This is a genomic window from Streptomyces sp. NPDC058955 (assembly GCF_042741435.1).
In the GTDB taxonomy this organism is placed as follows: Bacteria; Actinomycetota; Actinomycetes; order Streptomycetales; family Streptomycetaceae; genus Streptomyces.
On sequence record NZ_JBHYKM010000065.1, the window covers coordinates 1 to 43,122 of the forward strand.

Sequence of the window (43,122 nt, forward strand, 5' to 3'; positions counted from 1 at the left end):
GGGCACAACGGAACGGCACCCTCAGCGGTGCCTCCGCGCCCCGAGCCTGGACCCGCACCCGTACGGAGCCGTACAGCCGGTGCGGGTTCAGGCGCAGAAGCCTAGGCCCGGCGGACGGGCGCCGTTCCGTGTGCCCACCCGTTCCGCCCTGCGGAACGCCTGCCCACACGGAGGGCCGGCGGACGGCGCCGCCCCGAAGACGCGCCCCGCGCGCACCGGGCGTGCAGGGTGGGCACCGCCCTGGCGGGACGCCTGCCCGCAGGGGCGGGGCCTCGGGGGGGTAACTCGGGGCATTGACAGGGTAGTTGGTCTAGGCCAATGTGGCGGCATGCCGAGACCCCGTCTGCGTCACGCCGCCCGCGCCGCACTCGCCGCCCTCGTCCCGCTGGCCCTCCTCGGGGCCGTCGCCGGTCCCGCGCGGGCCGCGACGTGGCCGGAGCCCGTGCCCGTCGTGTCGCGGGTCGAGACCACGGACCCGGTCGTGTTCATCACCATCGACGACGGCTGGTTCCACGACCCCGCCGCCGCGGAGCTGCTGCTCGACCGCCGGGTGCCGGCCTCGCTGTTCCTGCTGCCGGGGGCGTACTCGTACGACTCCGGCTACTTCCACCGGCTGCTCGACCACGGCCGGGTGCGGGTGGAGAACCACACGGTCGGCCACCCGGACCTCACCACGCTCGACGCGGCCGGGCAGCGGGCCGAGGTCTGCGGGGCGCGGGACGCGCACCTCGCGGAGTTCGGCGACGGGCCGCGGCTGCTGCGCCCGCCGTACGGGGCGTACGACGCGACCACCCGGACCACCGCCCGCGCCTGCGGGGCGAAGGCCGTGGTGACGTGGACGTACGACCTGACGACCTGGGGCGGCTGGACGCCGCCGTCGCCGTCCCTGCGGGCCGGCGACATCGTCCTGCTGCACTTCAACGAGACGCTGGAGCAGGACCTGGAGCGGGCCCTGGCCCTCGCCGAGGCGGCCGGGCTCACGCCCGCGCCGCTGCGGGAGTACGTGCCGGAGGGGTAGCGCTACAGGATGACGTGCGGGAGGAAGCGGGCGTACTCGTCGGTGACGGGGCCCGAGGACTCCCGGATGCCGAGTCCCGCGGCCTCGTCCTCGACGACCCACGCGCCGAGCAGCGTGCGGTTGCCGTCGAAGTCGGGGAGCGGGGCGAGGCCCTGGTAGCAGCAGGGTTCGTCGCGCACGGTCGGCGCGCTGCCGGGCTCGTGCAGGGTGACGCCGGCGCCCTCCCGGCCGAGCAGCGGCTTGGCCGCCCAGCCGGTGGTGCCGGCCAGTTCGCGCGGCCCGTCGAGATAGGCGGGCAGCAGGTTGGGGTGGCCGGGGTAGAGCTCCCAGAGGATCGCGAGCAGCGCCTTGTTGGAGAGCAGCATCTTCCAGGCGGGCTCGATCCAGCAGGTGGTGCCGGAGCCGCCGCCGTTGTCCAGGGTGGACAGCACGTGCTTGCCGAAGCGGTCGGTGACCAGCCACTCCCACGGGTAGAGCTTGAAGCAGCTGCGGATGAACCGCAGTTTCTCGTCGACGAAGCGGCGGGAGAGCCGGTCCCAGCCGATCCGCTCCACGGAGAGCGCCTCGGTGGCGAGGCCGGCCTGCTCGGCGGTCTCGCGCAGGTACGCGACCGTCATCAGGTCCTCGCCGAGCTCGTCGCTCTCGGAGTGGGCGAAGTGGACGGGGCCGGGCGGCAGCAGCGGCGCCTGCCGCTTCCAGGCGTCCACCAGGCGCTCGTGGAGCGAGTTCCACTGGTCGGCGCCGGGGAAGCGCTCCTCCATCCAGAACCACTGCGGGCTGGCCGCCTCCACCAGCGAGGTCGGGGTGTCCGCGTTGTACTCCAGCATCTTCGCCGGGCCGGTGCCGTCGTAGACGAGGTCGAAGCGGGCGTAGAGGGAGGGCAGTTCGGCACGCCGGCGCCAGGACTCGGCGACCCGCTCCGCGATCCGCGGGTCGGTGATGCCCAGATCGGCGAAACGGTTCCGCTCGACGATGTGCGCGGCGGCCGCGAGGCACATGGCGTGCAGCTCCTCGACGACCTCCTCCAGCGCCTCGACCTCGGGCAGCGTGAAGGAGTAGTACGCGCTCTCGTCCCAGTACGGGCGCAGCGAACCGTCCGGGTAGCGGGTCAGGGGGTAGACGAGCCCCTGCTCCTCGACCGTCTCCTGCCAGCCCGGGCGGGGTTCGATGGTGTGCCGTTCCATGGTGCCGGTCCGCCCGTCTCAGCCGCCGCTCGACCCGGAGGACGAGCAGCCGAAGCCGCCGGTCTCGACGGCCTTCTTGTCGAAGCTGCCGCCGGTCACGCGCGCGTTGCTGACGCGACCGCCGTAGTAGTAGGCGCCGCGGGCGTTCGAGCCGTCGTCATCGTCGTCGTCCCCGCCGCCGGTGTCGCACCGGTAGCCGGGCAGCTCCTCCAGCGTCACCGGGTCCGCGCACCGGCGGTCGGGTTCGGCGCCGCAGGCGGTGATCGTCGCCGCGAGCACGCCCATCCCGCCGAGCACCACCGTGCTCGACCTGAGCCTCCGCATGTCCCTCGCCCTCCCCTTCGCGTGGCCGCGCACCGTCCTGTGCGCGTGGCGTGTCCGCGCGGCCGTTCGTATGACCGCAGGGCTCGCGACCGCACAGTGTAGGCCGCCGCTTTCCGGCCCCGACACCTAGAGTCGTTTCGTGCTCTTCGGTATGGTTTGCGCGCTCGGATCGGCGCTGTGCTTCGGCGCCGCCACCGTCTTCCAGGCCGCCGCCGCCCGCGCGGCCGAGCCCGGGACGGGCAGCGGGGTGGACGTCGGGCTGCTGTGGCGGGCGCTGCGGCAGTGGCGGTACGTCGTCGGGCTGGGCCTCGACGGCCTCGGCTTCCTCCTGGAGGTCGTGGCCCTGCGCTCCCTCCCCCTGTACGCGGTCGGCGCCGCGCTCGCCGCGAGCCTCGCCGTCACGGCGGCGCTGGCCTCCCGGATGCTCGGGGTGCGGCTGAGCCGGGTGGAGTGGGGCGCGGTGGCGGCGGTCTGCGCGGGGCTCGCCGTGCTGGCGCTCGCGTCGGGCCGGGAGGGGCACCGGCCGGGCCCGCCGGAGCTGCCGTGGGCGCTGCTCGGGATCGCGGCGGGGGTGCTGCTGCTCGGCGCGGCGGCCGGGCGGCTGCCGGACCGGCCGCGGGCGCTGGTGCTCGGCCTCGGGTCCGGGATCGGCTTCGGGGTGGTGGAGGTGGCGGTGCGGCTCCTCGACGGCGTCGATCTCGCGGACCCGGCGCTGTGGGCGCTGCTGCTCGGCGGCGGGGCGGCGTTCCTGCTGCTGACCTCGGCCTTCCAGCGGGGTGCCGTGACGACGGCGACGGCGGGCATGGTCCTGGGCGAGACGCTGGGCCCGGCGGCGGCGGGCGTCGTCTGGCTCGGCGACCGCACCCGCGAGGACCTCGGCTGGCTGGCGGTCACGGGCTTCGCGGTGGCGGTCGCGGCGAGCCTCGCCCTGGCCCGCTTCGGCGAGCCGCCCGCGCCCGCGCCGGAGCGGGCCGGGGAGCGAGCGGCGGCGGACTGACCCTCAGGCGCCGGTGCCCCGCGCCTCCAGGTACTGCTCGAAGGTGACCCGTCCGGTGGCGTGCCCGGGGGCCAGGTGGCCGCCCGCGCGGAAGGCGCGGTAGGCACGGCCGGCCAGCGGGAGGGAGAGGAGGCGGCGGGTGCGGCCGGTGGCGGCGAGGTGGGCGCGGGCCAGATCGGGGAGCGTACGGACCTCGGGGCCGCCGAGGTCGGGGACGCGGCCCGCGGGGGCGCCGGCGGCGAGCCCGGCCAGCCGCTCGGCGACCTCGGTCACCTCCACCGGCTGGTCCGAGACCCCGGCGGGCAGCGGCAGCACCAGCGGGACCTTCGCGGCGGCGTCCAGGACCCGCGCCACCAGGTCGTGGAACTGGGTGGCCCGCAGCACCGTCCAGCCGATCCCGGACGCCTCGACCAGCCGCTCCACCGCGTACTTGGCGCGGTAGTAGCCGAGCGGCACCCGGTCGACGCCGACGATCGAGATGTGGACGAGGTGCCGGACCCCGGCCCGGCGGGCCGCCGCGATCAGGGTGCGGGCGGCGTCCTCGTCCCCGCCGCGCGGGGAGGAGGCGCAGTGGACGACGGTGTCGACGCCGGCCAGGGCCGCGTCGAGCCCGGCCCCGGTCCGCAGGTCCACGGGGTACCGCGGCGAGCGGCGGCTCAGCTCGCGCACGTCGTGCCCGGCGGCGGAGAGCCGGGCGCACAGCGGCCTGCCGAGGGTGCCGGTGGCTCCCGTCACCAGGATCGTCTTGGTCGCCGTCGTCATCTCCGGGCTCCTTTCCCGCGCGGACGCTCCCCGCGGAGCGCCCCTCCCCCGGAGGACCGTCGGGGCCGCCCGGATGTGACAGCCCCCGGCCGCCGGCGCGGGACGCGCTCAGCCGCCCGCTTCCGCGAGGGCGGCGAACTGCCGGGTCGCATAGCCGAGCTTGTCCGGGTTCATCACCATCCGCACGTCGGTGATGCGCCCGTCCGGACGCGTGTCCACCGCGGCGACGCCGATGACCCGGGCGCCGATGTGGAGCACGACGCCGGGCGCGCCGTTGACCTCGGCGACGGTGACCGCGGCGCCCTCCTCGACGCGGCGGACGACGCCGGCGAGGAAGCGGACGACGTGGTCGCGGCCGCGGACCGGGCGGAGGGCGGACCTGACCTTGCCGCCGCCGTCGCCCCACCAGACGACGTCCGCCGCGAGGACCTTCTCCAGGCCCGCGAGGTCGCCCTCGCGGGAGGCGGCGACGAACGACTCGACGAACTCCCGGTGCCGCTCGGGCGCGGGCGGCTCGAAGCGGGCGGCGGCCCCGTCGTCGCCGGGCGCGGCGACCCGCCGGGCGGCCCGGCCGTACAGCTGACGGCAGTTGGCCTCGCCCAGGTCGAGCAGCCCGGCGATCTCCCGGTGCGGGTAGCCGAACGCCTCGCGGAGCACGTACACGGCCCGCTCGGCCGGGGTGAGCCGCTCCAGGAGCAGGAGCAGGGCCATGGAGACGTCGTCGCTCCGCTCGGCGGCCTCCAGCGGTCCCGCGCCGGGCGGTGCGCCGAGCAGGCCGCGGCCGTCCGTGAGGACGGGCTCCGGCAGCCAGGTCCCGGTGTACCGCTCGCGGGTGGCGCGGGCGGAGGTGAGCCGGTTGAGGCACAGGTTGGTGACGACCCTGGTGAGCCAGGCGCCCGGCCGGACCAGGGCGGCCCGGTCGGCTTCGCCCCAGCGCAGATAGGCGTCCTGGACGGTGTCCTCGGCCTCCTCTGCGGACCCGAGCATGCGGTAGGCGAGCCCGAAGAGCCGGGGCCGGTACGCGGTGAACTCCCGTGCGGCGGCCTCCGCGTCGGGCCCGGGACGCTCGTCCGGAGTGGGGTGCGACATCACGCCCCCACCCTGCCAGACCCCCGCCCCGCCGGCCCCCGCCCCGGGGGGTCAGCCGTCCTCCGGTTCCTGCCCCTCGTCGGGGCCGTCGGGGCCGCCGACGCCCTCCAGGACCCGGCAGAGGGCCTGGAGGGCGCCCTGCCAGGCGCTGTCGGGCGGGGTGCCGTAGCCGACGACCAGGCCCTCCAGGGAGCGGGGGACGTCCGGGTGGCGGAACTGGTCGAGGCCCTGGACCGCCAGGGCCTGCCAGGCGGCGGAGCGGAGGGCCGCCTGTTCGGTGCCGGGGGGCAGCGACAGGACCGCGTGCAGGCCGGCGGCGATGCCGCCGACGCGGATGCCGGGCGCGTGCGCGGCGAGCGCGGCGACGAGCTGGTCGCGGCGCTGCCGGTAGCGCAGCCGCATGGCCCGGACGTGCCGGTCGTGCGCGCCGGAGGCGAGGAACTCCGCGAAGGCGAGCTGGTCGGGGGTGCCGCACAGCCAGTCCACCACCCCGCCCTTCGCGGCGGCGACCTCGTCCACCAGCCCCTCGGGCAGGACCATCCAGGCGAGCCGCAGGCCGGGGGCGAGGGACTTGCTGGCGGTGCCGAGGTAGACGACCCGCTCCGGGTCGAGGCCCTGGAGCGCGCCGACGGGCTGCCGGTCGTAGCGGAACTCGCCGTCGTAGTCGTCCTCCAGGACGAACCCGCCGGTCGTCCGCGCCCAGTCGACGACCGCCGCCCGCCGGTCGGGCGGCAGGGCCCCGCCGAGCGGGAACTGGTGGGCGGCGGTCAGCAGCACCGCGTCGGCGTCCGCGCCCAACCCGTCGACGCGGGTGCCGTGTTCGTCGAAGGGCAGTGCCGGGGTGGCGAGGCCAGCGCCGCGCAGCAGCCCCGGGTACATGCCGATGCCGTACGACTCCACCGCCACCGCCCGCGCCCCGCGCGCCCGCAGGACCTGGCCCAGCAGCATCAGGCCGTGCGCGAACCCGGCGCAGACCACGATCCGTTCGGGCCGGGCGTGCACGCCCCGGGCGCGGGCCAGGTACTCGGCGAGGACGGTGCGCAGTTCGGCGCGGCCGCGCGGATCGCCGTACCCGAACGCCTCGTTGGGCGCGGTGGTCAGCGCCCGGCGGTACGCCTTGAGCCATTCCGCGCGCGGGAAGGAGGCGAGGTCCGGGGTGCCGCTCCGGAGGTCGTACGCGGGGGCGGGGGCGCGGCGCCGGAGGGACCGTGCGGCGGGCGGCTGCCACGGGGTGCCGCCGGGGGCGAGCCCGTCCGGCGCCGCGGGCGGGGCGGGGGGCGCCGGGGGTCCGGGGGCGGGCCGGGGCTCGGCGCGGCGGGCGACCCGGGTGCCGGAGCCCTGGCGGGCGGTGAGCCAGCCCTCGGCGACCAGCTCGGCGTACGCGTCGGCGACGGTGTTCCGGGCGACGCCGAGGTCCGCCGCGAGCTGGCGCGAGGACGGCAGCCGGCTGCCGGGCGCCAGGCGGCCGCTGCGCACGGCCTCGCGGAGGGCGTCCATGAGGCCGGCCCGCAGCCGGGTGCCGCGCAGGTCCAGGTGGAGGTCGGCGCCGAAAGTGGCCCAGTCGTTCCGCATGGGAATGGACCATAGCGGCATGCCATCGGCTTCGTACGGTGGCGCCATGACCACCACCGCAGCGCACTCCCCCGCCCCGTCCCTCGCCCACGAGCACACGCCGCGCATGCCGTTCTTCGAGCGGGCGCCCGAGTTCTACCGGGCGATGGTCCGGCTGGAGCAGGAGGCCGCCAAGGGCGTGGACCCGGTGCTGTACCACCTGATCAAGATCCGGGCCTCGCAGATCAACCACTGCGCCTTCTGCCTCGACATGCACACCAAGGACGCCCTCGCCGAGGGCGAGACCGTCGAGCGGGTCGTCCAGCTCGCCGCCTGGCAGGAGTCCCGCCACTTCTACACGGAGCGGGAGCTGGCCGCGATCGCCCTCACCGAGGCGGTCACCGTGCTCACCGACGGCTTCGTCCCCGACGAGGTGTACGCGGCGGCGGCCGAGCACTTCGACGAGGCCGAGCTGGCCCGGGTGATCGGCGCGATCGTCGTCATCAACTCGTGGAACCGGATCGCCGTCACCACCCGCATGGTCCCGGGCCACTACACCCCGCGCGCGCACTGAGAACGCGGGAGCCCCCGGCCGTACCGAGGTACGACCGGGGGCTCCGACGCGTTCAGGCGCGGACGAGGTCTCAGATGAGGCCGAGCTCGCGAACCGCGTCCCGCTCCTCCGACAGCTCCTTGACGGAGGCGTCGATGCGGGCGCGGGAGAAGTCGTTGATCTCCAGGCCCTGGACGATCTCGTACTTGCCGTCCTTGCAGGTGACGGGGAAGGAGGAGATCAGACCCTCCGGGACGCCGTAGGAGCCGTCGGACGGGACGCCCATGGAGGTCCAGTCGCCCTCGGCGGTGCCGTTGACCCACGTGTACACGTGGTCGATGGCGGCGTTGGCGGCCGAGGCGGCGGAGGACGCGCCACGGGCGTCGATGATCGCGGCGCCGCGCTTGGCGACGGTCGGGATGAAGGTGTCGGCCAGCCACGCCTCGTCGTTCACGACGTCGGCGGCGTTCTTGCCGGCGATCTCCGCGTGGAAGATGTCCGGGTACTGGGTGGCGGAGTGGTTGCCCCAGATGGTCAGGCGCTTGATGTCGGTGACCGAGGAGCCGGTCTTCTGGGCCAGCTGCGTCAGCGCGCGGTTGTGGTCCAGGCGGGTCATCGCGGTGAAGCGCTCGGCCGGGACGCCCTTGGCGGCCGACTGGGCGATCAGGGCGTTGGTGTTGGCCGGGTTGCCGACGACGAGGATCTTGACGTCGTCCGCGGCGTGCGCGGCGATGGCCTCGCCCTGCGGCTTGAAGATGCCGCCGTTGGCGGCGAGCAGGTCGCCGCGCTCCATGCCCGGGCCGCGCGGGCGGGCGCCGACGAGCAGGCCGATGTTCGCGCCCTCGAAGCCCTTGTTCGGGTCGTCGAAGATGTCGATGCCCTTGAGCAGCGGGAACGCGCAGTCGTCGAGCTCCATGGCGGTGCCCTCGGCGGCCTTGACGCCCTGCGGGATCTCGAGGAGGCGCAGCTTGACCGGCACGTCCGCGCCGAGCAGGTGGCCGGAGGCGATGCGGAAGAGCAGCGCGTAGCCGATCTGGCCGGCCGCGCCGGTCACGGTGACATTCACGGGAGTGCGGGTCATGGCGATCTCCGTAAGACAAGACAGCTGGCGGTGGGGTTTCCCTGCCCCTGAGGCTGGATATCGCTCACTTGATCGATCGATGTCTCGATGTGAAGAGATATCCGGCGGTCAGGCTATCGGACCCGGGCCCGTGCGCACCCCCACCCCCTTGTGGTGCGGCTCACCTCGCCACGCCGTTTCACTCTCCCGTGCAGCCGTCCTCCCCGCCGGAGAGGCTCGCGCAGGCGCGTACGGCGGCGCCGGAGGCGACCGGGATCATCGTGGTGTACGCGTCGGTGTCGCCGCCCGGGGGGACGTTCGCGACCTGGACGGCGGTCCCGTACTGGACGCTGACCTCGTCCCCCATGGCCGCTCCGGTGATCCGGGCCCAGGCGGCCGCGCAGACCTCGCTGTACCGGACCTCGACGAGGGCGGCGCCGAGCCGGGTGCTGGCGACGGTGGTGGCGAGCGGTCCGCCGCAGCCCATCCGCTCCGGGTCCTGCCCGCCGCAGTCGGCCCCGGTGCAGCTGACCCCGTCGGGGAGGCTGGGGCCGGGCGCGGGCGCGACGGTGGTGGCCGACGGGGTGGGGGCGGCGGCGGGCGGCGCGGCGGAGCCGCCCGGCCCGCCGAGGTCGGCGAGGAGGACGGCGGCGGTGACGACCAGGGCGGCGCCGGCGATCCCGGCGGCGTAGAGCAGCGGGGTGGCCCGCCGGGGCTTGCGGGGCGCGGGCCCCGGGGCGGGCGCGGGCGCGGGCGGTACGACCTTCCGGATGCGCAGGGTCCGGTCGGCGGGCGGCGCGTCCTGCGGGCCCGGCCGCCGGTCCGGTACGCCCTCCGGGCCGCGGGCCCCGTTCCGCATCCCGTCCCGTACCCCTTCCCGGGCCCCTTCCCGCGCCCCGTCCGGGGACGGTCCGGCGTCCGCCGCGTCCGCCACGGCCCGCTCGCGCAGCAGCCGTTTCCAGGCGCGGTCGGCATGCTCCCACCCGGCGGTGAGGGGGCCGAGGTCGGCGCCGGTGATGTCGGAGAGCGCGACGACGGCGCTCCTCGGCACGGACCGGCGGGCGTGGAGGTAGGCGTCCCAGTCGGCCCGGTCGTGTCCGGTGCGTTCGGCGACGGCGACGACGCCGAGGCCGCTGCGGTCGATGACCAGCCGCAGCCGTTCCACGAACGTCCTCACGTCCGGGTCCAGTTCGCCGGACAGCGCCTTCCACGCCGACATGCGCATCCCCCTCGTCGATGTTCCTCGAAGGATGGCAGCTCCCGGGGGCGAGCGGGACCCCGAACGAAGGGTCCGGATGTACCGGAATGGTCACCTCCGTGCCACAGCGGGCGGCCCGAACTTGCCCTTTCATTGGCGCGTACATGACCCTTGATCGCGACGGCGCCCGCCCTCCCACGGGGGAGAGGGCGGGCGTCGTCGTCACGTCCCGGCGCGCGGGCTCAGGTCACCGTCAGATGGAGGATGTCCTCCAGGAACGGGATCTTCAGCCAGGGCTTCGGCTGCACCATGAGCGCGAGCAGCACGATCAGCGAGCCCATCACGCCGTACGTGATCATGTCGGTGAAGCGCGACCGGACCGCGAGCATGCCCACCGAGGGCAGCACCCGCCGCAGCACCGCGCCGAGCAGCAGCGCGGCGCCGACCATCATCGTCCCGACCCGGAAGGACTGCCAGAAGGGATCCGTCCCCACCACGAGCAGCCCCGCCGCCGCCGTCCCCAGCACGAGGAGCAGCGGCCACTGCCGGGCGGGCGCCGGAGCGCCGCCGCCCGCCGCCCGGCCGCCGCCCTCGGGGCGGGCCGTGTCGGTGGTGACGGTCGGCGGCCGGCGCGAACCCCGCACCCGGCGGACCTTCGACACCCGGCCGCGCGGCAGCTCCCGCGGACCGTCAGGGCTCCCGGGGGCGGCCGGGCTCCCCGAGGTCATCTCAGAGCGCCGCGGCCGCGCGCTCCGCGGCCTCGACGACGTTCACGAGCAGCTGCGCGCGGGTCATCGGGCCCACGCCGCCGGGGTTCGGGGAGATCCAGCCGGCCACCTCGGAGACGTCCGGGTGGACGTCGCCGAGGATCTTGCCCTCGGCGTTGCGCGAGACGCCGACGTCGAGGACGGCCGCGCCCGGCTTCACGTCCTCCGGCTTGATCAGGTGCGGCACGCCGGCGGCGGCCACGATGATGTCGGCGTTCCGCAGGTGCGCCGAGAGGTCGCGGGTGCCGGTGTGGCACTGCGTCACGGTGGCGTTCTCGGAACGGCGGGTCAGGATGAGCGGCATCGGGCGCCCGATGGTGACGCCGCGGCCGACGACGACGACCTCGGCGCCGTTGATCTCCACGCCGTGGGCACGGAGCAGGGTGACGATGCCGTTCGGGGTGCAGGGCAGCGGCGCGGGCTCGTTGAGCACCAGCCGGCCGAGGTTGGTCGGGTGCAGGCCGTCGGCGTCCTTCGCCGGGTCCATCAGCTCCAGGACCCGGTTCTCGTCGATGCCCTTCGGCAGCGGCAGCTGGACGATGTAACCAGTGCACGCCGGGTCCTCGTTGAGCTCCCGGACGACCGCCTCGATCTCCTCCTGCGTGGCGGTCCCGGGGAGTTCGCGCTGGATGGAGGCGATGCCGACCTGCGCGCAGTCGCGGTGCTTGCCGGCCACGTACTTCTGGCTGGCCGGGTCGTCGCCGACCAGGACGGTGCCGAGACCGGGCGTGACGCCCTTCTCCTTGAGGGCCGCCACGCGGACGGCGAGTTCGGACTTGATCGCGGCCGCGGTGGCCTTGCCATCGAGAATCTGGGCGCTCATGGGGACATCCTCCCGGATGACCCCCGCCGAGTTCCAATTCGCTCCCTCCCCGCTCCCGCCACGGGTTCCGGCGGGGCCGCGCGGGGCGGAGGGAAGGGTTGCACTTGCACAACTCCGGGGCGTACCGACTGGACAACACCTCGCGGCTCCGACGACGATGACGAGCCAGTGCCGCGGAAAGTGCCGGGGGGAATCCGCTCACGTGCCGTGAAAGTCCCTCCTCGCGGGCCGCGTCCGTCCCCGCACGAGATCTTCACGGAGGAACCCCGATGAGCTTCGGCGACCCGAACAACCCCTACGGCCAGCCGCCGCAGGGCCAGCAGCCGGGCTACGGCTACCCGCAGGCCCCGCAGCAGGGCTACGGCTACCCGGCGGCGCCGGGCGCGCCGTACGGCGCCTACCCGGGCGCCCCGTACGGCGCGCCCGGCATGATGGTCATGCCCGGCACCGTCAAGGCGGCCCGGGTGCTGGTCTGGATCATCGCCATCATCCAGATCCTCGGCGGCATCGCCGTCGCCGCCCTCGCCGGCACCTACGCGAACGAGGCGGGCCTCGACTCCGCCTCGTCCAACGCCGTGACCGGTGTCGTCGTGGGCCTCGCCGTGTTCGCGATCGCCCTCGGCATCTGGGGCATCGTCATCGCCGCCAAGACCGCCAACGGCGGCAACGGCATCCGGGTCTCCGCCATCGTCTACGGCTCGCTGGTCACCCTGGGCGGTGTGGCGAACCTGGCCCAGGGCCAGAACGCCTCGGTGGTCGCCCTGGTGCTCGGCATCCTGATCGTCGTCTTCTTCTCGAAGTCGGACGCCGGCGCCTGGTTCAAGCGCCCCCGCTACTGAACCCCGCGGTAGGTACGCGGTAAGGGGCCGCGGCAACACCCCCACCCCCCCCCACGCCCGCGCCCCCCCGCGCCCCCGCGGGCCGCCGCGGCCGCACGCCAGGCGGACTTCCTCACGGTCGACTCGGCCGGACTCCTCGGCGCCGACGGCTCGGTCACCCTGTCCGGGACCTACCGCTGCCTCGACGACAGCGCCGGCCCGGTCTTCGTCAGCTCCACCCTGCGCCAGCAGGACCGCTCCGCCGGCATCGGCGGCACCCGCGCCGTCTGCGACGGCCTGCTCCGCACCTGGACCAACACCTCGGTGGTGAAGGAGCCCGCCTACCAGCCGGGCGAGGCCCGCGTCGAGGCCACCCTCATGCAGCTCACCCCCGAGGGCGACCTCGGCCTCCCCACCCCCGGCTTCCTCGCCGCGCAGGACGCCCGCGTCACGCTGAACTAGCCGTCCAGGAGGGCCACCAGACCCCTGCGGCCCAGCCGTTCCAGCTCGTCGAGGGCGGCCACGGCCCGCTCGGCCGCCTCCGGATCGGAGACGGCCAGACCGCTCGCCGCGAACTCGTCCTCGTCGAGCCGGAGCACCTCGCTGCCGTCCGCCGACACCCACAGGTCCAGGTCCAGGTCCTCGACCGTCACCCCGGCCGCCCCGAACTCGGCCGGCCGGGTGATGTCGCAGTACCAGCCCTTCAGCACGCCCTCCGCCGACCACACCTCCTTCACGGTGAACCAGCGGTCGGACCAGTAGTGCTCGACGAAGACGTCACCCGGCTCGAAGCGCACGAACCCGAAGTCCCGCACCCCCTCCGCCGCCCACGGCGCCCGCACCGAGCGCCGGGTCGCCGTCTCCGCCAGCACCTCGGCGGGATAGCGGATCTTCAGCCGCCCCGCCTTCCACAGCGCCACCTCAACCGAGCGCCCTGACATAGCGCACCTCCGTCGCCCCGATCGCGTACCCGAACCACTCGTTGATCGCCAGCATCGGCCCGTTCCCCGCGTCGTTCCCGGTGAACGCCTCCGTGCAGCCGGCCGCCCGCGCCCGGTGCAGCGACGCGTTCTTGGCGAGCTTGGCCAGCCCGCGCCCGCGGAAGTCCGGGGCCGTCCCCGTCATGCCCGTCGCATACCGGCCGAGGCCGTCGGTCCGCGCCGCGCTGAACGCCGCCGGCACCCCGTCCACCACCGCCACCACCGTCAGCTCCCGGTCGAACAGGGGGTGGTTCCAGGTGGTCTCCAGCCAGTGCGGGTAGTCGTCCAGCTCCGCCCCCACGTCCCCCGGCTCGTCGGCGGTGGTCACCGCGTCCAGCTCGAAGAGCGGCCGCGGGTCGGCCGCGAACTCCTCGGCCGTCAGCAGCTCCACACCGGCCGGCGGGGCCTGGAGCGGCGGCAGCCCCGCCGTCAGGTCGAGCCGCAGGAAGTGCGCGGTCCGGCTCGCCGTGTACCCTCGCCGCTCGGCGTAGGCGCGGTTCGACGGCTCGTCCACGGCCCAGCCGTACAGCACCGTCGCGCCCCGCTCGGCCAGGTGCTCCTCGGCCGTGCGCACGAGCAGCGTCCCCGCGCCCAGCCCCCGGCGGTCCGGGTGGACGTACACGTTGAGGTAGCCGACCCCGGGCCGCGGGGCGTCGTGGGCGATGCCCACCTGGGCCGTCCCGATCACCTCCCCGTCCTCCGTCACGGCGACGAGCGGCCGGCCGTGGGCCTCGGGATGGGCGTGCGCCCAGTCGAACGCCACCTGCTCGGCGGTGGCCAGCATGAAGGGGACGGCCGCGCGCCGGACGCGGGCGAAGCCCTCGGCGTCCTCGGGCCGTACGTCACGGACGATGACAGTCATGGGGCCGCACGCTACGGCCGGGGCCGCGCCGCCGCCTCCCATTTTCCGGTGGGGTGGGGGCAGAATCGGGTGGGTGACACTGACAATCGCCGTGGACCACCAGTCCACCACCGCCCCCTACGAACAGCTGCGTGCCCAGATCTCGGAGCGCGCCCGGTCGGGCAGACTTCCGGTCGGCTACAAGCTGCCGACGGTCCGGGGACTCGCGGAGCAGCTGGGGCTCGCCGCGAACACGGTCGCCAAGGCGTACAAGGCGCTGGAGTCCGACGGGGTCATCGAGACCCGGGGCCGGCACGGCACCTTCGTCGCGGCGGCCGGTGACGCCGCCAGCCGCAGGGCCGCCTCCGCCGCCGCGCAGTACGCCGAGGAGGCGTACCGCCTGGGGCTCACCCGGGACGAGGCCGAGGCCGCCGTACGGGACGCGCTGAGGGCCGCGTACGACTCCGAGTGACGGCGGACGGTCCGCCGGCGGCGGGTGCCTCCGGCGGACCGCGTCCTCACAGATACAGCCCGGCGGCCGGGGTGCGCTGGTCCGGGAGGTCGGCCGGGGAGGCGCCGCGCCGCAGCGCGAACAGCTCCGCCAGCGTGGCGCCGTCCGCCGGCACCCCGTCCGCGCGGCCCAGCCACGCCACCGACTCGGCCCGGCTGAGCGGACCGACCTCGATCCGCGCCAGGCAGCGGCCGGGGCGCACGATGGCCGGGTGCAGCCGCTCCAGGTCCTCGTTGGTGGTGAGCCCCACCAGCACGTTGCGGCCCTGGCCGAGCAGACCGTCCGTCAGATTGAGCAGCCGGGACAGCGCCTGGCCGGTGGCCTCCTTGGCGCCGCCCCGGATCAGCTCGTCGCAGTCCTCCAGGAGCAGCAGCCGCCAGCGCTCCTTCTCGGTGCCGTCGTCCTCCCCGATGGCGATGTCCATCAGGTACCCGATGTCGTTGAAGAGCCGCTCGGGGTCGAGGACGGTGTCCACCTGGCACCACTCCTGCCAGGACCGGGCCAGCGTGCGCAGCGCGGAGGTCTTGCCGGTGCCGGGCGGGCCGTGCAGCAGCAGGAGCCGTCCGGTGACGTCCTGCGGCGTCAGCTTCATCAGCCGGTCCATCGCCTCGGCGACCGGCGCCGTGTAGTTCGGGCGTGCCTCGTCCCAGGTGTCGGCGCTGATCCGGCGGGTCATCCGGCGCGGGCCGCGCTGCGGCGCCAGGTACCAGAAGCCCATGGTGACGTCCTCGGGCTCCGGCTCGGGCTCGTCCTTGGCGCCGTCGGTGGCCTCGGCGAGGACCCGCGCGGCGAGTTCGGCGTCGGTGGCCGTGACGGTGACGTCGGCGCGGTGCTTCCAGCGGGAGGCGAGGATCGTCCACCCCTCGCCCTCGGCCAGCACCGAGCTGCGGTCCTCCTCCCTGGACCCCCACAGCACCCGGGCGCCGGGCGGCAGCAGCGTCGCGTCGGGCCGCACCCGGTCCAGGCTGAGGCCGTGCGCGTGCGGCTGGGTCCCGGTGGTGAACCGGTCGAGGAAGAGCGCGTCCATGACGTCGCTCGGCGAGTCGCTGTCGTCGAGGTTGACCACGACCGGCAGCGGCTTCCGCGGCCCGGACGGTACGGCGGGGGTGTCTGGCATGCCGCCATGATCCGCCAACCGGCCGGGCCGCGCACCGGGTTTTGCCGGGCTCAGATCCAGTGTCCGCGCACCGCTCCGCGGGCCCGGCGGGCGAGCGCGTACCCCTTGGTGAGGGCCCGGTCGACGGCGAAGTCCCGGCCGAGGGAGGTCCCTTCGAGGAGTCGGGCGAACTGCTCGGCGGTGGTGGAGCGGCGCACGGTCACCCGCTCCAGGGCGTACGGCCCCTGGCGGCGGCGGGCGAGCGCGTTGCCGACCGCGAGCGCCTGGCCGAAGCCGGCCTCCCGGACGGCGGCGCGCACCCGCCGGCTGGAGTAGCCGTACGGGTAGGCGAAGGAGTCCGGCGCGGTGCCGAGCTCCTCGCCGACGAGCTCCCGGCAGCGCAGCGCCTCGAACCGCAGCCGCCGCGCGTCGAGCTGGTCCAGCTGCGGGTGGCTGTGGCTGTGCCCGCCGATCTCGGTGCCGGCGGCGGCCAGTTCGCGCACCTGCTCCCAGCTGAGCATGGTGTCGAGCGCGCCGCCGGTGGTGTGCCGGCCGGGCAGCCAGCCGCTGGTGACGAAGACGGTGCTGGTGAAGGAGTGCCGGGCGAGCACCGGCAGGGCGTACCGGTGCACCCCCTCGTAGCCGTCGTCGAAGGTGACGAGCACGGGCCGCGCGGGCAGTTCGGTCCCGGTCCGCCAGGCGGCGGCGAGCGCGGCGGTGGTGACCGGCGTGAAGCCCCCGGCGGCCACCCTGTCCATCTGCGCGGCGAAGGCCTCGGGCGTCACGGAGAGCCCGAGCGTCGCGGGCGCCGGATCGGGCGCGACCGCGTGGTACATGAGGATCGGCACGGGGGCGGGCGCCGCCCCGGCGGGCGTCCCGCCCGGGCTCGCGCTCACGCGGCCGCCTCCTTCTTCTCCGGGACGGTCTCCCGGGGTGCGTCCTGCGGTGCGATCGGCCCCCAGGAGAAGGTGGGGGAGCCGCCGCGGCGGGCGCGGAGGGTGCCGAGGGCGTAGCCGCCGACGGCGAGCGCCACGCCCGTGACGATGGCCCCGGCGCGGCCGGCGCCGCCGGGGCGGCCGAGCAGGGCGTCCCGCATCCCGCGCAGCACGCCGGCGGGCAGCACCCGGCTGGTGTAGCGCCGTTCGGACTCCAGGCCCTTGCCCGCGCCGACGCTCTGGGCGACGAGTGCCTTGGAGAGGCCCTCGGCGTAGACGCGGGTGCGGAAGTAGGCGAAGCGCTCGCGGACGGCGGGCACCTTGTGGTGGATGACCGCGCGGTCGTCGATGAGCAGGACCGCGCCCGGCACCGCGTTCGCGAGCCGGATGCACAGCTCGGTCTCCTCGCAGCCGAGCGGCCGCCGGTCGCCGTCCCGGCCGATGCCGGTCGCGAAGCCGCCCGCCGCGTCGAAGGCGGAGCGCCGGAAGGAGGCGTTGCCGCCGAGCACGTTGCGGACCCGGACCCGGCCGGGGGGCAGCCCCCGGTAGGTGCAGCCGACGACCCAGTCGAACTCCTCGGGGAACCAGACGGGGCGGCGGCCGGAGGCCCAGGCGGGCAGGGTGCGTCCGCCGACGGCGACGACCTCCGGGTCGGTGTAGCCGGCGGCGAGGTGGCGGAGCCAGTCGTGCTCGGCCACGGCGTCGTCGTCGAGGAAGGCGACGATCTCGCCGCGGGCGGCGGCGATGCCGGTGTTGCGGCCGGCGGAGAGGCCGCGGGGGCCCGCGTTGGCGAGCACCCGCACCTCCCCGTTCCTCCGCGCGTCCGCGTACTCCTCGGTGAGCCGTTCCAGGAGGCGCTCGTTGTGGTCGACGACGAGCAGGGTCTCCAGCGGGGCCGGCGACTGTTTCCGGACGGAGTCGACGGCGGCGAGGATGTCCCCCCACCGCTCCTCCGTGTAGACGCAGATCACCACCGAGAAGCGGAGCGGGGCCGGGCGGTCGCTCAAGAGACCTCTCCCCGGGGGACGTTGACCGAGAAGGCGGCGGGCCGGCGGAGCGCCCGGGCGGCCTTGGGGACGCGCTTCTCGCGGAGGATCACCTTGAGGACCCGGATGCCGTCGCGGACCGCGTTGAGGTTGCTGACGCCGTGGATCCGCAGGTACTCGTGGCTCGGGACCTCCTGCACCTTCAGGCCGGCCTTGACGACCCGGATGTTGATGAGGGTCTCGATCTCGAAGCCGGTGCAGTCGAGGACGATCTTGTCGAGGCAATGTCGCCAGAAGGCGTTGTAGCCGTAGCAGAGGTCGGTGTAGCGGGCGCCGAACTTGCGGTTGACGAGGGCGCAGAGGGCCCAGTTGCCCAGCCGGCGGATACCGGTCATGTCGTCGGTGCCGCCGCCGTTGGCGAAGCGCGAGCCCTTGGCGAAGTCGGCGCCGCCGACCAGGGCGGAGACATAGGAGACGATCTCCTGGCCGTCGGCCGAGCCGTCGGCGTCGACCATGACGATGATGTCGCCGGTGCACGCGGCGAAGCCGCTGATGAGGGCGTCGCCCTTGCCCTTGCCGACCTGTTTGACGACCTTCACGTCGGGGCGCAGTTCGCGGGCCACTTCGACGGTGTTGTCCGTCGAATTTCCGTCGACGAGGACGACTTCGTGAATCCATTCCGGCAGCGACTTGAACACGTACGGAAGATTTTCCGCCTCATTCATCGCGGGAATGACGACGCTCACCGGCGGAGTGATCGCCAGGTGGGACGTGATGGCCCGGTACTGGGCCGCTATTCGACTCGGCTCGGTGAATTCTTGGCCCGTGACGGCCGGGCGCAGGAACGAGCTCATGGTCGGTTTCCCTCTCGTCCGGTGGGCCGCCCACCCCTGGGCAGCCCGGTCGTGTGTCCGGTTCGAAAGGGGGGTTCTCGCCCTCCCCGCACGGAAGCGATCTCCTTGCGGGATAGGCGAGTTGGCATGACTGGCCGCGCGGTACCCGCGACTCGGCGCGCATGACGCACACCGAGCACGGCACCCCCCTACCGCGCCCCGCTCCGGTGCCGCCGGGCCTTCGGCGCTCTCCCCTGAGCGCCTTGCCGATGAACCGATGCGGGTGAGATGTACGACGGTATTGATGAATGGGACTGTATGGCAAGTCCCGCTTGTGCGGCCCGGTTTCTGGCACTTTGGCGAGCGATCGATGGCCGAAAGCGCTGTCTTCTCGATCGGATTTGATCAATCCGTTTTCATGGTGGGAAAGGTGGGGATCCGTCGCACTCCTGTGCAGCGGCGTGCGGTTGTGTCGTGATCTCGTTCGACCAGGAAACGGGACAGGAACTTCCGGTTCCTCAGGTGGCCGAAAACCGTCGACTTCTGAGGCGCCCTCAGTGGCGCCCCGGGACGACTTTTGACATGAACACTTCCGGTGCGGCGGTTCCGATGCTACTTCCTGGTAGCGCAGAGATCCTGCTCCAGGGAGGTTCCATGAAACTGTCGCGATTCGCGGCCTTCGCGTCCTCGCTCCTGCTCGGTTCCGTCCTCGCCCTGACCGGGGCGGGGGCCGCGCAGGCCGCAGAGAGCGCCGCACTCGACTACGTGGCCCTCGGCGACTCGTACTCCTCCGGCGTCGGCGCCGGCAGCTACGACAGCGCCAGCGGCGACTGCAAGCGCTCCACCAAGGCGTACCCGCGCCTCTGGGCCAACGCCAACGCCCCCTCCTCCTTCGCCTTCACCGCCTGTTCCGGCGCCGTCACCACCGACGTCACCACCAAGCAGCTCGCCCCGCTCTCCTCCGCGACCGACCTCGTCTCGCTCACCGTCGGCGGCAACGACGCCGGCTTCGCCGACGTCATGACGACCTGTGTGCTCCAGTCCGAGAGCACCTGCGTCAACCGGGTGAACCAGGCCAAGGCGTACGTGGACTCCACCCTGCCCGCCCGCCTCGACGCGACCTACAACGCCATCCGCGCCAAGGCCCCCGCCGCCCGCGTCGTCGTCCTCGGCTACCCGCGCTTCTACCAGCTGAACGGCAGCTGCGTCGCCGGCCTCAGCGAGACCGAGCGCGCCGCCATCAACGGCGCCTCCGACCACCTCAACGCCGCCCTCGCCAAGCGCGCCGCCGACCACGGCTTCGCCTTCGCCAGTGTCGTCCCGGCCTTCACCGGTCACGAGATCTGCTCGTCCTCCAGCTGGCTGCACAGCGTCAACTGGCTGAACATCGGCGAGTCCTACCACCCGACGGCCAACGGTCAGTCGGGCGGCTACCTGCCCACCTTCAGGAACGCGGCGTAGCGGCGGGTCCCCCGTCCTCCGCACCCGTACCCGCGGCGCCGGGAACGGCAGGAGCGGTGCTCGACGCCCCGCCCCCGCCCGGACCGGCGCCCGCACCCCCGTCCCTGACGGCCTGCCAGACCAGCGCCGCCACGATGACCAGCAGCCCGGCGATCCCGGCGACGATCACCGCCCGCCTGCCGGGGCCCCGCCGCCGCGTCCCGGCGCCCGCGCGCTCCTGCGGACGCGCCCCGCGCACACCACCCGGGCCGTCGTGCTCCCGATGCTCCGACCGCTCCGGTCCGCGCTCCGGCGCCCCACCGGCCCGCACGCCCCCGCGCGGCCCCTCGCCGGCCCCGGCCGTCCGCTCCAGCTCCCGCACGGCCCCGGCGCGCACCCCCGCGTCCGGGTCCGCGAGCCCCGCGGCCACCGGCGCCAGCGGCCCCGACCGCGGATCGGCGACCATCCCGCCGAGCAGCGCGCCCAGCGACCGCAGGTCCTCCTCGGGCCCCGGCGGCGGCGCGTCGGGCGCGGCGTCCGGCGCCGAGGTGCCGGTGGCCACACCGGTCACCACCACCCGCCCGTCGTTGGCCAGCAGCACCCGGTCCGGGCCCAGTTCGCGATAGGGGACACCGGCCTCCCGGGCCGCCCGCAGCGCCGCCAGCACCCCGAGCGCGACCCGCGCGGCCTCCCGGTCCGGCAGCGGCCCGCCGGCCTCCAGGGTCTCCGCCAGCGTCAGCCCCCGGACCAGCTCCATCACGATCCACGGCCGGCCGTGCTCCACGGCCACGTCGTACACCTCTGCCACGCCCGGTCCCGAGATCGCCCGCGCGGCCCGCGCCTCGCGCTCCACGCGCGCGTACAGCAGCCGCTCCGCCGACTCCGGCGTCCCCGGCGGGGCGTGCACCTCCTTGACGGCCACCTCGCGGCCGAGCGCCTCGTCCCGGGCGCGCCAGACGATCCCCGCCGCACCCTCCGCGAGGGCGTCGAGCAGCCGGTAACGGCCCGCGATCAGCGTCATGACCCCACGGTAGCCGCGCCCCCGCCGGGTGGCGACCCACCCGAACGGCCCCCGGTGGCGTAGATCACACAACACGCCGGGGTCATCGGCGGACCGCCGGGGTGCAGGATGGTTCATGACGGTTCGGCAGGTGTTCGAACCCTGTCCAACTCGCCCTGGAATCAGATGGATTCGTAGAGTGACCGTCAACCCCCGTACGAGTGCAGTGAATCCCGTCGGCGGGATACACGCGTGTCACTGTGGGGCGATAGGGTTAACCTGCCCGGGCCGGGTGCCCTCGTACGGGTGGGGAGTGACATGGAACAGATAACGATGCGCAGCAGGCCGCGTGTGCCTGCCATCACCTGCGGGAGCAGCGCGACCAGTTCGCGCCTCGACCGCCATCTCGCGGTGCTCGGCGGTCCCGCCGTGCCCCAGCGCGAGGTGGCCGAGGCGACCCTGCTCATGCGGGAACTGACGACGCGTCGCCACGAGACGCCGGTCCAGAGCCCGCACGTCGGCCGGACGCGGGTCTCGCTCTTCGCCCCGCTCCGCCGCCTGCGCCGCACCCTCTTCGGCGCCCACCACTAGCCCTCCGCCGCACACCCGCACGCCGAGAGCGCCGGACGCGTCCCCGCCCGTCCGGCGCTTCGTCGTACCCGCCCGCCCTCCCGGTCAGGCGATCACGCCGGCCGCCCGCAGCTCCTTCACCTCCGCCGCCGGGACGCCCAGGCCCGCGAGGACCGCGTCCGTGTGCTCGCCCAGGGCCGGGACGCGGCCCATCGGCGCCTCCGGGGTGCCGGGGAAGCCGACCGGCGGCAGCAGCGACGGCAGGGGGCCGACGGGCGAGTCCACCGGGCGCCAGCGGTCCCGGGCCGCCAGCTGCGGATGGCGCACCAGCTCCGCCACCGTGTTGAGCCGCGCGCAGGCGATGCCGGCCGCGTCCAGGCGCCGTACCGCCTCCTCCGCCGGCAGCGCGCCGAGCGCCGCCCCGACCGCCGCGTCCGTCGCGGCCCGCCCGGCGACCCGGGCGGCGTTGGTGGCGAAGTCCGGGTCGACGGCGAGTTCCGGCCGCTCCAGCACCCGCTCGGCGAGCCGCCGCCACTCGCGGTCGTTCTGCACCGAGAGCAGCACCAGGCCGCCGTCCGCCGTCGGATAGGCGTCGTAGGGCGCGATCACCGCATGGGCGAGCCCCGTGCGCGCCGGGGCCGTACCTCCGTGCGCCCCGTGGTGCAGCGGATGTCCCATCCATTCGGCGAGCGCGTCGAAGAGCGAGACCTCCACGGGTCCGCCGAGGCCGGTCCTGCCGCGCCGGACGAGGGCGGCGAGGACGCCCGAGTACGCGTACATCCCGGCCGCGATGTCGGCGGCCGGGATGCCGGACTTGACGGGCTGTCCGGGGGTGCCGGTGACCGAGACGAGCCCGGTCTCGCACTGCACGAGCATGTCGTACGCCCTCCGGTGCGCGTACGGGCCGTCCGGTCCGTACCCGGAGATGTCCACGGCGACCAGCCGCGGGTGCGCGGCGCAGAGGGCGGCCGCGTCGAGGCCGAGCCGGGCCGCCGCCCCGTGCGCCAGGTTCTGCACGAAGACGTCGGCGTCCGCCACCAGCCGCCCCACCAGCTCCCGCCCGCGCGGCTCCTTCAGGTCGACGGCGACGGACTCCTTGCCGCGGTTGCACCAGACGAAGTGCGAGGCCAGGCCGCGGGCCGCGGTGTCGTAGCCGCGGGCGAAGTCGCCGCCGTCGGGGCGCTCGACCTTGACCACCCGGGCGCCGAGGTCGGCGAGCTGGCGGGTGGCGAAGGGCGCGGCGACGGCCTGCTCGACGGAGACGACCGTGATCCCGTCCAGGGGGAGTGGCTGAGTGCTCATGCCCGTCTGCCTACCGCGCCCGGCCGGGCCCTGTCATCAGGAGCCGGCTCACACCGCCCGCTCAGCGGCGCCCGTACCGGCGGACGGCGAGCGGTGCGAGGACCGCGATCAGCCCGAGGGACCACAGCAGCGAGCCCGCCACCGGATGGGCCACCGGCCAGGCGGCGCCGTCCGGCACGGGGGCGTTGCCGAAGAGTGCGCGCACGGCGGTGGTGACGGCGGAGATCGGGTTCCACTCGGCGACCGTGCGCAGCCAGCCCGGCATGCCGTCGGTCGGGATGTAGGCGTTGGAGAGCAGCGGCAGCATGAAGGTGGCGCTGCCGAGCTGACCGGCCGCCTCCTCGCTCTCGGAGGCGAGGCCGAGCAGGATCCCCGCCCAGGTCGTGGCGAGGCGGAAGAGCAGCAGCAGACCGAAGGCGCCCAGCGCTTCGAGCGCGCTCCCCTCGATCCGCCAGCCCATGGCGAACCCCACCAGGACCAGCGGGACCGTGCCGACGGCGCAGACGAGGAGGTCGGCGACGGCCTGCCCGAGCGGCACGGCGGCGCGCCCGACCGGGAGGGTCAGGAAGCGGTCCGTGACGCCCCGGTGGGTGTCCTGGGCGGCCTGGAACATGCCGGTCATCAGCCCGCCGGCGGCGGTCGCGACCAGCAGGCCCGGCACGAGGAAGGAGCGGTACTCGGCGCCGGGCATGGCGAGGGCGCCGCCGAGGACGTAGCCGAAGAAGAGCAGGAAGACGATCGGCATCGTCTGGGACATCACGGTGAGGGCGGGGGCGTGCCGGATCCGCCGGAGGTTGCGGCCGACCAGGGCGGCGCCTTCGAGGGCGAGCGCGTTCACGCGGCGGTCTCCTTCCGTCCGGTGAGGCGCAGGAACACCTCGTCGAGGGTGGGCGGACGCAGCGAGGCGTCGACGATGTGGATCCCGGCGGCGTCGATCTCGCGGACCAGCCGGGGGAGGGTGAGCGAGGGGTCGGTGGTGACCGCGCCGACCGTGCGGCGCTCGGCGTCCAGGACCGGCGCCGAGCCGGTCAGCCGGTCCAGGACCGCCGCGGCGGGCTCCAGCGGTCCGGGCCCGGCGAGGACGACCTCGGCCCGGCTGCCGACGAGCGCCTTCAGCTCGGCGGGGGTGCCCCGGTGGGCGGCCCGGCCCTCCTCGATCAGCACGATGTCGTCGGCGAGCCGGTCGGCCTCCTCCAGGTACTGGGTGGTGAGCACCACGGTGGTGCCCTGCGCCGCGAGTCCCCGGACGGTGTCCCAGACGGCGCCCCGGCTGCGCGGGTCGAGGCCGGTGGTCGGCTCGTCGAGGAAGAGGACCGAGGGGCGGGCCAGCAGGCTCGCCGCGAGGTCGAGGCGGCGCCGCATGCCGCCGGAGTAGGTGCGGGCGAGCCGGTCCCCGGCCGCGGCGAGCCCGAACTCCTCCAGGAGTTCGTCGGCGCGGGCGCGCGGGAGCCGCAGGAGCCGGGCGAAGAGGCGCAGGTTCTCCGCGCCGGTGAGGTCGCCGTCGACGGAGGCGTACTGGCCGGTGACGGCGATCCGCCGGCGGACCCCCGCCGGGTCGCGGACCAGGTCGTGGCCGGCGACGCGGGCGCTCCCCGCGTCCGGGGCGAGCAGTGTGGTGAGGATCCGGACGGCGGTGGTCTTGCCGGCGCCGTTGGGGCCGAGGAGACCGCAGACCGTGCCCTCGGGGACCGCGAGATCGAGCCCGCGCAGCGCGTGGACCTCGCCGTACCGCTTCTCCAGACCCTCACTAAGTACAGCGTACGTAGTTGTCATGCGGAGACCGTACCGCACTACGTACGGTGTACGTAACTACGATGGAGGGCGAGGTGATGAGATGGCGGGCCGAGCGGCCGAACCCGAAGTGATCTGGGCGCGCCCCGAGCGCGCGGGCCGCGGCCCCAAACCCGCCTTCAGCAGGCAGGACGTGGTCGACGCGGCCGTCCGCATCGCCGACGCCGACGGCATCGACGCGGTCTCCATGCGGCGGATCGCCGCCGACCTCGGCTGCGGCACCATGTCGCTCTACAACTACGTCCCCCGCAAGGAGGACCTGTACGAGCTGATGGTCGACGCGGCCAGCGCCGAGTACGCCTTCCCGGAGCGGCCCAGCGGCGACTGGCGGGCCGACATGACCGAGCTGGCCCACCAGACCCGCGCGATCATGTACCGGCACCCCTGGCTCTCCCGGGTCATGACCACCGCCTACGGCTTCAGCCCGAACGCCCTGCGCTATCTGGAGTGGTGCCTCGGCTGCCTCGCCCCGCTCGACGTGCCCGCCGGCCTCAAGATGCAGCTCATCGCGATGGTCAACGGCACCGTGATGGCCACCGTCCGCAACGAGCAGGCCATCGCCGAACGCGCCCGCGGCCTGCCCTGGTCCGAGGAGGCGGAACAGGCCGTGCGCGGCGCCTACCTCATGGGCCAGGTGGCGACCGGGCGCTACCCGCACCTCGCCGCGCTGCTCGCGGAGCCGGCCGCCCCCGTCGACGCGGACGAGATCTTCGCGATGACGATCGCGCGGCTGCTCGACTCCTTCGCCCCGTCGGGACCCGCCGGGGAGACCGTCACACCAGCGTGAACTGGCCCTCCGGGCCCTCCTCCTGATGGTCCAGGACCGAGGCCGGGCGGCGCGCCCGGTCCGGCACCGGCAGCACGCCCGCCGCGCGCAGCGCCGACCGGCCCGGCCCGCCGCCCGCCGTGAACGGGGCGCGCTCCGCCTCCCGTTCGCCGAGCAGCGCCAGCACCGTGATCAGGTCGAGGAGTTCGGAGGTCCACTCCTGCGGCCAGGCCGCCGGACCGATCGCCTCCAGCGAGCCCGGCGCGGCCGGCGCGGTCCGGCGGGCGAACCACCGCTCCAGGACCCGCACCCCGCCGACCCGGTACTCCCAGGCCGCCTCCGGCACCGGGGAGATCCGGCCCCCGCCCACGCTCAGCACCTCGTCGACGGGGTCGTACGCCAGTGCCTCCGGGCGCGCCGGGACCGCCGCCCGCACATAGGGCCGGCGCCCGCCCGGCAGCCGCGGCCGGGTCCCGCTCAGCGCGCCCCGCAGCTGGACGTCGAGCAGGTCCCGCCCGAGCGCCACCCCCGCCGCCCACACCTGCGGGTCCGCGGGCAGCGGCACCCGGCAGCCGGCGGGGGAGGGGACGGCCGCCGCGACGACCCAGGCGAGCCACTGGACCGGCTCCACCGCCCCGTACCGCTCCCGCAGGAAGCCGGACAACCCCGGCGCCAGGTTCGGCTCCGCCCCGCCGGGACGCCGGAAGAGCGGCCGGATCCGGCCCGGACGGCCCGCCGGGGACCGCCCCTCGGGCAGCGCGCCGCTCACCACCAGCGGCGGCCCGGCCGCCCCCGGCACATGCCCCTGCTCCACCACGAAGAGCTGCGGACCGCCCGCCACCCGCCACAGCTCGGGGCGGGCGGTGTCGATCAGCCGGTGGTCGGGGAGCAGCCATTCCTCGTCGAAGGGTTCGGACAGCACCCGGACCGGCTCCGGACAGGGCCCGGTCTCGCGGGCGAACCTCCCGGTCCCGGTCCGCTGCCCCGGCAGCGCCGCCACCGCCGTGCCCGGCGTGCGCGCCCGGCTCGGCCGGAACAGCTCCTCCCGCTCGCCGCCCTCCGCCGCGACCAGCCGCTCCCACCGCCCGCGCAGCGTACGGACGTCGGGCGCCACGATCCACGCCCGCCCGAACCGCAGCGGGGCCACCGACCACGGCATCAGCTCGTCGAGCAGGGGCGTGTCCTCGTCCGGTGCGGACGCCTGCCGCCGCGAAGCCTCTGTCACGCCCGGCATGCTAAGCCGTCAGCGGCGCCGGCCGCGGCCGGACCCGGGGAGCGCCACCGGTTCGCGCGGCGCCAGTTCCTCGGACAGACGGCGGTACGCCTCGGGATCCCGCTCGAAGTCGGTCCCGGCCGCGAGGGCGGCCCACTCGGCGTCCTGACCGCGCAGCAGGTCGACCGAGGTCTGGGCGAACCGTTCCCGCAGGCCGTCCCGTTCGGCGTCGGCGAGCAGCCGGCGCAGTGCGGCGACGGCCGCCTCGGCCGCGTCGCGGGCGGCGGGCCCGGCCTGGAGCCTGTTCCGCAGCCCGGCCGCGGGGGCGGCCTTCTCCAGGAGCACCGCCAGCCGCTTCGCCAGCTTCCGGCCGGCCTCCGCCGAGCGGTGTGCCTCGGGCCCGGCCTCCTTCAGCACCCACAGGGCACGGACCAGTTCGGGATCGGGCGCCCCGCCGGGCTCCCCGCGAGCCCCGGCCTCACGTGCCGCCTCCACCACCCGCGCGTAGTCCCCGGCGGCCCGACCGGCCGCCTCGGCCAGCGCGGTCGCGCGGCGCACGAGCCGCGCCTCCACGCCGAGGACCCGGGGGAGGGCCCGGAGGTTCCCGCCGACCAGTCCGATCAGGACGAACGCGAGCCCGAACAGCACCAGGACGTCCGAGGCGGCGGTCTCCGGGGCGGCTCCGAGGTCCTCCAGGTCCCCCCGGTCCGGGCCCTCGGTGTACATGAAGCCGGTCTCCCAGCCGTAGCCGCGGCTGTCGCCGTAGTGCGGCGCCTTGAGGGAGTCGGCCCGGCCGGGGTCGCAGTGGTACGGCCCCTCGCGCGTCCGCTTCTCGTACGGGTCGTGCCACTGGACCCGGCAGACGCCGTCGGCCCTCTCGTCGACCACCGCCAGGTCGATCTGGCGCACCGCGGGATCCGACGCGGTGGCGTACAGGCCCACCGCGCCCGCGAACAGCGCGACGCCCAGCGTGAGCACCCAGCGGAAGAACGGTCTGTGCCTCATGCGATCACCCCCGGCGCCCAGTCTGCCCCGGCGCGGGCGGGCGGGACAGGGGCGAGCCGGGCAGTGGGCCGTCGCCTTCGCTGCCCGGCTCCGGCAACGGCCGTCCCGGCCGCGTCAGTGCGCCTCGACCGTCACCGTGAAGGAGAAGCGGTCGCCGCGGTAGCGGATGCGGGCGACGTCGACGACCCGGCCGTCCTCGTCGTAGGTGACGCCGGTGTAGTGGAGGATCGGGGACAGCAGCGGGACCTGGAGGAGCTCCGCGGTCTCCGGGTCGGCGAGGCGCGCCTCGACGGTGTCGGTGATCCGGCTGATCCGCACCCCGACGACGTCCCGGAGCACCTTCGTCATCGGCCACCGCTCCAGGTCCGCCGGGTCGATGGCGGCGGCGAACTCCGGGCGGACCGCGTTCTCCGCCCAGTTCGTCGGCTCGCCGCTCTCGCCGTCGCGGCGCAGCCTGCGGTAGGTGGCGACCTCGGCCAGGTCCGGGAAGTGCTCGGCGAGCTCGCCGGGCACCGGCTCCGGGCCGTGGCCGAGGACCGTGGTCCGCTCGCCGGACTGCTGGGCCACGATCGCGTCGATCGAGCCGAGCAGCCGGCGCGGCGTGGAGCGCCGGGCGCCCGGCTCGATGAAGGTGCCGCGCCGCCGGTGCCGGCTGATCAGCCCCTCCTCCTCCAGCTCCTTCAGCGCCTGCCGCATGGTCAGCACGCTGACGCCGTAGTGGGCGGCGAGCTGCTCCTCGGTGGGCAGCCGCAGCGAGGCGTCGGGCGTGCGGCCCAGTATGGAGGCGCGCAGGGACTGCGAGACCTGGTACCACAGCGGGAGCTTGCGGTTCAGGACCAGCGAGTCGGGAGCGAAGGCGGTCACGGCGTTCTCCGTACGACGACGGGGTGGGGCGGGGGCTGCGTCAGGACTCTACGGCCGGAAATGACGCTCCAGACCCTGCCACACGTCGTCGTAGCCCCGCTGCAGGTGGTCGGCGCCGGCCGCCTGCGCGGTCGCCGTCACCGGCCAGCGGGTCTCGAACATGAAGGCCAGGCCGTCGTCGATCTTCTGCGGCTTCAGCTCGGCCGCGCTGGCCCGGTCGAAGGTCTCCCGGTCGGGGCCGTGGGCGGACATCATGTTGTGCAGCGAGCCGCCGCCCGGCACGAAGCCCTCCGCCTTGGCGTCGTACGCGCCCTCGATCAGGCCCATGTACTCGCTCATCACGTTCCGGTGGAAGTACGGCGGCCGGAAAGTGTCCTCGCCGACCAGCCAGCGCGGCGCGAAGACGACGAAGTCGACGCCGGCCAGGCCGGGGGTGTCGGACGGCGAGGTGAGGACGGTGAAGATGGACGGGTCGGGGTGGTCGTAGGAGATCGTCCCGATGACGTTGAAGCGGCGCAGGTCGTAGACGTACGGCGTGTGGTTGCCGTGCCAGGCGACGACGTCGAGCGGCGAGTGGCCGTACGTCGCCGTCCAGAGGTTGCCGCAGAACTTGTTGACCACCTCGACCGGGCCCTCGACGTCCTCGTAGGCGGCCACGGGGGCCCGGAAGTCCCGCGCGTTCGCGAGGCCGTTGGCGCCGATCGGGCCGAGGTCGGGGAGCTGGAACGGGGCGCCGTAGTTCTCGCAGACGTAGCCGCGCGCGGTCTCGTCCAGCAGCTCGACGCGGAAGCGGACCCCGCGCGGGATCAGCGCCACCTCGCCGGGGCGGGCGGCGAGCAGGCCCAGCTCGGTGCGGAGCAGGAGGCCGCCGCGCTCGGGGACGATCAGCAGCTCGCCGTCGGAGTCGCCGAAGACCCGCTCCATGGAGGCGTTGGCGTGGTACAGGTGCACGGCCATGCCGGTGCGCTGGGTCGCGTCGCCGTTGCCGCCGAGGGTCCACAGGCCGGCCAGCCAGTCGGTGCCCGGCGCCGGGTCCGGCAGCGGGTTCCAGCGCAGCCGGTTGGGGTCGGCGACGGTCTCCGCGAAGGGCGCGGTGCGGACGGCGCCGTTGTCCGTCCTGACGAACGGCGGGTGGGCCGCCGACGGGCGGATCCGGTACAGCCACGAGCGGCGGTTGTGCGCCCGCGGCTCGGTGAACGCGCTGCCGCTGAGCTGTTCGGCGTAGAGCCCGAGCGGGGCGCGCTGCGGCGAGTTGCGGCCCTCCGGCAGGGCGCCGGGGAGCGCCTCCGAGCCGTGCTCGTTGCCGAATCCGGTGCTGTAGGTGAGCGCCTCGGCCGTCTTCCTGGCCTGCTCGGTCGTCATCGCCCGCTCCTGTCCTGCGCTGGTCCTGAAAGGATTCCTATGGATGACCGTAGGATTCCGCGCCGCTCCCGTCAACGGGGCGGCCCGACGAGCCGGCGCGGCCGCCCTCCGATCCGTCCGTGCACGGCGGGGTCAAAAAGATGAACAATGCTCTACTCTCGCGGCCATGTCGTGGACCAGAAGGCTCGTCTCCGTGCTCTCGGTCGTGCTCGCGGTGCTCGCCGCGGCCCTGCTCACCGCCCCCGGCGCCCAGGCGCACGAGGAGCGGCCCGTCACCTTCCCCGACGGCTCCGGCAGCGTGCCGGAACTCCGCACGGGCGAGCCCGACCTCCTCGTCTGCAAGACGGACCGGGCCGACTTCGACCGCCGGATCGCCGCCTTCCCGGCCGCCCTCAAGGCCCGCAACCTGGAGCTCTTCGCCCGCTGCGGCCGCTCCGGCTTCCGCCACCTCCAGCAGGCCGTCGACGCGGTGACCAAGCCCGGCACGACCATCGCGATCCTGCCCGGCCTGTACGAGGAGGAGCCCTCGCTGCCCGCCCCCACCGGCGCCTGCGCCTCCCTGGAGGCCCCGACGTCCTCCTTCGGCTACCAGATCCTCAGCTACGAACAGCAGGTGCGGTGCCCGCACAACCAGAACCTGGTCGCGATCCTCGGCAAGAAGGACCTCCAGATCGAGGGCACCGGCGCCTCCCGCCTCGACGTGGTCATCGACGCGAAGTACGCCAAGCTCAACGCGATCCGCGCCGACAGGTCCGACGGCGTCTACTTCCGCAACTTCACCGCCCAGCGCACCACCTTCAACTCGCTGTACGTCCTCGCCGCCGACGGCTTCGTCATCGACGACGTCCTGACCCGGTGGAACGACGAGTACGGCTTCCTCACCTTCGCCTCCGACCACGGCCTCTACAAGAACTGCGAGTCCTACGGGAACGGCGACTCCGGCATCTACCCCGGCTCGGCCTCGAACATCAACGACGGCCGCGGCTACGACGTCCCCCGCTACTCCATCGAGATCACCGGCTGCCGCAGCCACCACAACATGGTCGGCTACTCCGGCACCGCCGGGGACTCCGTCTGGGTCCACGACAACGAGTTCGACCACAACATGGGCGGCGCCTCCATGGACTCCGCCTTCCCCGGCCACCCCGGACTCCCGCAGAACCACGCCAGGTTCGAGCGGAACCTGATCCACGACAACAACGAGGACTACTACCCGTACGTCGCCGACGGCACCTGCGCCAAGCCGCCCGCCGAACGCGGCTACGAGAACGGCGTCGTCTGCCCGCAGATCTCCATGCCCCCCGGCAGCGGCATCATCACCGCCGGCGGCAACTGGAACCTCTACGAGGACAACTGGATCTACGGCCACGACCGCACCGCCTTCTACCTCAACGCCGTCCCCGCCTTCATCCGCGGCGAGTCCGCCTGGGCCAAGCAGACCGACACCTCCCACCACAACCGCTACGCGAACAACCGCCTCGGCACCGACAAGGCCGGCAACTCCCGCCCCAACCGCACCGACGTCTGGTGGGACGGCCAGGGCAGCGCGAACTGCTGGCAGTCCGACACCGGCGCCTCCAGCCCCCGCGCCCTGCCCGCCTGCGGCGCCGCCCGCGGCGAGGTCTCCGGCGCCACCGCCCGCCTCGTCGGCGAACCCGTCAAGCTCGCCCAACTCCTCGTCTGCGCCGACTACAACGTCCAGGCCCGCCGCCTCCCCGCCGGCTGCGACTGGTACGGCGCCCGCGGCCTGGAGCGCGTCGAGACCCAGCTCGCCCTCGCCGCCGCCCTCCTCCTCGCCCTCGTCGGCACCGCCCTGTGGTGGCGCCGCCTGCGCGGCCGCCGCCTCGCCGCCGCGGCCCTCGCCACCGGCCTCGCCGGCCTCGCCCTGGACGTCGCCGGCTCCACCCTCACCCTCGCCCCGACCTACGTCCCCGCCCTCGCCCTCCTCCTCACCGGCACCTGGTGGACGGTCACCGGCCTCCTCCTGCGCCCGACCCGCCCGGTCTTCGCCTGGACCACGGTCGTCCTCGGCCTCCTCACCCTCCTCGACGCCTTCGACAAGGCCGTCCTGATGATCCCCGGCATCCCCCTCAGCCCCGCCTGGCTCCGCCTCCTCCTCGGCGTCGTCTGGGTCCTGTGGGCCGTCATAGCCGCCGGCACCCGCCCCACCCCCACCCCCGCCACTCTCGCGCCCCCGGCCCCCAGGCCCACCAAGCCGGCAGATCCCGCCGAGCCGGCCGATACCGCCGGTCCCGCCGAGCCCGTGGAAGAGGCCACCGCATGAGCCGTCTCCGCACGGCGGTCGCCGCCACCGCCGTCCTGCTCCTGGCCGCCGGCTGCGGCGGCCGCCCCACCACCCACCACAAGCCCGGCACCGGCCACGAGCAGGCCACCGGCACCGGCGGCACCCTGCTCGCGGCGCGCGACGAGTCCGGCCACCGCCTCCGGGAACTCCCCGCGGCCGACGCGCCCGCCGTCCGCGCCGAGGCCCGCCCGGACAGCGAGGGCGGCTGGAACGTCCACCTCACCGTGGAGAGGTTCCGCTTCACCCCCGAGTCCACCGGCGGCGGAGCCCTCGCCGGCCGGGGTCACGCCCGCGTCCTCGTCGACGGGCGCGAGACCGCCCGCGCGTACGGCCCCTGGTTCCACCTCCCGCCCGGCGCCCGCACCCTCACCGTCCGCCTCCACGCCGACGACCACACCGTCTGGGCCGTCTCCGGCAAGCCCGTCCAGACCACCCTCCCCCTCACCTCCACCCCTTCCCCGACCACCACCCCCACCCCGAACCCCACTCCGACGCCCACGTCGACCCCCACCCCGACCCCCACCCCGACTCCCACTCCCGTCGGCCGCACCCTCGACGTCCGCGTCACCGGCTCGACCGTCACCCCCGCCCCCTCCCGCGTCGAGGTGCGGAAGGGCGAGCGGATCACCCTCCGCGTCACCTCCGACCGGGCCGACACCGTCCACGTCCACGGCTACGACCGCGAGGCGGCCCTCGCCCCCGGCACGCCCGCCACCCTCACCCTCACCGCCGACCGCACCGGCCTCTTCGAGGTGGAGACCCACGAGTCCGGACTCGTGCTCACCCAACTGGTGGTCCGGTGACCGCCGTCCAGGCCCCGCCCCTCCCGCTCGCCCACGGCGTCGGCGCCCAGCACGACCTGCCCCTGTCTCCCTTCTACGCCTACGCCGGCGCCTTCACCGCGCTCCTGGTCTCCTTCCTGGGCCTCGCCCTGCTCTGGTCCGCCTCCCGATTCCGCGGCGACCGCGCCGGCCGCCCCCTGCCCGCCTCCCTCCAGCGCCTCGCCGACGCCCCGGCCACCCGTACCGCCCTCCGTGCCCTCGGCGCCGCCCTCGCCCTGCTCTTCCTCGCCCACCTCCTCCTCGGCCCCGACGATCCCGACCGCAACCCCGCCGCCGGCGCCCTCTACGTCCTCCTCTGGGTCGGACTCGTGCCCGCCTCCCTCCTCCTCGGCCCCGTCTGGCGCCTCCTCAACCCGCTGCGCGCCCTCCTCTCCCTCCGCCCGCCCGCCAAACCCCGCCCGATCCCCGCCGCCGTCGGCATCCGCCCCGCCGCCGCGGGACTCCTCCTCTTCGCCTGGCTCGAACTCGTCGCCCCCGACAACACCTCCCGTCCCGTCCTCCTCACCGCCCTCGCCGTCCATCTCGCCGTCCAGCTCCTCGGCGCCGCCCGTCACGGCGCCGCCTGGTTCGCCCACGCCGACCCCTTCGAGGTCTACTCCTCCCTCCTCGCCCGGCTCTCCCCGCTCGGCCGCCGGGCCGACGGCCGGCTCGTGCTCCGCTCTCCCTTCAACGGCCTCGACTCCACCCCCGAGACCCCCGGACTGGTCGCCACCGTCTGCGTCCTCCTCGGCACCACCGCCTACGACGGCCTCTCCGACAACCCCCGCTGGATCACCGCCCTCCAGACCTCCTCCCTCGACCCCACCGTCCTCGCCACCCTCGGCCTCCTCGCCGCCGTCGCCCTCGCCGCCGCCTGCTACGGCCTCTGCGCCGGCGCCCTCCGTCTCCTGAACCGCGCCCTCACCACACCCCTCACCTCCTTCGCGCACTCGCTGCTGCCCATCGCCCTCGGCTATCTCGTCGCCCACTACTTCTCACTCCTCGCGGTCGAAGGACCACGTACCGTCATGATGGCAGCGGGCACTGACAACGCCCCCTCGCCCGCCCCACCGCTGGGCCCCGCGGGCCTCGCCGTCCTCCAGGTCGCCGCGATCGTCACCGGCCACGTCCTCGGCGTCGTCGCCGCCCACGACCGGTCCGTCCGCCTCTTCCCGCCCGCCCGGGCCGTCGCCGGCCAACTCCCGCTCTTCGCGCTGATGATCGCGTACACCCTCGGCGGCATCGGACTGCTCATCGCCTGAACGGGATCGGAGCGGCATCATGGACCCCGTGCCCCAGCCCCGCCCGTCCGGCCCGCCGCCCGCGCTCCGCCGCACCCCCGTCCAGCAGCGCAGCGCCGAGCGGCTCGCCCGCATCCTCGACGCCTGCGCCGGCCTCCTCGACGAGACCGGCTACGAACAGCTGAGCACCCGGGCCGTCGCCGTCCGCGCCGGCGTCCCGATCGGCTCGGTCTACCGCTTCTTCGGCAACAAACGGGCCATGGTCGCCGCCCTCGCCCACCGCAACCTCGACCGGTACGCCGAGCTGATCGCCGCCCGCTTCGAGCGGACCGCGGTCCTCGACGCGCACTCCGCCATCGACGGCGTCCTCGACGAGTTCATCGCGATGAAGCGCAGCGTCCCCGGCTTCGCCCTCGTCGACTTCGGCGTCCCCGCCGCCGAGGAACCCGGGGGAGCGTCCCCGGAGGACCCCAACGGCCTGGTCGCCGAGCGGATCTGCGGCCTGCTCGCCACCCACCTCGGCCGCGCCTCCGACGAGACGCTGCGCCGCAAGGTCCTCGTCGGCGTCGAGACCGCCGACACCCTCGTCCGCCTCGCCTTCCGCGCCGACCCGGACGGCGACGCCGCCCTCATCCGCGAGACCCGGCAGCTCCTCCACGCCTACCTCGCCCCCTCCCTCTCCGCCTGACCGCCCGGCATGGCCTCTCCGCACTGACCGCTCGGCATGGCCTCTCCGTATCGGCCGCTCGGCCTGGCCGCCGACGCGCGTCCGCCCTCCGACCCCTCCCCACCGTGCCTACCGGTCGGTATGCTCGCGGCGAGCCGCCGCCCCGCCACCGCCCACGGGAGACGTCATGCCCACCGCCCCGCGCATCTGCCCGCTCTGCGAAGCGACCTGCGGACTCGTCCTGACCCTCGACGGCAGCCGGGTCACCGGCGCCCGCGGGGATCGCGACGACGTCTTCAGCCGAGGCTTCGTCTGCCCCAAGGGCGCCGCCCTCCCGCAGGTCGACGCCGACCCCGACCGGCTGCGCACCCCGCTCGTCCGCGAGAACGGCAGCCTGCGCGAGGCGAGCTGGCAGGAGGCCTTCGACACGATCGCGGCGAGAATCCGCCCCCTGATCGAGGATTACGGCCCCGACTCCCTGGGCATCGTCCTGGGCAACCCCAACGTCCACACGATGGCCGGGGCGCTCTACCCGCCGCTCCTCCTCCGCGCCACGGGCACGAGCAACCTCTTCACCGCCTCCACGCTCGACCAGATGCCCAAGCACGTCTCCAGCGGCCTCCTCTTCGGTGACCCCTTCGCCGTCCCCGTGCCCGACCTGGACCGCACCGACCACCTCCTGGTCATCGGAGCCAACCCGCTGGACTCCAACGGAAGTCTGTGCACCGCCCCCGACTTCCCCGGCCGGCTCGCCGCGCTCCGCCGCCGTGGCGGCACCCTCACCGTCGTCGACCCCCGCCGCACCCGCACCGCCCGCCTCGCCGACCGCCACCTCGCCCCCCGGCCGGGCACCGACGCCCTCCTCCTCGCCGCCCTCGTCCACACCCTCTTCGCCGAGGACCTCGCCGCCCCCGGCCCGCTCGCCGGCCGCACCGAGGGCATCGACCAGGTCCGGGACGCCGTCCGGGAGTTCACCCCCGAGGCCGTCGCCCCCGTCTGCGAGCTCGACCCCGGCGCGATCCGCGCCGTCGCCCGGGAGCTCGCCGCCGCGCCCACCGCCGCCGTCTACGGGCGGATGGGCAGCTCCACCGTGGCCCACGGCACCCTCGCCAACTGGCTCGTCGACGTCCTCAACGTCCTCACCGGCAACCTCGACCGGCCCGGCGGCGCCCTCTTCCCCCGCTCCGCCACCGCCCCCGCGCCCCGCCCCGCCGGGCCCGGCCGCGGCTTCCTCCTCGGCCGCCGCCACAGCCGCGTCTCCGGACACCCCGAGGTCAAGGGGGAGTTCCCGCTCGCCGCGCTCGCGGAGGAGATCGACACCCCGGGGGAGGGCCGCATCCGGGCGGTGATCACCATCGCCGCCAACCCCGTCCTCTCCGCCCCGGACGGACTCCGGCTCGACGCCGCCCTCGACACCCTCGACCTGATGGTCTGCGTCGACCCCTACCTCAACGAGACCACCCGCCACGCCGACGTCCTGCTGCCCCCGCCGCCGCCCTCGCAGAGCGCCCACTTCGACTTCGCCTTCAACGGGTTCGCCGTCCGCGACCAGGTCCGGTTCACCCCGGCCGCCGTCCCCCTGGAGCCCGGCCGCATGGACGAGTGCGAGATCCACGCCCGGCTGGTCCTCGCGGCCTCCGGCATGCACGGGGCGCCGCCGTCCGCCGTCGACGACCTCGCCGTCGACACCGCCCTCGCCAGGGCCGTCACCCAGCCGCACTCGCCCGCGTACGGGGCCGACCCCAAGGAGTTCGCCGCCGGGCTCACAGGGGAGAGCGGCGCCGAGCGGCGGCTCGACCTGATGCTGCGGCTGGGCCCGTACGACCTCACCCTCGACGAGCTCAAGGCCCGCCCGCACGGCATCGACCTCGGCCCGCTCAAGCCCCGCCTGGACGAGGTCCTGCGCACCCGCAGCGGCCGGATCGAACTCCTCCCCGAGCCGATCGCCGCCGACCTGCCCCGGCTGCGGGCCGCCCTCGCCGCCGTACCCGAACCGGGGACGCTGCGGCTGGTGGGCCGCCGCCACCTGCGGTCCAACAACAGCTGGCTGCACAACACCCCGGCCCTCACCGGGGGTTCGAACCGCTGCACCCTCCAGGTGCACCCGGACGACGCCGGCCGGCTGCGGCTCGCCGACGGCGCCCCCGCCCGGATCAAGGGCGCGGGCGGCGAGCTGACCGCGGAGGTCGAGGTCACCGACGCGGTGCGGCCCGGGGTCGTCAGCCTCCCGCACGGCTGGGGTCACGACCGCCCCGGCACCCGCCTCACCGTGGCCGCCGCCCGCCCCGGCGTCAACGTCAACCAGCTCCTCGACGGCACCCTCCTCGACCCGCTCTCCGGCACCGCCGTCCTCAACGGCTTCCCCGTCGAGGTCACCCCGCTGGCACCGGCAGGGCGGCTGTGACCTGGGGTTTTGCTCGTATTGCTCACGCGCTGACCCCTTGTTGAGGCCGGAAGGAGGCACCTACGGTCATCCGGACCGCCGCTCGGCGGCTGTTCAACGGTGAACGTGAGGTGCCTCCATGCTGACCGTCCTCGGCTTCGCCATGATCGCGACCTTCCTGGTCCTGATCATGATGAAGAAGATGTCGCCGATCGCGGCGCTCGTCCTGATCCCCGCCCTGTTCTGCGTCGCCGTCGGACAGGGCGCGCAGCTCGGCGACTACGTCATCGACGGCGTGAGCAAGCTGGCTCCCACCGCGGCGATGCTGATGTTCGCGATCGTCTACTTCGGCGTCATGATCGACGTCGGTCTCTTCGACCCGATCGTCCGGGCCATCCTGCGCTTCTGCAAGGCCGACCCGGTCCGCGTGGTCGTCGGCACCGCGGTGCTCGCCGCGATCGTCTCCCTCGACGGCGACGGCTCCACCACCTTCATGATCACCGTCTCGGCGATGTACCCGCTCTACAAGCGGCTCGGCATGAGCCTCGTCGTCCTCACCGGCGTGGCGGCCACAGCCAACGGCGTGATGAACACCCTGCCCTGGGGCGGCCCCACCGCCCGCGCCGCGACCGCGCTCAAGCTCGACGCCGGCGACATCTTCGTCCCGATGATCCCGGCCCTCGCGGTCGGCCTGGTCTTCGTCGTCGCCCTCGCGTACGTCCTCGGCCGCCGCGAGCGCAAGCGGATCGGCTACCTCACCCTCGACGAGGCCCTCGCCACCGGGACCGACGGCGAGACCGTCCTGGTGGGCGCCGGCGGCGGAGCGGACCGGGCGACGGGCAAGGGCGAGGGCCGCCCGGCGCGGCGCTCGGGCGGTACGGCCTCCGGCGCCGCCGGCACCGGCACGGGCGGCTCCGGTGCGGCGGACCAGGACCCGGCCGCCCCCGGCTTCCAGGGCCTCGACCCGAACCGCGCCACCCTGCGCCCCCGGCTGTACTGGTTCAACGCCGCCCTCACGGTCGCCCTGCTCACCGCGATGATCCTGGAACTGCTGCCGATCCCGGTCCTCTTCCTCCTCGGCGCCGCCCTCGCGCTCACCGTGAACTACCCGCGCCCCGCCGAGCAGAAGGAGCGCCTGGCCGCGCACGCGGAGAACGTCCTCAACGTCGCCGGCATGGTCTTCGCCGCCGCCGTCTTTACCGGGGTCCTCACCGGCACGGGCATGGTCAAGCACATGGCCGACTGGCTGGTCGGCGCCATCCCGGACGCGATGGGCCCGCACATGGCGCTCGTGACCGGTCTGCTGAGCCTGCCGCTCACCTACTTCATGTCGAACGACGGCTTCTACTTCGGCGTCCTCCCCGTCCTCGCCGAGGCCGGTGCCGCGCACGGCGTCTCGCCGCTGGAGATCGCCCGCGCCTCGCTGGTGGGCCAGGCCCTGCACATGTCGAGCCCGCTGGTCCCGGCCGTGTACGTGCTGGTCGGCATGGCGAAGGTGGAGTTCGGCGACCACACCCGCTTCACGGTGAAGTGGGCGGCCCTCACCTCGCTGGTCGTCCTCGCGGCGGCGATCCTCTTCGGCATCGTCTGACCGGGTCTGGGCCGGACGGGGGACCGGCCGCGGGGCTTGCGCATGTCGCGACCGCGCGTGTTCCTCTCGTGACAGATAGTCGGATTATCGGTTGAAATGTCCGACGACATCCTCACGGAGGAACACGCATGCGTGCTCGCACCGCCCGCCCCCTCGCCGCCGCGTCCGGTCTCGCCCTGGCCGGCCTCGCCCTCCTCGGCGCCGGCCAGCCCGCGTACGCCGCCCCCGGCGACAACGGCGACGTGAAGATCCACAAGGCGTCCACCCCGGCGAACGACCAGCGCAACGAGCCGAAGGTCTGCAAGTTCTACCTCGCCGCCTTCAACTTCGACGAGGACCAGGCGATCACCTGGAAGATCGAGCCCCAGCCAGCGAAGCCCGGCGGAGCCACCTTGAGCGGCGGCTTCACGCTTCCGACCGGCACCGGCCGCACCGAGAACAACTACAGCCTGCCCGACGGCATGTACAAGCTCACCTGGAACTTCCAGGGCGAGCAGGGCGCCGGCAAGCACAAGGTCTTCCAGGTCGACTGCGAGAACGGCAACGGCAACGGCGGCAACGGCAACGGCGGGCACGGCCACCACAAGCCCCCGCACGGCCCGGTCGGCGCCGGCGGCGGCGGCAGCGCCGAGATCGCGGCCGACGAGGACGCCTCCGCCTTCGGTGTCGGCGCGGCCGTCGCCGCCGGCCTCGCGGGCACCGTCGGCCTGGTGCTGATCCGCCGTTCGCGCCGCCGCAACGATGGCGCGGCGTAAGGCCCGCCTCACGCGCCGGCAGCGACGCCTCCTCCGGCTCACCAGGACCATGGCGGTGACCGTGGTCCTGGTGACCGGGGGCGTGTGGTGGAGCGGGGACGGGGACCCCGCCGACCGGCAGCCCGTCGCCGGGGCCGACGCCAAGTCCGACGCCGGGGCGTCGGCCGCGGCGCCCGGCCCCGCCTCCGGTGCCCCGGCCGCCTCCGGCGCCGCCGACCCCGGCCGCGCGGACGCGGCCCGGAGCCTTACCGGCCCCGCCGCGAGCCGTACCGGGGCCACGGGGAGCCGGGCCGGCGCCACCGCCCGGGCCCGGGCGCCCGAGAAGCCGGCCGCCCCGCCCGCCCCGCTCGCCCGCTCCCGTCCCACCCTCGTCGCCGTGCCCGCCATCACCATCGAGGCGCCCACCCTCGACCTCGGCCTCGACCGGGAGGGGCGGCTGGGCGTGCCGCCGGTCGACGATCCGCAGAAGGTCGGCTGGTACGCCCGCGGCCCCGCGCCCGGCGAGCGCGGCACGGCCGTGCTGGTCGGCCACCGGGACACGCTGACCGGACCGGCCGTCTTCCTCGACCTCGACTCGCTCGGCCCCGGCAACACCGTCCGGGTCGCCCGCGCCGACGGGCGGGTCGCCGTCTTCACCGTGGACAAGGTGCGCACGTACCCGAAGTCCGCCTTCCCCGACGAGGAGGTGTACGGCTCCACCGACCGGCCCGAGCTGCGCCTGCTGACCTGCGGCGGAGCCTACGACCGGGGCTCCGGCTACGACGCCAACATCGTCGTCTTCGCCCACCTCACCGGTGTCGACAAGACGATCTGAACCGCGCGGACCGCACCGGCCCCGTGTCGGGTACCGTCGCCCCCAGCGGGGCCGGCCGGCCCCGGCGCGGGGCCGTTCCGCGCGCACCCGCCCGGTCCGCCGCCGGCGCCCCGCCCCGCGGCCCGCTCCGCGATGAGATCCGCCCCACGCCGACAGGCCCTGGCGCCCTAAAACTATCAGCGCTAGTTTGGGGCGGCGGCGCCGAGCGGATCGGCCCCGCCGCAGGCGAGCGGTCGAGCGGACCGGGAATGGGGAAGCTGATGAAGGCCCACGACGCGATGTACATCGGTGGGGAGTGGCGCCCCGCGGCCTCCTCCGGGACGATCCCCGTCACCGATCCGGCCACCGAGCAGGTCATCGCCCACGTGCCGGCCGGCACCGCCGAGGACGTCGACGCCGCCGTGCGGGCCGCCCGCGCCGCGCTGCCCGGCTGGGCCGCCACCCCGCCCGCCGAGCGGGCCGCCCGGATCGCCGCCCTGCGCGACGTCCTCGCCGCCCGCGCCGAGGAGATCGCCGCCACCGTCACCGCCGAGCTCGGCGCCCCGCCCAGGCTCGCCGCGGCCGTGCACGCCGGACTGCCGGTCGCGGTCGCCGGCTCGTACGCCGAACTCGCCGCCACCCACCCCTTCGTGGAGAAGGTCGGCAACTCCACCGTCTACGCGGAGCCGGTCGGCGTCGTCGCCGCCATCACGCCCTGGAACTACCCGCTCCACCAGATCGTCGCCAAGGTCGCCCCGGCCCTCGCGGCCGGCTGCACCACCGTCCTCAAGCCCGCCGAGGACACCCCGCTCACCGCCCAGCTCTTCGCCGAGGCCGTCCACGAGGCGGGCCTCCCGGCCGGCGTCTTCAACCTGGTCACCGGCATCGGCACGGTCGCGGGCCAGGCCCTCGCCGAGCATCCCGGCGTCGATCTCGTCTCCTTCACCGGCTCCACCGCCGTAGGCCGCCGCATCGGCGCCCTCGCCGGCGGCGCCGTGAAGCGGGTCGCCCTCGAACTCGGCGGCAAGTCCGCCAACGTGATCCTGCCCGGCGCCGACCTCGCCAAGGCGGTCGCCGCCGGCGTCGCCAACGTCATGTCCAACTCCGGTCAGACGTGCAGCGCCTGGACCCGGATGCTGGTCCCCGCCGATCGGTACGAGGAGGCCGTGGCCCTCGCCGCCGAGGCCGCCGCCAAGTACGTCCCCGGCGAGCGCCTCGGCCCGCTGGTCAGCGCCCGCCAGCGCGACCGGGTCCGCGGCTACATCGAGAAGGGCGTCGAGGAGGGCGCCCGGCTCGTCGCCGGCGGCACCGAGGCCCCGCTGGAGACCGGCTACTACGTCTCCCCGACGGTCTTCGCCGACGTCACCCCCGGGATGACCATCGCGCAGGAGGAGATCTTCGGCCCGGTCGTCTCGCTCCTCCGCTACGAGGACGAGGAGGAGGCCCTCGCGATCGCCAACGGCACCGAGTACGGCCTCGGCGGCGCCGTCTGGGGCGAGGAGACCGAGGCGGTCGCCTTCGCCCGCCGCATGGAGACCGGCCAGGTCGACATCAACGGCGGCCGGTTCAACCCGCTCGCCCCCTTCGGCGGCTGGAAGCGCTCCGGCGTCGGCCGGGAACTCGGCGCGCACGGCCTCGCCGAGTACCTCCAGACCAAGTCCCTCCAGTTCTGAGCCCCGACCCGCCCGCAGTAAGGAGACACCCGTGATCCGTGCCGCCGTCCTGCCCGCCGTCGGTGCCCCCCTGGAGATCACCGGCATCGAGCTGCCCGAGCCCGGCCCCGGCCAGGTCCGGGTCCGGCTCGCCGCCGCCGGCGTCTGCCACTCCGACCTGTCGCTGACCAACGGCACCATGCGGGTCCCCGTCCCGGCCGTCCTCGGCCACGAGGGCGCCGGCACCGTCGTCTCCGTCGGCGAGGGGGTGAGCCATGTCGCCCCCGGCGACGGCGTGGTCCTCAACTGGGCGCCGTCCTGCGGCTCCTGCCACCCCTGCTCGCTCGGCGAGGTGTGGCTCTGCGTCAACGCCCTGAACGGCGCGGCGAACGTGCACGCCCGCGCCGCCGACGGGCGCGAACTGCACCCGGGCCTCAACGTGGCGGCCTTCGCCGAGGAGACCGTCGTCGCCGCGAACTGCGTGCTGCCCGTCCCGGAGGGCGTACCGCTCGCCGACGCCGCCCTGCTCGGCTGTGCCGTCCTCACCGGCTGGGGCGCCGTGCACCACTCGGCCCGGGTCCGGGCGGGCGAGACCGTCGCCGTCTTCGGCGTCGGAGGCGTCGGCCTCGCCACCCTCCAGGCCGCCCGGATCGCCGGGGCGTCCACGATCGTCGCCGTCGACGTCTCCCCGGAGAAGGAGGAGCTGGCGCGGGCCGCCGGGGCCACCGAGTACGTGGTGGCCTCGGAGACCACCGCCCGCGAGATCCGGAAGCTGACCGGCGGGAACGGCGTCGACGTGGCCGTGGAGTGCGTCGGCCGCGCCGTCACCATCCGGACCGCCTGGGAGTCCACCCGGCGCGGCGGCCGCACGACCGTCGTCGGCATCGGCGGCAAGGACCAGCAGGTCTCCTTCCACGCGCTGGAGATCTTCCACTGGGGCCGCACCCTGGCCGGCTGCGTGTACGGCAACTCGGACCCGGCCGCCGACCTGCCCGTCATCGCCGGCCACATCCGGGACGGCAGCTTCGACCTGGGCGCCCTCGTCACCGAGCGCATCACCCTGGACGGCATTCCCGGCGCCTTCGACGCCATGCTCGCGGGCAAGGGCGGCCGCGCCCTCGTCGTCTTCTGACCCGAGGGTTACGTCCTCCGGAGCGCGACCCCGAGGCCCGCCCCGGTGGGCGGGGCAGGAGGCGGCCCGCCTCCGGCTGTCCGCGTACACCCGCGGGGGGGCGCCCGGCGCCACCGGCCAGCCGCTTGCGGTCGCCCCCGCCC

General features: G+C 74.9%; 41 protein-coding genes and 1 pseudogene. 19 read left to right on the forward strand and 23 right to left on the reverse strand.

Annotated elements, in window-relative coordinates; genetic code table 11:
* Window positions 1-328: 328 nt before the first annotated feature.
* Window positions 329-1,018 carry a polysaccharide deacetylase family protein gene (locus ACFW1I_RS23315; RefSeq protein ID WP_384673060.1) on the forward strand — a complete coding sequence of 230 codons (690 nt, stop codon included), beginning with the start codon at window positions 329-331 and terminating at the stop codon, window positions 1,016-1,018.
* A gap of 2 nt (window positions 1,019-1,020) precedes the next feature.
* Here the strand turns inward: ACFW1I_RS23315 and ACFW1I_RS23320 are convergent, their stop codons facing one another.
* Window positions 1,021-2,202, reverse strand: a complete 1,182-nt coding sequence (locus ACFW1I_RS23320) for a glutathionylspermidine synthase family protein (protein ID WP_384673062.1) — start codon at window positions 2,200-2,202, stop codon at window positions 1,021-1,023.
* Between the two features lie 18 nt (window positions 2,203-2,220).
* Window positions 2,221-2,526, reverse strand: a complete 306-nt coding sequence (locus ACFW1I_RS23325; protein ID WP_384673065.1) for a hypothetical protein — start codon at window positions 2,524-2,526, stop codon at window positions 2,221-2,223.
* A gap of 151 nt (window positions 2,527-2,677) precedes the next feature.
* Between ACFW1I_RS23325 and ACFW1I_RS23330 the strand changes: the two genes are divergently transcribed.
* The gene (locus ACFW1I_RS23330) at window positions 2,678-3,523 is read left to right on the forward strand and encodes a hypothetical protein (protein WP_384673149.1); all 846 of its coding nucleotides are present in this window, start codon (window positions 2,678-2,680) and stop codon (window positions 3,521-3,523) included.
* 3 nt (window positions 3,524-3,526) lie between these two features.
* On the opposite strand, the gene ACFW1I_RS23335 is transcribed toward ACFW1I_RS23330, so the two are convergent.
* The 3 genes from ACFW1I_RS23335 to ACFW1I_RS23345 all read right to left on the reverse strand — a co-directional run bounded on the left by ACFW1I_RS23335 (window position 3,527) and on the right by ACFW1I_RS23345 (window position 6,946).
* Window positions 3,527-4,285 carry an SDR family oxidoreductase gene (locus ACFW1I_RS23335; protein ID WP_384673068.1) on the reverse strand — a complete coding sequence of 253 codons (759 nt, stop codon included), beginning with the start codon at window positions 4,283-4,285 and terminating at the stop codon, window positions 3,527-3,529.
* 108 nt (window positions 4,286-4,393) lie between these two features.
* Window positions 4,394-5,374 (reverse strand): RNA polymerase sigma-70 factor, encoded by a 981-nt coding sequence (locus tag ACFW1I_RS23340; protein WP_384673071.1) that lies wholly within the window; start codon window positions 5,372-5,374, stop codon window positions 4,394-4,396.
* A gap of 51 nt (window positions 5,375-5,425) precedes the next feature.
* Window positions 5,426-6,946, reverse strand: coding sequence for a PLP-dependent aminotransferase family protein (locus tag ACFW1I_RS23345; RefSeq protein WP_384673073.1), 1,521 nt, complete (start codon window positions 6,944-6,946; stop codon window positions 5,426-5,428).
* A gap of 46 nt (window positions 6,947-6,992) precedes the next feature.
* Here ACFW1I_RS23345 and ACFW1I_RS23350 point away from each other — a divergent pair, with 46 nt between their 5' ends.
* Window positions 6,993-7,499: a carboxymuconolactone decarboxylase family protein gene (locus ACFW1I_RS23350; RefSeq protein ID WP_384673075.1), complete on the forward strand. Its 507-nt coding sequence runs from the start codon at window positions 6,993-6,995 to the stop codon at window positions 7,497-7,499.
* A gap of 70 nt (window positions 7,500-7,569) precedes the next feature.
* Here the strand turns inward: ACFW1I_RS23350 and ACFW1I_RS23355 are convergent, their stop codons facing one another.
* The 4 genes from ACFW1I_RS23355 to ACFW1I_RS23370 form a co-directional block, all read right to left on the reverse strand.
* Window positions 7,570-8,559, reverse strand: a complete 990-nt coding sequence (locus ACFW1I_RS23355) for a malate dehydrogenase (RefSeq protein WP_359176217.1) — start codon at window positions 8,557-8,559, stop codon at window positions 7,570-7,572.
* 178 nt (window positions 8,560-8,737) lie between these two features.
* Window positions 8,738-9,757, reverse strand: a complete 1,020-nt coding sequence (locus tag ACFW1I_RS23360) for a DUF2690 domain-containing protein (protein WP_384673078.1) — start codon at window positions 9,755-9,757, stop codon at window positions 8,738-8,740.
* A gap of 221 nt (window positions 9,758-9,978) precedes the next feature.
* Window positions 9,979-10,464: a DUF3017 domain-containing protein gene (locus tag ACFW1I_RS23365; RefSeq protein WP_384673080.1), complete on the reverse strand. Its 486-nt coding sequence runs from the start codon at window positions 10,462-10,464 to the stop codon at window positions 9,979-9,981.
* Between the two features lies 1 nt (window position 10,465).
* Window positions 10,466-11,326 carry a bifunctional methylenetetrahydrofolate dehydrogenase/methenyltetrahydrofolate cyclohydrolase gene (locus ACFW1I_RS23370; RefSeq protein ID WP_384673083.1) on the reverse strand — a complete coding sequence of 287 codons (861 nt, stop codon included), beginning with the start codon at window positions 11,324-11,326 and terminating at the stop codon, window positions 10,466-10,468.
* 269 nt (window positions 11,327-11,595) lie between these two features.
* Here ACFW1I_RS23370 and ACFW1I_RS23375 point away from each other — a divergent pair, with 269 nt between their 5' ends.
* Window positions 11,596-12,165, forward strand: coding sequence for a hypothetical protein (locus tag ACFW1I_RS23375; RefSeq protein ID WP_384673086.1), 570 nt, complete (start codon window positions 11,596-11,598; stop codon window positions 12,163-12,165).
* 117 nt (window positions 12,166-12,282) lie between these two features.
* Window positions 12,283-12,606 (forward strand): annotated as a pseudogene (locus tag ACFW1I_RS23380) (DUF6299 family protein); the annotation flags it as partial.
* On the opposite strand, the gene ACFW1I_RS23385 reads toward ACFW1I_RS23380, so the two are convergent.
* Both ACFW1I_RS23385 and ACFW1I_RS23390 read right to left on the reverse strand, forming a co-directional pair.
* Window positions 12,603-13,085: a DUF402 domain-containing protein gene (locus ACFW1I_RS23385; RefSeq protein WP_384673088.1), complete on the reverse strand. Its 483-nt coding sequence runs from the start codon at window positions 13,083-13,085 to the stop codon at window positions 12,603-12,605. The pseudogene ACFW1I_RS23380 and the gene ACFW1I_RS23385 sit on opposite strands and share 4 nt — an antisense overlap.
* Window positions 13,066-13,986, reverse strand: coding sequence for a GNAT family N-acetyltransferase (locus ACFW1I_RS23390; RefSeq protein ID WP_384673090.1), 921 nt, complete (start codon window positions 13,984-13,986; stop codon window positions 13,066-13,068). Before ACFW1I_RS23390 ends, ACFW1I_RS23385 begins: the two co-directional genes overlap by 20 nt.
* A gap of 73 nt (window positions 13,987-14,059) precedes the next feature.
* Between ACFW1I_RS23390 and ACFW1I_RS23395 the strand changes: the two genes are divergently transcribed.
* Window positions 14,060-14,437, forward strand: coding sequence for a GntR family transcriptional regulator (locus ACFW1I_RS23395; protein WP_189953319.1), 378 nt, complete (start codon window positions 14,060-14,062; stop codon window positions 14,435-14,437).
* 46 nt (window positions 14,438-14,483) lie between these two features.
* On the opposite strand, the gene ACFW1I_RS23400 is transcribed toward ACFW1I_RS23395, so the two are convergent.
* The 4 genes from ACFW1I_RS23400 to ACFW1I_RS23415 are packed head-to-tail and all read right to left on the reverse strand — an operon-like array spanning window position 14,484 to window position 18,347.
* On the reverse strand, window positions 14,484-15,593 hold the full coding sequence (locus ACFW1I_RS23400) for a DUF5925 domain-containing protein (RefSeq protein WP_384673093.1): 1,110 nt from the start codon (window positions 15,591-15,593) through the stop codon (window positions 14,484-14,486).
* Between the two features lie 50 nt (window positions 15,594-15,643).
* Window positions 15,644-16,408 (reverse strand): polysaccharide deacetylase family protein, encoded by a 765-nt coding sequence (locus ACFW1I_RS23405; protein WP_384673151.1) that lies wholly within the window; start codon window positions 16,406-16,408, stop codon window positions 15,644-15,646.
* Window positions 16,409-16,464: 56 nt separating this feature from the next.
* Window positions 16,465-17,514 carry a glycosyltransferase family 2 protein gene (locus tag ACFW1I_RS23410; RefSeq protein WP_384673096.1) on the reverse strand — a complete coding sequence of 350 codons (1,050 nt, stop codon included), beginning with the start codon at window positions 17,512-17,514 and terminating at the stop codon, window positions 16,465-16,467.
* Window positions 17,511-18,347: a glycosyltransferase family 2 protein gene (locus tag ACFW1I_RS23415; RefSeq protein ID WP_319007946.1), complete on the reverse strand. Its 837-nt coding sequence runs from the start codon at window positions 18,345-18,347 to the stop codon at window positions 17,511-17,513. Before ACFW1I_RS23415 ends, ACFW1I_RS23410 begins: the two co-directional genes overlap by 4 nt.
* Window positions 18,348-18,980: 633 nt before the next feature.
* On the opposite strand from ACFW1I_RS23415, the gene ACFW1I_RS23420 reads away from it, so the two are divergent.
* A complete protein-coding gene (locus ACFW1I_RS23420; RefSeq protein WP_384673099.1) occupies window positions 18,981-19,787 on the forward strand; it encodes an SGNH/GDSL hydrolase family protein in 807 nt (268 codons plus the stop codon).
* On the opposite strand, the gene ACFW1I_RS23425 is transcribed toward ACFW1I_RS23420, so the two are convergent.
* Window positions 19,771-20,787 carry a protein kinase gene (locus ACFW1I_RS23425; RefSeq protein WP_384673101.1) on the reverse strand — a complete coding sequence of 339 codons (1,017 nt, stop codon included), beginning with the start codon at window positions 20,785-20,787 and terminating at the stop codon, window positions 19,771-19,773. The two genes, ACFW1I_RS23420 and ACFW1I_RS23425, sit on opposite strands and share 17 nt — an antisense overlap.
* 297 nt (window positions 20,788-21,084) lie before the next feature.
* Between ACFW1I_RS23425 and ACFW1I_RS23430 the strand changes: the two genes are divergently transcribed.
* A complete protein-coding gene (locus tag ACFW1I_RS23430) occupies window positions 21,085-21,357 on the forward strand; it encodes a hypothetical protein (RefSeq protein WP_384673103.1) in 273 nt (90 codons plus the stop codon).
* 84 nt (window positions 21,358-21,441) lie between these two features.
* On the opposite strand, the gene ACFW1I_RS23435 is transcribed toward ACFW1I_RS23430, so the two are convergent.
* From ACFW1I_RS23435 to ACFW1I_RS23445, 3 genes are all read right to left on the reverse strand, one after another.
* Window positions 21,442-22,638, reverse strand: a complete 1,197-nt coding sequence (locus ACFW1I_RS23435) for a CaiB/BaiF CoA transferase family protein (protein WP_384673105.1) — start codon at window positions 22,636-22,638, stop codon at window positions 21,442-21,444.
* Window positions 22,639-22,699: 61 nt separating this feature from the next.
* The gene (locus tag ACFW1I_RS23440; protein WP_384673108.1) at window positions 22,700-23,476 is read right to left on the reverse strand and encodes an ABC transporter permease; all 777 of its coding nucleotides are present in this window, start codon (window positions 23,474-23,476) and stop codon (window positions 22,700-22,702) included.
* Window positions 23,473-24,411, reverse strand: a complete 939-nt coding sequence (locus ACFW1I_RS23445) for an ATP-binding cassette domain-containing protein (protein WP_384673111.1) — start codon at window positions 24,409-24,411, stop codon at window positions 23,473-23,475. The genes ACFW1I_RS23440 and ACFW1I_RS23445 overlap by 4 nt, the downstream gene beginning before the upstream one ends.
* 61 nt (window positions 24,412-24,472) lie before the next feature.
* On the opposite strand from ACFW1I_RS23445, the gene ACFW1I_RS23450 reads away from it, so the two are divergent.
* Window positions 24,473-25,216, forward strand: coding sequence for a TetR/AcrR family transcriptional regulator (locus ACFW1I_RS23450; protein WP_384673113.1), 744 nt, complete (start codon window positions 24,473-24,475; stop codon window positions 25,214-25,216).
* Here ACFW1I_RS23450 and ACFW1I_RS23455 read toward each other — a convergent pair.
* From ACFW1I_RS23455 to hmgA, 4 genes are all read right to left on the reverse strand, one after another.
* Window positions 25,203-26,429 (reverse strand): type ISP restriction/modification enzyme, encoded by a 1,227-nt coding sequence (locus tag ACFW1I_RS23455; protein WP_384673116.1) that lies wholly within the window; start codon window positions 26,427-26,429, stop codon window positions 25,203-25,205. The two genes, ACFW1I_RS23450 and ACFW1I_RS23455, sit on opposite strands and share 14 nt — an antisense overlap.
* Before the next feature lie 9 nt (window positions 26,430-26,438).
* Window positions 26,439-27,413 carry a hypothetical protein gene (locus ACFW1I_RS23460; protein WP_384673118.1) on the reverse strand — a complete coding sequence of 325 codons (975 nt, stop codon included), beginning with the start codon at window positions 27,411-27,413 and terminating at the stop codon, window positions 26,439-26,441.
* 114 nt (window positions 27,414-27,527) lie between these two features.
* Window positions 27,528-28,277, reverse strand: coding sequence for a GntR family transcriptional regulator (locus ACFW1I_RS23465; protein WP_384673121.1), 750 nt, complete (start codon window positions 28,275-28,277; stop codon window positions 27,528-27,530).
* 48 nt (window positions 28,278-28,325) lie between these two features.
* Window positions 28,326-29,639, reverse strand: coding sequence for a homogentisate 1,2-dioxygenase (hmgA, locus tag ACFW1I_RS23470; protein ID WP_364943831.1), 1,314 nt, complete (start codon window positions 29,637-29,639; stop codon window positions 28,326-28,328).
* A gap of 166 nt (window positions 29,640-29,805) precedes the next feature.
* Here hmgA and ACFW1I_RS23475 point away from each other — a divergent pair, with 166 nt between their 5' ends.
* From ACFW1I_RS23475 to ACFW1I_RS23520, 10 genes are all read left to right on the forward strand, one after another.
* A complete protein-coding gene (locus ACFW1I_RS23475; protein WP_384673124.1) occupies window positions 29,806-31,923 on the forward strand; it encodes a right-handed parallel beta-helix repeat-containing protein in 2,118 nt (705 codons plus the stop codon).
* Window positions 31,920-32,747: a hypothetical protein gene (locus tag ACFW1I_RS23480; protein WP_384673127.1), complete on the forward strand. Its 828-nt coding sequence runs from the start codon at window positions 31,920-31,922 to the stop codon at window positions 32,745-32,747. Before ACFW1I_RS23475 ends, ACFW1I_RS23480 begins: the two co-directional genes overlap by 4 nt.
* Window positions 32,744-34,027, forward strand: a complete 1,284-nt coding sequence (locus tag ACFW1I_RS23485) for a hypothetical protein (protein ID WP_384673128.1) — start codon at window positions 32,744-32,746, stop codon at window positions 34,025-34,027. The genes ACFW1I_RS23480 and ACFW1I_RS23485 overlap by 4 nt, the downstream gene beginning before the upstream one ends.
* A 19-nt stretch (window positions 34,028-34,046) precedes the next feature.
* Window positions 34,047-34,694: a TetR family transcriptional regulator gene (locus ACFW1I_RS23490; RefSeq protein WP_384673131.1), complete on the forward strand. Its 648-nt coding sequence runs from the start codon at window positions 34,047-34,049 to the stop codon at window positions 34,692-34,694.
* Between the two features lie 166 nt (window positions 34,695-34,860).
* Entirely contained in the window at window positions 34,861-37,077 is a 2,217-nt protein-coding gene (locus ACFW1I_RS23495; RefSeq protein ID WP_384673133.1) for a molybdopterin oxidoreductase family protein, read from the forward strand.
* 118 nt (window positions 37,078-37,195) lie between these two features.
* Window positions 37,196-38,647 (forward strand): CitMHS family transporter, encoded by a 1,452-nt coding sequence (locus ACFW1I_RS23500; protein WP_384673136.1) that lies wholly within the window; start codon window positions 37,196-37,198, stop codon window positions 38,645-38,647.
* Window positions 38,648-38,775: 128 nt separating this feature from the next.
* Window positions 38,776-39,402, forward strand: coding sequence for a hypothetical protein (locus ACFW1I_RS23505; RefSeq protein ID WP_384673139.1), 627 nt, complete (start codon window positions 38,776-38,778; stop codon window positions 39,400-39,402).
* Between the two features lie 49 nt (window positions 39,403-39,451).
* Complete coding sequence (locus tag ACFW1I_RS23510; RefSeq protein WP_384673142.1) at window positions 39,452-40,216, forward strand: class F sortase; 765 nt, start codon at window positions 39,452-39,454, stop codon at window positions 40,214-40,216.
* 260 nt (window positions 40,217-40,476) lie between these two features.
* A complete protein-coding gene (locus tag ACFW1I_RS23515) occupies window positions 40,477-41,868 on the forward strand; it encodes an aldehyde dehydrogenase family protein (RefSeq protein WP_384673144.1) in 1,392 nt (463 codons plus the stop codon).
* Window positions 41,869-41,899: 31 nt separating this feature from the next.
* Complete coding sequence (locus tag ACFW1I_RS23520; RefSeq protein WP_384673147.1) at window positions 41,900-42,979, forward strand: Zn-dependent alcohol dehydrogenase; 1,080 nt, start codon at window positions 41,900-41,902, stop codon at window positions 42,977-42,979.
* Window positions 42,980-43,122: the final 143 nt, after the last annotated feature.

Coding starts and splice junctions, on each gene's coding strand:
- ACFW1I_RS23315 (WP_384673060.1), top strand. CDS start 329: ATGCCGAGACCCCGTCTGCGTCACGCCGCCCGCGCCGCACTCGCCGCC.
- ACFW1I_RS23320 (WP_384673062.1), bottom strand. CDS start 2,202: ATGGAACGGCACACCATCGAACCCCGCCCGGGCTGGCAGGAGACGGTC.
- ACFW1I_RS23325 (WP_384673065.1), bottom strand. CDS start 2,526: ATGCGGAGGCTCAGGTCGAGCACGGTGGTGCTCGGCGGGATGGGCGTG.
- ACFW1I_RS23330 (WP_384673149.1), top strand. CDS start 2,678: ATGGTTTGCGCGCTCGGATCGGCGCTGTGCTTCGGCGCCGCCACCGTC.
- ACFW1I_RS23335 (WP_384673068.1), bottom strand. CDS start 4,285: ATGACGACGGCGACCAAGACGATCCTGGTGACGGGAGCCACCGGCACC.
- ACFW1I_RS23340 (WP_384673071.1), bottom strand. CDS start 5,374: ATGTCGCACCCCACTCCGGACGAGCGTCCCGGGCCCGACGCGGAGGCC.
- ACFW1I_RS23345 (WP_384673073.1), bottom strand. CDS start 6,946: ATGCGGAACGACTGGGCCACTTTCGGCGCCGACCTCCACCTGGACCTG.
- ACFW1I_RS23350 (WP_384673075.1), top strand. CDS start 6,993: ATGACCACCACCGCAGCGCACTCCCCCGCCCCGTCCCTCGCCCACGAG.
- ACFW1I_RS23355 (WP_359176217.1), bottom strand. CDS start 8,559: ATGACCCGCACTCCCGTGAATGTCACCGTGACCGGCGCGGCCGGCCAG.
- ACFW1I_RS23360 (WP_384673078.1), bottom strand. CDS start 9,757: ATGTCGGCGTGGAAGGCGCTGTCCGGCGAACTGGACCCGGACGTGAGG.
- ACFW1I_RS23365 (WP_384673080.1), bottom strand. CDS start 10,464: ATGACCTCGGGGAGCCCGGCCGCCCCCGGGAGCCCTGACGGTCCGCGG.
- ACFW1I_RS23370 (WP_384673083.1), bottom strand. CDS start 11,326: ATGAGCGCCCAGATTCTCGATGGCAAGGCCACCGCGGCCGCGATCAAG.
- ACFW1I_RS23375 (WP_384673086.1), top strand. CDS start 11,596: ATGAGCTTCGGCGACCCGAACAACCCCTACGGCCAGCCGCCGCAGGGC.
- ACFW1I_RS23385 (WP_384673088.1), bottom strand. CDS start 13,085: ATGTCAGGGCGCTCGGTTGAGGTGGCGCTGTGGAAGGCGGGGCGGCTG.
- ACFW1I_RS23390 (WP_384673090.1), bottom strand. CDS start 13,986: ATGACTGTCATCGTCCGTGACGTACGGCCCGAGGACGCCGAGGGCTTC.
- ACFW1I_RS23400 (WP_384673093.1), bottom strand. CDS start 15,593: ATGCCAGACACCCCCGCCGTACCGTCCGGGCCGCGGAAGCCGCTGCCG.
- ACFW1I_RS23405 (WP_384673151.1), bottom strand. CDS start 16,408: ATGTACCACGCGGTCGCGCCCGATCCGGCGCCCGCGACGCTCGGGCTC.
- ACFW1I_RS23415 (WP_319007946.1), bottom strand. CDS start 18,347: ATGAGCTCGTTCCTGCGCCCGGCCGTCACGGGCCAAGAATTCACCGAG.
- ACFW1I_RS23420 (WP_384673099.1), top strand. CDS start 18,981: ATGAAACTGTCGCGATTCGCGGCCTTCGCGTCCTCGCTCCTGCTCGGT.
- ACFW1I_RS23425 (WP_384673101.1), bottom strand. CDS start 20,787: ATGACGCTGATCGCGGGCCGTTACCGGCTGCTCGACGCCCTCGCGGAG.
- ACFW1I_RS23430 (WP_384673103.1), top strand. CDS start 21,085: ATGGAACAGATAACGATGCGCAGCAGGCCGCGTGTGCCTGCCATCACC.
- ACFW1I_RS23435 (WP_384673105.1), bottom strand. CDS start 22,638: ATGAGCACTCAGCCACTCCCCCTGGACGGGATCACGGTCGTCTCCGTC.
- ACFW1I_RS23445 (WP_384673111.1), bottom strand. CDS start 24,411: ATGACAACTACGTACGCTGTACTTAGTGAGGGTCTGGAGAAGCGGTAC.
- ACFW1I_RS23450 (WP_384673113.1), top strand. CDS start 24,473: ATGGCGGGCCGAGCGGCCGAACCCGAAGTGATCTGGGCGCGCCCCGAG.
- ACFW1I_RS23455 (WP_384673116.1), bottom strand. CDS start 26,429: ATGCCGGGCGTGACAGAGGCTTCGCGGCGGCAGGCGTCCGCACCGGAC.
- ACFW1I_RS23460 (WP_384673118.1), bottom strand. CDS start 27,413: ATGAGGCACAGACCGTTCTTCCGCTGGGTGCTCACGCTGGGCGTCGCG.
- hmgA (WP_364943831.1), bottom strand. CDS start 29,639: ATGACGACCGAGCAGGCCAGGAAGACGGCCGAGGCGCTCACCTACAGC.
- ACFW1I_RS23475 (WP_384673124.1), top strand. CDS start 29,806: ATGTCGTGGACCAGAAGGCTCGTCTCCGTGCTCTCGGTCGTGCTCGCG.
- ACFW1I_RS23480 (WP_384673127.1), top strand. CDS start 31,920: ATGAGCCGTCTCCGCACGGCGGTCGCCGCCACCGCCGTCCTGCTCCTG.
- ACFW1I_RS23490 (WP_384673131.1), top strand. CDS start 34,047: ATGGACCCCGTGCCCCAGCCCCGCCCGTCCGGCCCGCCGCCCGCGCTC.
- ACFW1I_RS23495 (WP_384673133.1), top strand. CDS start 34,861: ATGCCCACCGCCCCGCGCATCTGCCCGCTCTGCGAAGCGACCTGCGGA.
- ACFW1I_RS23500 (WP_384673136.1), top strand. CDS start 37,196: ATGCTGACCGTCCTCGGCTTCGCCATGATCGCGACCTTCCTGGTCCTG.
- ACFW1I_RS23505 (WP_384673139.1), top strand. CDS start 38,776: ATGCGTGCTCGCACCGCCCGCCCCCTCGCCGCCGCGTCCGGTCTCGCC.
- ACFW1I_RS23510 (WP_384673142.1), top strand. CDS start 39,452: ATGGCGGTGACCGTGGTCCTGGTGACCGGGGGCGTGTGGTGGAGCGGG.
- ACFW1I_RS23515 (WP_384673144.1), top strand. CDS start 40,477: ATGAAGGCCCACGACGCGATGTACATCGGTGGGGAGTGGCGCCCCGCG.